This window comes from Sphingopyxis sp. UBA6723 (assembly GCF_002454115.1).
GTDB lineage: Bacteria > Pseudomonadota > Alphaproteobacteria > Sphingomonadales > Sphingomonadaceae > Sphingopyxis.
The window spans coordinates 56,591-114,261 of record NZ_DKIH01000009.1 but is presented as its reverse complement, the minus strand read 5'-3'; the positions used below and the strand labels follow the sequence as shown (position 1 = coordinate 114,261).

The window sequence follows — 57,671 nt, the reverse complement described above, 5'->3', positions numbered from 1 at the left end:
GACGGCACCGCACAATTCCCCTATCAATATACCGCATTCAAGACGACTTATGTCGAAGAACGGCGCGGACAGGCCAAGCCGACCTATGCGGGTGCGACCTGGTCGCCCGATGGCCGCTATGTGCTGGCGATCCGCACCGACCGCCGCGGCGTGACGACCGCGCCCTATGTGGTCGAATATCTCGCGCCGGATTCGCCGCGCCCGATCGCGCATCAGATACCGATGCCGACCCCCGCCGACGCGCCGGAAACGCCTTATGCTCTCGTTCTGATCGACCTGCAGGACGGCGGCGTTGTCCCGGTCGACGGTGGTGCGCTCGGCTTCAACGACTATGCGCCTTATTGGGCGATCGTCGGCGAACCCGGTTGGGACATGAAGGATGGCGAGCTGTATCTGGCGACGTCGACCCGCGATTCGCGCGCGCTCGGGCTTGTCGCGGTCGACCTGGACGACGGCAGCAGTCGAACGGTGCTGGAAGAACGCGCCGATCAGTTTCTCAACCTCAACCCCTTCGACTATCACGTCCCCAACGTGCGCCTGCTGACGGCGCGCGGCGAAATCCTGTGGTGGTCGCAGCGCAGCGGCTGGGGGCATCTCTATCGTTACGACGCCCGAACAGGGGCGTTGAAGAATGCCGTTACGACGGGCGAATGGGCGGTGTTCGACATCGTCCGCGTCGATGAGGCGGCAGGATTGGTCTATTTCACGGCGGGCGGAAAAGAGGCGGAGCGCAATCCCTATTACCGCCATCTGTACCGCGTCGCCCTCGACGGCGGTAAGCCGACGCTACTGACGCCCGAAGACGCCGATCATTCCTATACGAACTTCCCGGCGCGCGGTCTCAACGGGCATTGGGATACACCGGTCGAACGGTTCTCGCCCAGCGGTCGCTATTTCGTCGATACGCATTCGACGATCGCGAGACCGCCAACGACGGTTGTGCGTGGAGCCGACGGGACGTTGATCGCCAAGATTGTAGATGCCGATGTGAGCGCGTTGCTGGCGACCGGCTGGACCTCGCCCGAGCGGCTCGTTGCGAAAAGCGTCGACGGCAAGCACGACATCTATGGCGTCCTCATAAAGCCGACGAATTTCGACGCAGCCAAACGTTACCCCGTGATCGAGCAAATCTATGCCGGGCCGCAGGTATCATTCGCGCCACAGGGCTTCACCGACGCGCTGGGCGCGCGGGCGGCCTATATGCAGGCGCTGGCCGAACTGGGCTTTGTCATCGTCGTTCAGGACGGGCGCGGGACGCCCCGGCGGTCGCGCGACTTCCACATCGGCCCGATGCAGGACGAGGATTCGATCGCACTTGCCGATCATGTCGCAGGGATCCGGGCCGCAGCAAGCAGCCGTCCCTATATGGATCTTGATCGGGTCGGGATTACCGGCATTTCGTTCGGCGGTTATGCGTCGGCGCGGGCGATGTTCCTCTTTCCGGAATTCTACAAGGTCGGGGTCTCGATTGCCGGGCCGCACGATTATCGCACGATGATTTCGTCGATTTCGGTCGAACGCTTTTTCGGTGTGCCGGGAGTGAAGGGCGCCGATGGCGACACCTATGCGCGGGTCGACAATCTGCATCTCGCCAACCGTCTAAAGGGCAAGCTGATGCTCGTAGCGGGCGACATCGATCAGAATGTGCCGTTCAACCAGACCGTCGCGCTTTCGGACGCGCTGATCAAGGCGGGCAAGGAATTCGACCTGGTGCTGGTTCCCAACGCCGCGCACGATGTCGGCTATCATCCTTATGTGGCGCAGCGGCTGGCGGGATATTTTCTGCGTCATTTGAAACAGCAGGAGCCGCCTGTACCGTTCGCGCAGACGCTGAAATAGACTTGGGCTTGGTGGAGATTGATTGATGACGACTGACATGAACCGCCGCGGCCTGATGAAACTTGCTGGCGGCAGCGTCTTTGCGGTCGCGGCGGGCGCGGGGGCGACATCGTCTGCCGCAACGGGTGCGCAGCCCGCCACGACGCCGCCTGTCACCACGCCGGTCGTTGTGGACGGGTGCAGCCCGTCGGCACCGACCGCCGAATATCTGGCGCTGCTGCGGAAGGGCGGGGTCGATAGCTGGAGCGTCAGCATGTTGCCGACACTGCTTCAGATGTCGGCGCTGCTCGAGTTCGTCGATGATCATTCGAAAGACGTGGGCATTGCGAAAAGCGCCGCCGACATTCGGCGCCTGAAGCAGGAAGGCAAGATTTCGCTCACCATCGGCTGGCAGGAAGCCGACCTGTTCGCGATGAAGGGCGAAAGCGATTGGTGGTCGAAACCGCCCAAAACCACGATGCGGCTGTTCTACGAAACCGGCCTGCGGGTAGTCGGCCTTGTCTATAACCTCACCAACGCCTTTGCCGGGGGTTGCCTTGACCCCAAGGTCGGTTTGACGAAAGCAGGGCGCGCGGTCGTTGGCGAGATGCAGAACCTTGGCATCTTGGTCGATGTCGGCGGGCATATGGGCGAACAATCCAGCCTCGACGTAATCGCGATGGCGGAGCGGCCGATCGTGTGTACCCATTCGAACGTCGCGGCGCTCAACCCCAATCCGCGCAACACCTCCGACCGGGTGATCGAGGGCATCGCCAGGACTGGCGGCCTGTTCGGCGTCAGCGCGATCGACCCGTTCATGAGCTGGAGCGGCAAGGATGTCGGCAAGCGCCAGCAGCCGCTGAAGCGCGCCAATGTGCAGCGCTATGTCGATGAACTCGATTATCTGAAGAAACTCGTCGGTGTCGATCATATCGGCATCGGCGGCGATTTTACGGTCGGTTCGACATCGTCGATCTACCCCGACGAGTCCTTCGCCTTTCCGCCCGAAATGACCTATGTTCAGGATCCGATCCAATATGCGAACGGCTTTGAAGATATTTCGAAATTGCCTGCCGTTCGCGCTGAAATGGTGCGGCGTGGCTGGCGTAAGGACGAAATCGACAAGGTGATGGGCGAGAACTGGATGCGCGTTTATGCGGCGAGCCTCGGCGGCTAGCAGCGTGCGACCCGCTGACGACCGTTTCACCTGACACAATCATGGCTCGCACGCGCGCGGTCGATAGGCTCGACATCAAGATCATGGCAGCGCTCGAACGCGACGGACGGATGACAAAGGCGGAGCTGTCGGACGTCGTCGGCCTGTCGGTGACCCCCTGCTCCGCACGCATCGCGAAGCTTGAGGCGGCTGGGTTCATCAAAGGCTATCACGCGGATATCGATCTTGAGCGGATCGGCGATCTTTCCCAATTCACCGTCGTCGTGAGCATCCAGCAATGGACGCCCGAACGCGCACGGCAGTTCGAGGCGCTTGTCCCGGGTATTGCTCAGATAATCGAGTGCGACGCAGTATTCGGCTCAGTCGATTTTGTGATGCGCGTCTATGCCACCGATCCCGATCATTGCCGCGAAGTTATGGAGCCGCTGCTCTCGATCGGGCTCGACACCGTCGTATTTCCGGTCTCGCGGACGGTGCGGGCGCCCTACGACGTATCGATGACAGCGCTAGTCGCCAAAGAAATATGACCCGTCGTCGCGCACCACCGCCAGCCTGTCTCGCTGGATCTCTCAGTATCGCAAGAAACGCGGGGGACAAGGGAAAGCTGCTGTTGTGGCCGTCCAATTCAGCCGCAATTCCTGTGCGGTTTATTCTAGCTGCTGTGAGGCAAGAGCGTGTGCCAAGCCGGGCTTCGCGGACGCTCAATTCCAAACTTTCTTGTTGAGGGCGATATGATCGAGATGCGCAAACCCTATCTCCTGTTCGTCGGGGACATTGCCAAAAATCTCCAAGCCAAAACCGCCTTCGGTATTCGCGATTGGGCGCGCGACGCCTGTATCGGCCAGTTTCGTCTCAACGAGAATGCGGTCGATCTCGGTCTGCCCAATCTTGCGCCCGAAGCGGCTGCGATGCAGGGTGCCGGGTCGCTCGTGATCGGCGTCGCGCCGATCGGCGGCCAGATTCCTCCGGCCTGGCATTCGGCGTTGCTTGCCGCCGCGCGCGCCGGCCTCGACATTGTCAGCGGCATGCACACATTGCTCGCCGATGTTCCGCACCTCGCCGAAACGGCGCGAACATCGGGTGCGCGCCTTGTCGATGTCCGTGTGCCGCCGCGGGATATTCCGGTCGCCACGGGCCGAAAGCGCACGGGCAGGCGCTTGCTCACCGTTGGTACCGATTGCGCGCTCGGCAAAAAATACACGGCGCTCGCGCTGACGGCGGCGCTACGAAGCGCCGGTGCTGACGTCGATTTCCGGCCAACAGGCCAGACCGGAATTATCATTGCGGGTTCAGGCATTCCGATGGATGCAGTCGTTACCGATTTCATCGCGGGCGCGGCTGAAATGCTTTCGCCCGATGCGCAGGAAACTCATTGGGACGTCATCGAGGGGCAGGGGGCGATTTATCATCCCGCCTTTGCCGGGGTTACTCTCGGCCTGATCCACGGCTCGCAACCAGATGTTCTGGTCCTTTGCCACGAGCCCGGCCGCGACCATTTCCACTCCTTCCCTGATTTTCCTACGCGTTCGATGGGGGAGGTTGCCGGTGCGTGCCTCGACGCCGCGCGCGTGACCAATCCCTTGGCGCGGCTGGGAGCAGTAAGCCTGAATACGTCGCGACTGGACGATGCGGCGTGCGCGCAGGCGCTCGACCGCGCCAGCGCAGCGCTTGGCGTACCTGCCTTTGACCCGATGCGGACGTCGATGGAGGCTGCGGTCACGTCGATATTGGGTTCTTCCCGTGGATGACCGTTTTTTCCGCAGGGGGGGCTCCGTACCGACGCGTTTGCCTGCACGCCGCTCGCAGGCAACTGGCCCATTCAACCTGACCAATTTTGAAGGACCATATTGATGTCCGGCATTTCCCTCGACATTGCCGTCGAGACTTTTCCCTTCGCGGCTCCCTTTCGAATTTCGGGCTATGTTTTCGACCGTCAGGACGTCGTCGTCGTGACCTTGACCGATGGCGACCATGTCGGACGTGGTGAGGCGCCGGGCGTCTATTATCTGGGCGAAGATCCGGCCCGCATGACGGCACAGATCGAAGCGCAGCGCGCGCTGATCGAGAGTGGGGTAAGCCGCGAGATGCTGCGCGGCGCGATGCCCGCAGGCGGTGCGCGCAACGCGGTTGATGCCGCGATGTGGGATCTGGAGGCCAAGCGCACAGGGCAGGCGGTCTGGCAAATAGCCGGCCTCGCCGCGCCGAAACCGCTCGCGACCACCTTTACCCTGAGCGCCGACGATCCGGCAGCCATGGCACGCAGAGCGACCGATTTTGGCGACGTTCCGCACATCAAGATCAAACTGACTGGAGAACTGCCGCTCGACATTAAGCGGGTTCGCGCGATCCGCGCGGCGCGGCCTGACGCGTGGCTGGGCGTCGACGGCAATCAGGGATTTGCCAGAAGAGACCTCGCTCCGCTGATCAGGGTGCTGGTCGAGGAAAGGGTGTCGCTGCTCGAACAACCTTCGCGCCGTGGCCGCGAAGCCGATCTTGACGGGCTCAAATGCCCGATGCCAATCGCGGCTGACGAGAGCGTGCTGACCGTCGATGAGATCCCGAGTTTGGTTGGACGGTTTGGTGTCGTCAACATCAAGCTCGACAAATGCGGAGGGCTCACCGAGGCGCTCTTGATGGCCAAAGCGGCGCGATTGCATGGTCTTGGCGTGATGGTCGGTAATATGGTGGGATCGAGCCTGGCCATGGCGCCCGCGTTTGTGCTCGGGCAGCTTTGCGATATTGTCGATCTCGACGGGCCGATTTTCCTGGCGCGTGATCGCACGCCGTCCGTCGCCTATGCGCGTGGCCAGGCAACGTGTCCGCCTGAGCTTTGGGGTTGGCCCGCATGAGGTTGAGCGCGCTTCCTTCGAACGCCCGATGCACGCGCTGGGCAAAGGCGCTTTGCGGCGCGCTCAGCGCCCCCCTGTTGTTCGCCGCCGCACCGGCGCCCGATTACGACATCGTCATTAAGGGTGGCCGCGTCCTCGACGGTGCTGGCAACCCGTGGGTTTATGCGGATGTCGGCATCAAGGACGGCCGGATAGCCAAGATCGGGCATATTGCTGCGACGGGCGCAAAGGACATCGACGCAACTGGGAAATATGTATCCCCCGGCTTCATCGATATGATGGATCAGTCGGGCAGCGTGCTTCTGAAACAGGGCGCGGCCGAAAACAAGCTGCGCATGGGCGTGACGACAATCATCGGCGGCGAAGGCGGGACGCCCGTTTCGGCGCGCGAGATATCGCAATATTTCGACGACCTCGCGGCGCGCGGCATCGCAGTCAATTTTGGCACCTATTATAGCGCGACGCAGGCGCGCGTTCAGGTGATGGGCGACGCGGCCGGTACACCGACGCCAGCCCAGCTCGAGCAGATGCGCGTGTTGGTCGATACGGCAATGAAGGCGGGGGTGTTCGGGGTCAGCACCGCGTTGATGTACCCGCCCGATTCCTTTCAATCGACCGAAGACCTGATTGCGCTAGCCAAGATTGCGGCGCGCTGCGGCGGCTTTTACGCGACGCATATGCGCGACGAAAGCGCCCGTTTGTTGTACAGCATCGACGAGGCGATCCGCATCGGCGAGGAAAGCGGCGCCAAGGTCGAGATTTTCCACCTCAAGGCCGCCTATGCCCCCGGCTGGGGTAAGTTGATGCCCGAGGCGATCGCGCGCATCGCGGCAGCGCGCGGACGTGGGATCGATGTTGCGGCCGATCTCTACCCCTACACCGCCGCGGGCACGGGGTTAGAGGGCACCGTGCCGGGGCACGTCTTTGCCCAAGGGTTTGATGCCGGCGTTGCGAAGCTGCGCGACCCCGCGCTGCGAGCGCAGCTTAAGCAAGACGCGGCTGCGGGATCGGTACCCGGATGGTCGAGCATGGTCGAAGCCGCGGGCGGCTGGCAGAACATTGTCTTGGCGAATTCATACCATGACGACAACGTGCGGTTTCATGGCCAGAATTTCGTCGAGATCGGCGCCGCGCTACACAAGGATCCGGCGGATGCGGCGTGGGACATCATGCTCGACGCGCTCCCCAACCGCGCGTTCGCCCTCTATTTCGTTATGGATGAAGGCGATATCGAAGCCGCTATTCGGCAGCCTTGGGTCAGCATCGGCAGCGACGCGGCGGCGACCGAGGCATTGGGCGAGCTCGATGGCATGGGGCTGCCGCATCCCCGGTCCTACGGTACCTTTGCGCGCGTGCTGGCTGAATATGTGCGCAACCGCGGTATTTTGTCGCTGGAGGATGCCGTGCGCAAGATGACGTCCTGGCCCGCGCGGCGCTTGGGACTGGCTGACCGGGGTGTCTTGCGAGAGGGGTTGCGCGCTGACGTGATCGTCTTTGATGCAAAGAAAATCCAGGATCATGCAAACTGGACGGCGCCGACACGGCCCGCATCCGGCATTGAACATGTGATCGTGAACGGCGTACTGACGCTGGACGAGGGCCAGCACACCGGTGCGCGTTCGGGAATGGTGTTGCGGCATGGGTGCGCTGGGTGATCGGAAAGAGCTCCCCCCCATCGCTCGACCGGCTCGACCTTGAAATTCTCGCGGTGCTCAGCGCGGATGGTCGGACCAGCAAGATCAAGCTGGCCGAGGCGATTGGCCTGTCGCCCACCCCCTGCGCGATGCGCATCGAGCGGTTGGAGGCAGCCGGGTTCATCCGCGGCTATCACGCTGATCTGGACCTGGAACGGCTCGGCAATCTCAGCCAGTTCATCGTCATGGTCTGCGTTAAGGATATTACTCCGGAAAAGTCAGGGCAGTTTGAAGCTATCGTGAGCAGGAGCATGAACATTGTCGTGTGCGACGCGGTGTCCGGGGTGGTCGATTATGTGATGCGGATATTGGCGCGGAACGTGCGGCATTACCACGAGATCATGGCGCCTTTCCTGGCAATGGAGATCGACTATACGACCTATCCGATCTCGAAAAATGTCAGAGACCGCGCCGACTTCGACCTTGAGCGGGTGCTCGTGTCGGACTTTTGAGCCGAATGGCAGATGCTGGGTGCGAAAGGCCCGATCAGCTGAGCCCAGATGGTGCTCATATCATTTCTAATGAATAGAACGGCAGCTACTGCCTATCCGGGTCGGAAAGCCGCCTGACAGTAAGCGGCCACTCCGTGACGGTCTTTCAGCTATTCTCTCACTGCCGTTAAGGTGACGGCATTGGGAAGCGCGCCCGTCAGGAGTTTGAGCGTACATCTCGGCGCTCACTTTCACCCTCCGAAAATCTTATTCAATGTGCCCGTGCAGGTCGTCGCACGAGCAAGTTGCGCGCTATTCAGAAGAGGTTTTGAACGGCTTGCCGCAAATGACTTCGGGTCATCGAAAATAGCGGAATCGTCCCAACCAGTCCCACTAAAGCCCGCGAATACCGCAGCAGAAGTGCTGGTACATTGCGATTTTTGCAACTCTGATACGTTATTTGTCAAATACTTAGTTCTGGAATTTGAGACCTACTGCCCCTGCCAGGCCGGCGTACGACGAGGCCCCACAGGCTCCGAAGATGCATTCTCAAGATCAACTATTCGATCGGTTTTCGCGGGAGCATATCTCGTGACGCCGCACTCGGCCGCCTTGCAGCCCTTCCCCGATTTTGACATCTTGCTTGTACCGGTCGCCGTGGATCAGAATTGGCAGCGTACGCACCAGCATTGTCATCAAATCCCTCTGGCTGAGGGACAGGCCATGCGATCGCGGCTACCGGCCATAGACTTTCAAGAAAATGTCCACCGCTGCTTCCACGCGTTGCTTGGTGACGCTTTCGCTTGGCGGCGCTCCAAACCGGCGTTCGACATCTCCAAACCCCTTGCACATCGACGCAAACTGCTCTGCGGCAAGACCTGGATCGGGCACTTGCAGTGCGCCGGTCTGGGCGATCCCGGTCAGGAACGCGGCGAGCGTTGCCTTCATCCGCCGCGGCCCAGCATTGAGGAATGCCAAGCCAATCTCTGGATTGCGCTCGGTTTCGGCGGCGATGCGGCGTTCGAACTGCACCATCTCGGGCCGGGATAAAAAGGCCACCATCGCATCACCGATTTGCAGCAAGCGATCACGCAGCGATTCCGATCCTTCGCCGTCGATCGTAAAATGACCCCGCACCCGTTCGCATTCGCGTTCGATGGCGGCGGTGAACAGGCCGGGCTTATCGCCGAAGTGATTATAGATCGTCACCTTTGACACGCCCGCGGCCAACGCAATCTGCTCGATCGCCGCCGCGCCATAGCCATGTTCGAAAAAGGCGTCGCGCGCCGCCACCAAAATAGCCTCGCGTTTGGCGAGATCAGCCGGTCGGCCAAGATTCTTTTTTCGCGCGATTGACAAACTATACGCTTCCGTTCACTTATACGGCACCGTTCAATAATGTTTGAAAACAGCAACGGTTGCAAGGCGCGACGAAAAAAGGGCTCTCCCCCGATGGTCTGGATCGCAATTCGAATGCTGACGGGCGATGCGACCAAATTTTATGGTCTGTTGTTCGGTATTGCCTTTTCGACCCTGCTGATCACGCAGCAGCTGACGATCTTCGTCAATCTGATCGAACGCGGCGCCAGTGGCGTCTACAATGTTCCGTCGGCAGATGTCTGGGTCATGGATCCGGTCAGCCGCACGACGGACGTCCATCTGCCGATGCCGTCCACCGCGCTCGATCGGGTGCGATCGGTGGCGGGCGTGGAATGGGCGGTGCCGCATCTGCGCGCCGCGGCTTCGGTACGAACCAAGGAAGGCGACCTTGAAGGCGTGTCGGTCATCGGGGTGGACGATGCGACCCTGATCGGTTTGCCGCGCCGGATGGCCCTGGGTGCCGCCGATGTGCTGGAACGCCCCGATGCGGTGGTGATCGACGATGTCGGGACGGTGCGCTTTTTCCCGGTGGGCTACAATCCTGTCGGCGAGCGGCTCGAACTGAATGATCAGCGCGCGGTCATCATGGGAGTCGCCGATGCCATTCCCAGCTTCACCAGCCAGGTCACGCTCTACACCCGGTACAGCCGCGCGCTCAATTTTGTGCCCGGCACCCGCAACCGGTTGAGCTTCGTGCTGGTCGGCGCGGCGCCGGGGGTGGAGGCCAAGGCGTTGGCGACGCGGATTACCAAGGATACCGGCCTGCGCGCGCGCACCCGCGATGAATTCGCGCGCGACGGCGTCGATTTCATTATCGAAAACACCGGCATCCCGCTGAATTTCGGGATCACCGTACTGCTGGGCTTTGTCGTCGGGGTGGCGATCGTCGGTCTGACCTTCAGCCTGTTCATCCGCGACAACATCAAACAGTTCGGCGCATTGAAGGCGATTGGCGTCAACAATGCCAAGATACGGCGCATGGTTGCGGCGCAGGCCGGGATGGTCGGCCTGATCGGTTATGGCCTTGGCGTGCTCGGCACCGTGGGCTTTATCTGGGGTTTTTCAGGCAATCCGACCTTCAAGGGCTTTTACATCCCGTGGCAGGTGCCGCTGATCAGTCTGGTTGCCGTCACCCTGATCCTTGCACTGACCGGATGGATTGCGCTGCGCCGGGTACTCAAGACCGAACCGGCGGCGGTGTTCCGGTGAGCAGTGCCGCCGAAGCCGAAGCCAAGGCCGTTGCCGCCGTTGCCGCGATCTCGACGCGCGGCGTGGCGCGCGACTTTACTGCGGGGCAACAGACGATCCGGGTGCTGCACGGCATCGACCTCGACGTCCGCGCTGGCGAGCTCACCTATCTGGTTGGTGAATCGGGATCGGGCAAAACCACGCTGATTTCGATCATGTGCGGCATTTTGTGGCCGACCGAGGGCGAGGTTCGCCTGTTCGGCACCGATATCTATCACCTCAGCGACAGCGATCTGGTCGATTTTCGCCTCCGCAATGTCGGCTTTATCTTCCAGCAATATAATCTGATCCCGGCGATCGACGCCGCATCGAATGCCGCGGTGCCGCTGATTGCGCAGGGGATGGACCGCATGGAGGCGCGCGACCGGGCGATCGAATTGCTTGCCGCGCTCAACATTGCAGATCAGGCCGATAAGCTGCCGAACCAACTGTCGGGGGGACAGCAACAGCGCGTCGCGATCGCGCGTGCATTGGTCCACCAGCCGCGCCTGATCGTCTGCGACGAACCGACGGCGGCGCTCGACGCGCGATCCGGGCGCCGGGTGATGGACCTGCTGCGCGAAGTCGCGCTCGCCGACGACCGGTCGGTGATCATCGTCACCCACGATAACCGCATCTTCGATCTCGCCGACCGCATCCTCGTGCTTGAGGACGGCCGGATCACCCATGATGGCCGCGATATGCCGAAGGACCATTGACGCCATGACCCGACGCTTTTCCAACCTCAATGTTTCACGTCAGATCCTCCCCGCGCTCGCCTTGCTCGGGCTGGTGATCGCGGTGATCTTTATCGCGACGGGCCTGCCCGACAGGCAACTCGAGCCCCCGCAGCAGACGCCGCCGCGGGCTACCGGCGCATTGGCCAACAGCGCGCGCGTGGCCGGCGCGGGGGTTGTCGAACCATCGAGCGAGATCGTCGATGTCGGCACCGCATTGTCGGGTCTGGTCATGGCCCTGAATGTCGAGCCCGGTGCCTATGTCGCAAAAGGCGACCTGCTGTTCACGGTCGACGACCGCGCGGTGCGCGCGCGGTTGCGCGAGGCCGAGGCGGCGATACGCGAAGCTCGCGCCGCCATCGGCGAGGCAGAGACCGCGCGGGTCACCGCGCAGCGCCAACTCGCGCTCTACCGCCAGGTCGACGATGCCGAGGCGATCAGCCGTACCGAAGTCGTCCGGGCCGAGGGTGACGCGGCAGCGGCGGCGAGCCGTCTGGCGCTGGCGCGGGCGCGTCTCGATGCAGCGACGGCGGCGGCGGGAAGCGCGCGCGTTGAGTTATCGCGGTTGGCGGTTCGGGCGCCGATCGCGGGCGAAGTTCTAGCGGTCAACATCCGGCCGGGCGAATATGTGCAGGCGGGCGGGCCGCAGGGTGGCAACGCCGAACCCTATATTCGGATGGGCGAAACGCGGCCTCTGCACGTCCGGATCGATATCGACGAGGATCAGGCCGCGGACGTGGCGCTGGGGTCGAACGCGATCGTGTCGCCGCGCGGTGCAGCCGAGCGGCAGGTTGCGGCGCGCTTTGTTCGCGCCGAACCGCTGGTGGTTCCCAAGCGCTCGCTGACCAACAGCGCCGCCGAGCGTGTCGATGTCCGGGTCATGCAGGTCATTTATGCACTACCGGCCGGCAACGACCTGTTCCGCGTCGGGCAACAGGTCGATGCGTTCATTCCCGCAAAAGCACCGGCCGGAGCGAAGCGATGAGACGGGCGGCGGCCATTTTTGTTGCCGCGACGCTGCTGACGGGGTGCGCTGGCGGGTCGCCGCCGCGGATCGACACGCCGCCACCGGTGCTTCCCGCCACCTTTTCCTATGTGCCCGACGCAGGGCAGGCTGGATCGCTAGCAGCCTTGCTACCGAACGGCGATCCTGCTTTTGCGGCCTTGCGCACCGCCGCCATGGTCGACGCGCCATCGCTTGGCGAGGCGGCGGCGCGGATCGAGCAATCGCGGGCGGGCGCCCGCCGCGCCCGCGCCGAACGCGCCCCGCAATTCGACGCAACCGCGTCGGTCGAAACCAGCCGCAGCAACCCAGGCAGTCTTGGTGCCAGCCTGCCGCCGGGGATTTCGATCGACCCCGATCAAACCGCTTATGGTGCCTCGCTGAGCGCGCGGTGGGATCCCGACCTCTTTGGCCGACTGCGGTCGGAACAGCGCGCCGCCGACTTGCGGCTCGACGCCGCGACCGCCGACGCTGACGCCGTCCGCATCGCGCTGATCGCCGATCTGGCTGCGCTCGTCATCGATTGGCGCAGCCTTGACACCCGTGCTGCCTCGCTGGAGAGCGACCTTGCATCGGCAGAGCGCCTGGTTGGCTTGGCAGGGGCGAGAGCCCAGGCCGGCCTTGCGCCCGGCGCCGATCGCGTCCGCGCCGAAAGTGTGACGAGCGCGTCGCGAAGCCGTCTGGCGGCGCTTGCCACCGAACGGAGCACCATCATCGGGCGCCTCGTGACGCTGACGGCCCGCGACGCCGAGTGGATCGAGGCGCAGTTGGCGATGCGCGGCAGTCCGCAAGCGTTGCCGGCAGCCCCGGCGGCGCTGCCGTCGGACCTGCTGATCCGTCGGCCCGATGTTGTCGCGGCCGCCACGCGCCTGGCCGCGAGCGATGCCGATCTGGCGGCAACGGCGGCGCAGCGGTTTCCGCGGATCACCCTGTCGGGCAGTCTTGGCCTGTTGGCGTTCAGCCCCGGGCAGTTGTTCGACAGTGATTCGATTATCGGCTCGCTGGCCGCCGCGATCGCCGGACCCCTGTTCGACTTTGGCCGCATTTCGGCCGAGATTGACGGCGCGGCGGCGGATAAACAGCTCGCCTTTCAACAATATCGCTCGGCAGTGTTCGACGCGCTGGGTGATGCCGAATCGGCCTATCGGCTGATCGCCGCCGCTGACGCCCGGGCCACTGCCGCGACCCAGGAAGCCGCTTTGCTCGCCCGAAGCGATGCGTTGACGGCAAGCCGCTTTCGCGCCGGGCTGGTCGATCTGGCGAGCGTGCTTGAGATCCGGCGGCAGGCCGATGGTGCCGGCGAACGCGCGGCGGCGGCGATGGGCGAGGCGCGGCGCGCCCGACTGCTGCTATGGCTGGCCTTGGGCGGATAATCGGTTAAGTTCAGGTGGTTTTTGTGGCGCGGACCATGGTATCCTTGCTATGGACCAATTCACCAAGAGGCCACGTCCTCGCCTGCGTCGCGCAGGCTCGCAAGTCCGGGACGGCCCGGCAGCCTTGAAAAGGAGGCTGTCATGGCCTGGATTTATCTCGCCATTGCCGGTGTTCTCGAAATCGTCTGGGCTTTTTCGATGAAACAGTCGGACGGGTTTTCGAGACTGGGACCGTCGCTTGTCACGATCGCCGCCATGATCGCCAGTTTTGGTTTGCTGGCGCTGGCCATGAAATCGCTGCCGCTCGGCACCGCTTATACGATCTGGACGGGCATCGGTGCGGTCGGTGCCTTCCTTGTCGGCGTCGCGGTGCTGGGCGAACAGGCCAGCGCGATGCGGATCGTTGCGGCCCTCCTGATCGTCAGCGGTCTGGTGCTGATGAAACTGTCGTCACCGGTCTGACCGTCCGAGGGTGGTGATCGTCGGCCACGCGCCGCCGGTTTCAACCCGCGCATCGATGCCATAAACGCGGCGCAGCCGCGCGGGCGTCAGTACCGCGGCGGGCGCCCCGTCGGCGACGATCTGGCCTTCGTCGATCAGCAGCAGCCGGTCGCAATAGCGCGCCGCAAGCGTCAGGTCGTGAAGCACCGCGATCACCAACGCGCCGCTGGCGGCCTCGGCGCGTAGCAGCTCCATGACGTCGATCTGGTGGCCGGGGTCAAGACTGGCGAGCGGTTCATCGGCAATCAGCGCGGGCGCCTCGACCGCCAGGGCGCGCGCAAACAAGACGCGCGCCCGTTCGCCGCCTGACAATTCGGTTGCGATGCGGTCGCGCAGATCGAACACGTCCGCACGCATCATGGCCCGCTCGATTGCGGCGGTGTCGGCGGCGCTGATCCGCGACATCGGCGCGAGGTGCGGTAGACGGCCCAGGCCGACCAGCCGCTCGACGGTCAGTGGCCAGTGCAGCAACTGCCCCTGCGGCAAATAGGCGATCCGTCGGGCTAGATCCGCGCGCGGTATCGCGGCGGCGTCGGCGCCATCGACCAGAATTCGTCCCGTCGCCGGAACGAGAGCGAGCATTGCCCGCGCCAGGGTCGACTTGCCCGCGCCATTGGGGCCGACGATGGCGGTCAGCGACCCCGGCTCCAGTGTGGCGCAAACGTCGCGGACGACGGCGCGGCGGCCGAGTGTGACGCCGACATCCTCCAGTGTGATGCTTACCATAACCGCCGCTCGCGCATTAGATGGATCAGGAAAATCGGCACGCCAAGGAAGGCGGTGACCACCCCCAGTTTCAGCTCGTTGGTTGAAGGAATGATCCGCACGCCAAGGTCGGCCAGGGTGAGCAGCGCCGCGCCGCCGATCGCCGACGGCAGCAGGATCGCCGATGGGCTGCGATCGGTCAGCGGACGGATCAGGTGCGGGACGATCAGGCCGACAAAGCCGATGGCGCCCGACACCGCCACCGCGCCGCCAACTCCGATCGCGGTACCAAGCAGCAGGCGTCGCCGCGTCCGTTTGAGATCGGCCCCCAGGGCCTGCGCCGCATCCTCGCCCAACGTCAGCGCATCGAGCGCGCGGCCGTTCCAAAGCAGCATCGCGGTCCCGATCGCGATGCAGGGCAGGGCGATCCAGACATGGTCGAACGAGCGGTTCTCCAGACTGCCAAGCAGCCAGGTCATGATCTCCATGGCCGCGAAGGGATTGGGCGACAGGTTGAGCGCGAGGCTGATCCCGGCGCCCGCCAGCGTCGCGACCGCAAGCCCCGCCAGGATGAGGGTGAGCGGGCTTTCCGCGTCGCCTGCCAAGAGGAACAGCAGGCCGAGCGACAGGAGCGCGCAGCCAATGGCAAGCCCGGGCAACACCGCGGGATGAAGCTGGGCGAGGCCGAAATAAATGGCCGCCACCGCGCCCAGTGCTGCCGCGTTCGATGTTCCGAGCACGGACGGTTCGGCTAGCGGGTTACGCAAATAGCCCTGTAGCGCGGCTCCAGCGAGGCCGAGCATCGCGCCCACCGCCAAGGCGAGCAGTGCGCGCGGCAGGCGAAGGTCGAACAATATGATGGACGCGATGCGGTCGCCATCGCCGCTGGCGGCAGCGACGAGCCGGTCGAGCGACAGATCGACCGCGCCGAACAACAGCGAAGCCAGCCCCGCGATGACCGCCAATGCCGTCAGCGCGCCGATCAGCAGCGGACGGGGAAGCGAATGACTCATCGAACAACCCCGTCATGCCGGGCGATCTGCGCGGCGATGCTGCGCGCGGCCCTGGTGTAGGCAGGGCTGCCACACACGGTCCACGCTTCGTGCACAACGATCCGCGGGATGTCGGACAGGGCGGGATGGTGAAGCATTTCGCTGCCCTGATCATCGACGACATTGGTGGCGCGTTCGACAATCAGGAAATCGGGGCGAGCGGCAACCATTTCTTCAAGGCTCAATTGCGACAACGGCGGCTTGCCCAAGGTTTTCGCCAGGTTGGTCAGCCCAACGCGAGTCATCATGTCGTCAACGAGCGTTCCGGTACCCGTCATATAACCGCGCCGCTGATAATAAGCAGCGACGCGGCCGCGGCCGAGCCGCGGCAAGGTCGCAAGATCCCGTTTCATCCCGGCGATGAGTGCCGCTCCGCGCACGGGATGGCCAACAGCGGCGGCGGTCTCGTCGATGGTGCGATAGATTTGGTCGAGCCGATTGGCCGTTTCCAGATCGAGCAGCGGATAGCGCTGGGGGGCAACTGCCGCCAGAATGGCGCTGCCGCTGGCCGGCATCCCGACGACCAGATCAGGATTGATCGCCAATATCTGTTCGGCCGAGTTGCGTAGCACCGGTAGCCCCTGTGCCGCCGCCGCCTGGTCGGACATCCCGGGATCGGTCGCGTTGCGTGTCAGACCGGCGATCTGCTGGCGGTCGGCCAGCGCCAGGACGAGCTGGTCGGTGCACAGGTTCATCGACACGATACGCTGGGGCATCGCCGGTGTCGCCGACATCGCCCGTGTCGATGGCAGAGGGCGGGTGGCGGTCGCGGACAGGGTGCCCGCGACGACGACCGATGCGGCCGCGATCACGGCCAGGCGGCGCACCGACGCGATCAACGCGCCGCTGCCCTTGCTGTCGCGTTCTGACCCGTGTGTGTTTCGGTCATGCGTCGCCTCCCGCCCGAACGGCGCTGCCGATTTCCGGCAGCGCCGCGTCATCAAAACCGCGCCCGAACGCCGCCATAGGCGGCGCGGCCATAGGTGCCATAGTTGAATGCCGTCGCATAATCGGCGTCGAACAGATTATCGACGCGGCCATACACTTCGATCCGCTCGGTGATGGCAAAGGATGCGCGAACCCCGGCGATGGCATAACCGTCGAGCCGCACCGTGTTGAGCGCATTGTCGAAACTGTCGCTCACCATCGTGACGGTCGCGCCGGTCGAAAGCCCGAACGACCAGTCATAGTCGGCCGACAAGCTGACCGCATGGTCGGCACGGCGGGGCAGGCGCTTGCCATCGAAGGCGGGACGTCCCGACCGGTCGCGCGCGTCGATATAGCTGTACGACGCGGTGACGTTCAGCGCATCGACGGGTCGCAGCGCCAGCGATGCCTCTACCCCCTTGGCGCGCGTGCGGTCGATATTGCCATAGGTAAAGGTCGCATTGTCGTAATTGATCTGGTTGACGGTGTTGCGCAGAAACGCCGTGACCGAGATCAACGCCCGCCCGTCGGCCAGACTTTGGTCGATGCCGATGTCATAGCTCTTCGATTCTTCGGGACGCAGCGCCGCATTGCCGCTGAAGCTGTCGTAAAGCTGGTAGAGCGAAGGCGCCTTGAACCCTTCGCCATAGCTCAGACGGACATTGGTCGCGCCATCATTGGGCGAATAATTGGCGTTGGCGCCAAGGGTTGTGGCGCCGCCGAACTGGCTGTGGTCGTCGTGGCGGACGCCGCCGGTCAGTGACAGGCCGGCGAACGGCTGGACGATGCCCAGCGCATAGACGCTGTCGATATTGGCCTTCTGGCTGTCGGTCGAACCGAAACCGAAGAAGTCGTAATCGGGGCGTTCATGCTCGTAACCGAACACCAGCTTGGCGGTGTCGGCGGGCGCCACGACGCCCTGATATTCGAAACGCAGGTTCGTACCCTTGTAGCCATAATCGGGGGCGGTCCCGCGCACGAAGAAATAATCGCGCTCGTTGCGCATCCACGTCACCGCCGCGCGGCTGGTAAAGCGGCCGTCGAACAGGTCGAGGTTGAGGCCGGCATAGCCGACATATTGGTCGAGCTTGGCGACGTCGCCGCTGTCGGCCGGTGCGCCGAAGAAGCTGTCATAATCAAGGTCGGCGTTGATGTAGTAGCCGCGCAGGTCGAGGCTGAGCGCATCGCTGAACGCAATTTTCAGCCGCGCGTTGCCCGCGAAATTCTTGTAGCCGTCGCGCTCGGTCCCGACCGCCGCCGACGAAATGCCGTCGGTGCGGAAATAGGCGCCGCCGATGCCCCCCGATACCGCCCCGGCGGTTCCCGACACGTCGGCCTTGGCGTTGAGCGTGTCGCTATAGCCATATTCCGCAGACGCATTGGCGGAGAAACCCTGGGCGGGGGTCGCGGTCATCAGGTTGACCACACCACCGATCGCCTGGCTGCCATGCACTACGGAGTTGGAACCGCGCAGCACTTCGATCCGGCTGATGTTGCCGGTCAGCAGATGGCCGAAATCATAACCGTCGCCGATGCCGCTGGGATCGTTGACCTTGACCCCATCGATCAGGACCAAAGTCTGCGTCGTTTCCGCGCCGCGGATCGAGATGCCCGCAACCGATCCGGTGCTGCCGGTGCGGTTGAAGCGGATACCGGGGGTCGTGGCGAGCAGGTCGACGACATCGGTCGTTTGCCGCGTTTCGATCGTGTCGGCATCGATCACGGTGATCGCCTGACCGACTTCGTCGCGCGATTGCTCGATGCCCGATGCGGTGACGACGATGTCGTCGGAACTGTAGGTTTCCTGCGCGGCGACCGGCGTCGCGGCGACAAGCGCGAAAAGAGAAATGCTCGAAAATTTCAACATGGGAGACTCCCGCACGCCGGCAACGAAGGCGGAGCCAGCCGAAACGCGCACGCGATCGACCGATGACGGCGTCGCAAGCGGCGTAAAGCCTGCGCCCCCGGCACCGAAGCGGCTCCACCGCTTGGTCGTCGCTCGACGGAATTCTCCGTGCCATGGCCTTTCCCTGGACCCAGGCATTGAGCGACCCTCGCCGGCAGGTCTCCTGGCTCGCGGGTCAAGGCTCGATGCACGCCTTCCCAGGTTGCCCCAGTGGCTGTCCGGGCCTTTGGCCCAAACGGTGCATCTCGCTCGCCGCTTACAGTTGCAGGGACAGCCTCGGCTTCGGGGGTTCAGCAAGAACCCCGTTACCGCGTTCCCATTTTAAGCCCTTTCGGGCACCGGCGCGATCATGTGCAGGGCAAGCCCTGCACGCGCCGCCCATAGCGGAATGTGGGGCGGGTGCAATGGGGATTTGTTGAAGGGGGGCAGGTCTGGGCCTTCTGGCGATCCGGTACTTCTCGCCGTCATCCCGGCGAAAGCCGGGATCTCGACCTATCGTAATGACGCGCCGGTGAGATCCCGGCCTTCGCCGGGATGACGAACGTCAGGTCAGCTTTTCAACCGCTCGACCACCATCGCCGCGCCAACCCCCATCGCGCCGGTCAGCACGACCAGCCCGTAGCGGCCCCCGCACGCATCAAGCGCGTCGAGCAGGGTCGAGGTCAGGATCGCGCCGCTGGCGCCCATCGGATGTCCCTTCGCCAGATGCCCACCGCTGACATTGACTCGTGCGCCATCGACATCGCGGTCGCGCAGGAATTTCGCGATCGTTACAGCGAACGCTTCCATGAACTCGATCCGGTCCATGTCGCCGAGCGTCAGCCCGGTGCGCGCCAGCGCCTTGTCCATCGCGGCAAAACCCGCGGTGAGCGATGCGACGGGATCGCCGCCGCTTTCGGCAAAAGCGACCGCGCGCGCGCGGGGAGGGGGACCGAGCCCGGCGCTGCCAATCAGCGCCATCCCTGCGCCGTCACAGATCGGCGGGGCGTGGGCGATGGCGTGCAGCGGCGCGAATGTCGCGCCTTCGAGCGCGCCTGCATATTGCTGCTGCAATTCTCCAAACGCCGGCGGCGCGGCGGCGAGCGATTCTGCGGTCGTTTGCGGGCGGATACACTCTTCGCCGCTGAGCGGCCCGGTGGCGATACGCGACTTTTGAAGCGCGGCGTCGGTGTCGGTGGCGGACGCCTTTTGCTGGGAGGCGAGGGCGACCGCGTCGAGATCGGCGCGCGTGATCCCCTCGGCGTTGGCGAGCCGGTCGGCGGCGAGAACGGGCGGTACAAAGCGTGCGCGCGGCGGCAGTTCATCATTCTTATAAAAGGCTGCACGGTCGCTCAGAAAGGGTGTGCCGCTCATCGACTCGACGCCGCCCGCAAGGATGCAATTGGCTTCGCCGCTGGCAACCTTGGCGACCGCCTGACCGATCGCCGACAGGCCGGAGGCGCAATAGTTGTTGATGCTGTGCGTCGCCGTCGTGTCGGGCAGTTCCGCATGGAGTTTCGCCAGCATCGCCATATGCCCGCCCTGCGCGCCACTTTGTGTGACGCAGCCGAGCAGCAGCGCATCGGGAACATAATCGCCGCATCGCGCCGTGAGCGCTGCCGCTTGCTGGCGCACCAATTCCTGCGGGGTCAGTCCGGCAAGCCCCCCGTCGGGCCGGGCCTTGCCGCGCGGCGTGCGCACGGCGTCGTACAGATAAACGTCGGCCAAATCAGGTGCCGACGACGAAGCTGACCGCGGTCGTCGCGCTGCCGCCGACGTTGAAGGTTGCGAAGTTGCGGGCCCCTTCAACTTGATAATCGCCTGCGTTTCCCGTGACTTGGCGCCAGCTGTCGAGCAGCATTCGGACCCCGGTTGCACCTACGGGATGCCCCAGCCCGATCAGCCCGCCCGATGGATTGACCGGCAATTTCCCGCCGAGCGCGATCGTCCCGTCCTCGACCGCGCGCCAGCTTTCGCCGGGTTTGGTGATGCCGAAATGGTCGATCGCCATATATTCGGTGATCGAAAAGCAATCATGCACCTCGACCCCGTCGCACGCATAGATGTCGGGCATCTTGGCGCGGCGCAGCGCATCCATCATCGCCTTCCGAACACTAGGAAAAACAAAGTCTTGACCACGACTGTTCGCAACCTTTGTCGAGTAAAGCAGGGGTGCGGTGGCATGACCCCAGCCCTTGATGCGCGGAATGTTGTCGATCGAAATCCCGCGACGCTGCGCGTAACTTTCGGCAACTTCGCGCGAGGCGAGGAAGATGGCGGCGGCGCCGTCGGTAACCTGTCCGCAATCGGACTTACGCAGGCTCCCCTCGATCAGCGGATTGACCTCGTCATTCTCGCCCAGATGATCGTCGGTCACCGCCCAGCCGCGCGTCTGCGAGTTCGGGTTCTTCTTCGCATTGGCAAAATTATTCGCCGAAATGCCGCGCAGATGCGCGCGGTCAAGCCCGAAGCGTTCCTCATATTCCTCGGCAACGCGTGCGAACATCCACGGCCAGAGGTAGCGCGCCTCCTGCGCCTCGCGGCCCGCCCAGGCGGCGGCGCCGAGATATTCGGCGGCGCGCTGGCCGGGGACGTTGCGCATCAACTCGATGCCCAGCACCAGCGCGAGGCCGTAACGCTCGGCCTCGATCTCGGCGGCGGCGGCAAGGATCGCGATGCTGCCCGAGGCGCAGGCGGCCTCGTGACGCGAGGCGGGGATACCCGCGAGGTCGGGGTGGACATGACCGAAGAAGCCGCCGAGCTGGCCTTGTCCGGCGAACAATTCGCCGACGAAATTGCCGACATGCGCGGTTTCGACCTCTTTGGGTTCAATGCCCGTCGCAGCGAACGCTGCTTCGGCAACATCACGAAACAGCTCGAACAAGCCGCCGCCCTCGCGCTCCATGTTGCGCGCAAAATCGCTCTGCGCGCCGCCGAGGATGAAGACGTCTTTCGCCATGTCAGGCTTCCTTTTCGAGAGTGGCGAGCGCCATTTCGCGCACCTCGCTGCGCATCACCTTGTTGGTGACGTTGCGCGGCAAGGCGTCGAAGCGGAACAGGCGTTCGGGTAGCTTGAACACCGCGAGATCCTTTTCGCGGAGATAGTCGGTGACGTCGGGCAAGCTGACGTCATCATTGCCGCGCGGGACATAGGCGAGGCCGATGCGCTCGCCCATCGTCGGGTCGGGCAGCGAAAAGACGCACGCTTCTGCCAACAACGGGTGGCCGCCGAGCAGCTGGTCGATTTCCTCGGGCGAAATGTTGACGCCGCCGCGGATGATCAAATCCTTGCACCGTCCGACGAAGCGATAGAAGTCGCCACCCTCGGCGATTTCGAACAGATCGCCGGTGCGGAACCAGCCGTCGTCGGTGAAGGCCTCGGCGGTGCGGTCGGGGGCGTTGTGATAGCCCTCGAACAGGCTAGGGCCGCGGATCTGCAGTTCGCCCGATATGCCGTCAGCCTCGATCGGGTCGCCGCCGCCCGGCGATACGAGGCGGCTTTCGATATTCGCGGCGCGGCCCTCACCATAGGGCGGTTGATATTGGCCGCGGCGTGGGAACAGGCTCGCGCGCTTGTCGGGGTCGGGCATGTCGCCCTCGCCGGTGATGAAACTCATCCCTTCGTTCGACCCGAAGACGTTGACGATGATGATGCCGAGCTTTTCCTGAAACCCGCGCACCATTGCGGGCGCAAGCGGCGCCGAGCCCGAGGCGATGACGCGCAGGCTCGATAGGTCGACCGAGGCGAGCAGAGCCTCATTCTGCAGCAGCATGTTGAGCACCGCGGGCGGCGCGATCGTCAGGCTCGGTCGCTCGGTCGCGATCTGTTTCAAATAGATGCCGGGGTCGAAGGGGTGGTGCAGCACCATCGTCCCCGCGCTGGTCAACCAGCACATGGTGATGCCCCCAATGCTCGCCATATTGATGAGCGGGAAGGGGTTGAGCAGCACGTCGCCGGCACCGACCTTCATAGCCTCATACCCCGCGGCGGCGACGGCGATCCAGTGATTGTGGCTGCGCGGCACGCCTTTGGGCACGCCGGTAGTGCCGGAGGTCCAGCAGATGGTGAAAATGTCGTCGGCATCGACCGGATTCGCGGCAACATGGGCCGCGAGGGCGTCGGCGTTTCCTGCTGCAATCGAGAGGTCGAGCGCATCAGCGGGCGCATCGGGGCCAAAGGTCATCAGCCGAATGCCGTCCAGCAATGGCGCCGCGACGCCGACATGGTCGCATCCCTTGACCTGCGTGGCGCAGACAAACGCTTTCGGTCCAACGACGCCAAACATGCCTTTCAACTCGTGGCTGCGATATTGTACCGCCGCCGGGCTGACGATCGCGCCGATCTTGGCCGCGGCGAAATAAAGAGCGACAAATTCGCTGATGTTGGGAAGCTGGACGAGCAGCACATCGTCCTTACCAATCCCGGCGGTGACAAGCGCGCCCGCGAGCCGGTCGATCTCCGCCGCCAGCTCGGCGTAGGTCAGCCGCTGCGGCTCACCGAAAGCGAAGTCGACCCGGTTCGGCGCATCGACGAGCGCGAGCCGTGCGGGATGCGCCGTCGCATTGGCCGCGAACAGGTCGGCGAAACTCTGGTCGCCCCACCAGCCGCTTTCCCGATGTTGCCGCCTTTTTTCCTCTCCCGCGACGATCATCTCAGGCGGCCAGCACGCTGTTGTCGCCCATCCCGATATCGTCGCCGCTCGCCCACACGCTGTGCGTTCCCGAACAGATGCGTTCGGGCAGGATGATCCGGCACACCGGCCCCGCCGCGATATTCTTGGCGTCGATCAGCACACATTCCGACTTGTCGGTTTCGAGGTCGGCGATGAACGAGACGAGATAGCCGTCGTCCTCGTCCTTGGCGTTGATCCGCGGCGCAAACGGCGCCTCGCTGCCAAAACGGCCGGGGCCGAATTCATATTCCTCGCTCGTCCGTGCATTGAGGTCATGTTTCACCAACCCGCGAAACAGGAACCAGCCCGGCTCGGGGATCGCGCTGTAGGCATAGCGATAGGGCTTGCCGGCATAGCGGTGATTGAACATCCCGAACTCAAGATCGCGGTCGTCGAGCCGCTCTTCCACCGTCTCGCCCGTAACCAGGTTGAAGCGCCAGCGATGGAGCCGTGGCTTGAGCAGCCCCTGATCGAGATACGCCATCATCCGCTCCAGCCCCTCAGGTGCGTTCGGATAGGATTTGGGCATCGGCTCTTCCTGATAATAGCCGTCGAGGATGATCTCGTCGCCTTCCTCCCACGCGTTCAGCCAGTGGAGCGTGTAGGTCGGCTCGGCGGTAAACCAGCGAATATCCTCGGGCTGGCCGTGGCGTGGAATGATCGCGAAGCGCGTCTTCTCGTCGGGATGGAACTGCACGACGTGCAGCCGCTTTTCGAGCAATTCCTCGTTCCAATAGAGCGGCATGTCGTTGAGGATCGTGTAATTCTCGGTGAACGCCATATCGTGCGGCAGGCGCGGTCCGGGCAGCGGCACCGGGATATAATGCTTCAGCTTATTGTCCGGCCCGACGACGCCGTAGTGCATGTAAGGCGCGTGCTTCGAGTAATTGAAAAACATCAATTCTCCGGTCGCGAGGTCGACCTTGCAATGCGCCGAAATGCCGTCGAGCGGCACCCAGCTTTCAGTGCCGAACTGCTCCAGTGTGAAGGGGTCGAGCCGGTACGCCTCGCCGCACTGGTAAAAGGTTGAGATGATCTTGCCCGCATGGATTGCGACGTCGGTCGATGACGAATCTTTCAGCCATTCCTGCGCGCCCCATCCGTGGCGCGTCGACTTGTGCGGCGGTTCCATCAGCCCGGCCCACAGCGAACGGCCGGCTTCCTTCTCGGCTGCAAATCCCTTGGTGCGCACGAAGCGGCTGCGATAGCTCGCGCGGCCGTCCTTGAACGAAATCGAATGGACAAAGCCGTCGCCATCGAAGGGATGATAGCGTCCGATCGGCTCATGGATCTGGTTCTCGCCGGTGCGGACATAAACGCCGTCGATGTCGGTCGGGATGTTGCCGATCACCTCGGCATCGCCATTGGCGAAGATCGCATTCCATTCGTTGTACGTCGGCCGCCAGGCACCCTGCATATAGGGATGGTCGTTCGGCTGGATCGTCGTTTCGATCGTCTCGACAAGCTGGGCGGTCATGCGAGGGCTCCTTCGGCGGGGGTAAAGCGCGGCCTTGCGGCAGCGGCATCATATTCGGAAACAAGGCGGTCGACGATAGCGGCGACAGGTTCGACGCCGCGCACCGCCCCGACGCCCTGTCCGGCGGACCAGACATTCTTCCACGCTTTTGCCTCGTCTTGCGCGTCGGAGAAGTTGGGTCGTTTGTCCTCGGGCATGTTGGCGGGGTCGTATCCGGCGGCAATCAGGCTGGGTTTCAGCCAATTGGCGGTGACGCCGGTAATGCCCTTCGACGGCACGATGTCCTCGGCGCCTGCGGCAACGACCATATCCTTATAGCCCGCCACCGCCATGCTCTCGGCGCAGGCGATCAGCGATGTGCCGAGATAGGCGACGTCGGCGCCCAATATCTCCGCCGCGCGCACCGCATGACCCGTCGAGATCGCACCGCCGAGCACCAGCGGACCATCCCAGAATTGTCGCACCTCTTCGACAAAAGCGAAACCCGCCGTCGCCCCGGTATGCCCGCCCGCGCCCGCCGCAACGAGCACGAGGCCATCGACCCCGGCCGCAGCCGCCTTGCGCGCAAAGCCGACCGAATTGACGTCGGCGAAGACCAGCCCGCCGTAGCTGTGGATTTCCTCGACCACCCGCGCGGGGCTGCCGAGCGCGGTGATCACCAGCGGCACCTTGTGGCGGACGACGCAGGCTAGGTCGTCGGGCAGGCGGCTGTTCGATGGATGGACAACGAGGTTGACCGCCCACGCGGCGGCATCGGGATCATTCGACAGTGCCGCGTCGATACGGCTCACCCAATCCTCCAGATCGGCCGAGGTTCGCGCATTGGGGGCGGGAAAGCTGCCAATCATCCCGGCGCGCGATGCCGCGATCACCATCTCCGGCCCCGAGACAAGGAACATCGGTGCGGCAATCGCGGGCAGGCGCAGATTGCGCGTCAGCGCTGGCGGCAGGCCGTGTCCCGGCAAGGTCATTCCTCTCTCAAATTATCTGACTTGCATAACGATACTTAAAGCCGTTATGAGTCGCAAGGCAAGAAAAACATCGCGGGCGGCGGTCGCCAAGACGATGATGCGTGGGAGGATCCTTATGAAGAGCTATTTTGTTGCGCTGCTCGCTGCATCGGCGCTGGCGAGCCCCGGTATGGCTTTTGCGCAGGACGCGGCCCCGGCCGACGATCAGGGCGGGCTCGAGGAAATCATCGTCACCGCACAAAAGCGCGCCGAAGGCCTGTCGGACGTTCCGATTTCGATCTCGGCGATCAGCGGCAAGCAGGTCGAAAATTATGGCCAGACCAACCTAGAACAAATCTCCTCGTCCGTCCCGAACCTGAAAATCACCCAGACCGCAATTGCCAACCGCATTGCGATCCGCGGCATTGCGTCGGGCGACAATAAGGGGTTTGAGCAGTCGGTCGCGATGTTCGTCGATGGCGTCTATTATGGCCGCGACCAGCTCTCGCGCCTGCCGCTCGTCGACATGGAGCGCGTCGAAGTGCTGCGCGGGCCGCAGCCGACGCTGTTCGGCAAAAATGCGATCGCCGGTGCGGTTAATATCACGACGCGCAGCCCCACCGACGAGTTCGAAGGCTCCATCAGCGGCCTCTATGAATTCAACCACAAGGAATTGCAGCTCACCGGTGTGCTGTCGGGGCCGCTGAGCGAGGGCTTCGAGGCGCGCGTCGTTGGCTATTATCGCAAGATGGACGGCTATTTCTACAACGCGAAGCTCGACCGCGACGAGCCGAACGTCGACGAGAAATATTTCCGCGGCAAGCTCGAGTTCGATCGCGGCGGGCCGTTTGCTGCCGAGCTCAAGCTCGAATATGCCGACTTCGAAATGAAGGGCCAGCCGCGCGACGTGTTCGGCGCGGTCGGCAGTTACAACACGGTCTTTCAGGGGCCGTTCTTCGTCAGCACCAACCCCGATTATGTCCGCGAAGACAATGGCTATCAAAGCCGCAACAAGGTGTTCGGCGCCACGCTCAACGCCGATCTGGAGATCGGTGAGCATACGCTGACTTCTGTTTCGGCGCTCCTCGACTACAAGACGCGCGAGATCGTCGATGTCGATTTTTCAGGGATCAGCTTCCTCGACGGCACCAATTTGCAGGAAGATTATCGCCAGTTTTCGCAGGAATTGCGGCTGGCATCGCCCGGCGGCGAAGCGTTCAATTATATCGCGGGCGTTTATTATCAGAACGCCAAGCTCGACGTCGATGATCAGGTGCTGTTCAACTCGACCTTCCTCGCGCTGGGGCCGCCGTTCAATGCGATCGGCGACACGCGCAACGACCGCGTCTATTCGCAGAAGTCCGACCTGATTTCGGTGTTCGCGCAGGGCGAGCTGGCGCTGAGCGACCGCTTCCGGATCACCGCGGGCGCACGTTTCAACCATGAAAAGAAAAGCGGCAGCCGCGATCTGGCGATCGTGCGCGGCCCGCTCAACACGTTCAACCCGCTGGTGGTGGCCGCAACCTTCCGCGCGCTCAATATCGAAGCGCACAGCATATTGGGCAAGCTCAGCGAAGACAGCTTCAACCCAATGGTAAACGTCCAGTTCGACGCCACCGACGATCTGATGCTCTATGCATCATTCGCGCGCGGGACCAAGGCAGGCGGTTTCGACATTCGATCGAATTCGTTGCCGGGGTCGACCACGGTCGCAAAGCCGGGCGCCTTTGAATTCGAAGATGAAAGCGCCGACAACTTCGAGGCCGGGCTGAAATACAAGGGCCGCAATGTCGCGTTCAACCTGTCGCTTTATCGTACCACCTACAAGGATCTGCAGGTCAACATCTTCGACGGCACGCTCAACTTCAACGTCGCCAACGCCGCGGGCGCCCGCACGCAGGGGGTCGAGGCCGACTTCCGCGCCGCGATAGCCGACGGACTGACGCTTAGCGGGGCGGTCGCCTATCTGGATTTCAAATTCACCAACTTCACCTCGGGCCAATGCTATTATCTGCAGACGCCGGGGCCGGGTGGGTTTTGCGACTATACCGGGCTGCGCAACGCGCTGTCGCCGAAATGGTCGGGCAACCTCAACCTCGATTATACGACCCCGATCAGCAGCGACATGAAGGTGGCGTTCAACATCAACGCCGACTTCTCGTCCTCCTACATCGCGTCGGCGAACCTCGATCCTCGCACATTCCAGGATGGCTATGTCAAGCTGGGCGCACGTTTGGCGCTGGGCCAGATCGACAATCGCTGGGAAGTGGCGCTGATCGGGCGCAACCTGACCAACCAGCGCATTTTGCAAACCGCCAGTTCGATGCCGCTGGCGACAACAATTACGCGCAATGCCGGTAATGCGTATAACGGGATCGTCGATCGGCCGCGGACGATTGCGGTGCAATTGACCGGGCGCTTTTAGCGACCTCTCCCCAGGGAAGAGGGGGCGCGGGTACCGCTCCCTCTCCCGACCCTGCCTTGTCGATGTCGGGTCGCTGGGGTAGGGGGTGGCGGAGCAAGGATTGGCTTGGGCTTGAAACACGATCGCACCATCAGGGCCTGTTCGATCTGGCGCGCGCTCGACGTCGTCGGCGACGTGCCGGTGCTGCTGTTGATGGAACAGGCCTTGCTGGGCATCCACAGCTTCGACGAATTTGTCGCGCGCACCGGCCTTGCCCGCTCGGTGGTCAACGGACGCCTCAAGAAACTGGTCGAGGAAGATTGCCTCGCCAAGGTGCCGCGCAAGGGCGGCCGCGGTTTTCATTATATGCTCACCCAAAAGGGGCGCGATCAGTTTCCGAACGGCCTGATGATGCTGCGCTGGCAGCATAAGTGGGAGGCCGACAGCCGCGATTTTCAGGTCCATTTGCACCATGCGACCTGCGGCCATGCGACCGAGCCGGTGCCGACTTGCGGCTATTGTCACGCCGAAATCGACCCGCGCGACGTGGACTGGCGCGAGGGGCCGGGGCTGGCGCAGGTCGTGCCGGATTATGAGCGCCGTCGCTTCAACGGTGATATTGGCGCGCGTCGCCCGGGCGGACGGCCGCTGGTCGATACGATGATTGAGCTGTTCGGCGACCGCTGGGCGACGCTGGTCGTGCGCGCGATGTTCACGCGGATAAACCGCTTCGACGAGATCCAGCGCGACACTTTGATGGCGACGAACATTCTGACGGGACGACTGGAGCGGCTGATCCGGCAGGGCATCATTCGGGCGGTTCCCTATTCCGACCGCGGCGACCGGTTCGAATATCGGCTGACCGCCAAGGGGCGCGACCTGTATCCGGTGCTGCTCGCGTTGCTGCAATGGGGCGATCGCTGGTTTTCGGACGACCGCGGGCCGCCGGTGCTGCTCACCCATCGCCCATGCGGTCATGACCTTAACATGGTCGTGGCGTGCAGCCATTGCGGTGACGAGCTGCAGCTGGACAACAGCCGCTTTACCGTCGAGCCGACGGAAACAGCCGCCGCGAAATAATCATGTGCCGCCCACTGGCGCGCGTCGGGCCGACTGGTTACATGGGCCGCCACCAAACGAATCGCGCGTGCCGCCCCAAACTGCGGGTCAGGCGCCGCCCGCACCAGAAAGTGGCCCGATGGAAATCACGACCGGTCTGACCTTTGACGATGTGCTGTTGGTGCCTGGCCCGTCGGATATTTTGCCGTCGGATGCGGTCCTTTCGACCCAGCTGACCAGCGAGATCGGCCTCAATATCCCGATCCTGTCCTCGGCGATGGACACGGTGACCGAGGCGGACATGGCGATCCTGATGGCGCAGATCGGCGGCATCGGCGTCCTTCACCGCAATCTGACGATCGAGGAACAGGTCGCGGCGGTGCGGCAGGTCAAGCGTTTCGAAAGCGGCATGATCGTCAATCCGATCACCATCACCCCCGACGCTCCATTGTCCTATGCCACGGCGCTGATGGATCAGCACCGGATATCGGGCATTCCCGTAGTCGAACCCGGCGGCAAGCTGGTCGGCATCCTGACCAATCGCGACGTGCGCTTTGCCGACAATCCGGGGCAGCCAGTGCGCGAGCTGATGACCGCCGACAATCTGGCCACCGTACGCCCCGGCGTAGGGCAGGACGAAGCCCGCAAATTGCTGCACCAGCGCCGGATCGAAAAGCTGCTCGTCGTCGATGACGATTATCGCTGCATCGGCCTGATCACTGTCAAGGATATGGAAAAGGCGGTCAATTTCCCTGACGCAACCAAGGACAGCGCTGGCCGCCTGCGCGTTGCTGCGGCGACCAACACCGGCGACTCCGGGGTCGAACGCGCCGAAGCGCTGCTCGACGCCGAATGCGACCTGATCGTCGTGGATACCGCGCATGGCCATAGCAAGGGCGTTGGTGAGACCGTCGCGCGGATCAAGAAATTGTCGAACCGCGTGCAGGTCCTCGCGGGCAATGTCGCAACCGGCGATGCGACCAAGGCATTGATCGACGCCGGCGCCGACGGCGTGAAGGTTGGCATTGGCCCCGGATCGATCTGTACGACGCGCATCGTTGCCGGCGTCGGTGTACCGCAGCTCACAGCGATCCTCGATAGCGTCGAAGCCGCGTCGAAACTGGGCGTGCCGGTGATCGCCGACGGCGGCCTGCGCACGTCGGGCGACATTGCCAAAGCGCTGGCGGCGGGTGCGTCGAGCGTCATGGTCGGCTCGATGCTCGCCGGCACGGCTGAGGCGCCGGGCGAAACATTCCTCTATCAGGGCCGCACCTACAAGAGCTATCGCGGCATGGGCAGCGTCGGCGCGATGGCGCGCGGGTCGGCCGATCGCTATTTCCAGCAGGATATCAAGGACCAGATGAAACTGGTTCCCGAAGGCATCGAGGGCCAGGTGCCGTTCAAGGGTCCCGCCAAAGACGTGATCCACCAGATGGTTGGCGGCGTGAAGGCGGCGATGGGCTATACCGGCAGCCGCACCCTGACCGATTTCCGCGAACGCGCCAAATTTGTCCGGATCACCAATGCCGGTCTGCGCGAAAGCCATGTCCACGACGTGTCGATCACGCGTGAGGCACCGAATTATCCGGCTGGTTGAATTATTCGCTTCGTCATTGCGAGCGGAGCGAAGCAATCCAGAGTCACGTAATCCGCTCTGGATTGCTTCGCTCCGCTCGCAATGACAAGGTAAAGACAGATTATGACCCCCGCTGCCCGCGTTCAGACCGCCATCGAGATCCTCGACGTCATTGCGGCCTCGGCGCGCGATGGCGGCGCCCCCGCCGACGCGATCTTTGCCGAAGCGATGCGCGCCCGTCGTTATGCCGGATCGAAGGACCGCCGCGCGATCCGCAGTCTCGTCTATGATGCGATCCGCGCCGTGCGATCGGTGCCCGCGTCGGGCCGCGCCGCCATGCTCGCGCTCGCCGGTACCGACCCGGAACTCGCTGCGCTGTTCGACGGCGCCTCCTACGGCCCCACCGCGATCGGCGTTGACGAAGCGCGGGCCGAGACCGGGCTTGCCACCCCCGCCTTGATCAAATTGTTCGATCCGCTTGTCACCAAGGCGGAGCACGCTGCGATGCTCGCCCGCGCCCCGCTCGACCTGCGCGCCAACCGCCTGCGCTCCAGCCGTGACGAACTGGCGATGATTTTCCCCGAAGGCGAAGCGATCAACGGCCTCACCGACGGCTGGCGTCTCCCAGGCGAAACCGCCGCGGTTCAGAACCCGGCCTATGCCGAGGGGCAATTCGAGGTTCAGGACGCCGCGAGCCAATATGCCGCCGCCGCGCTCGGCGCCGAAGCCGGGCAGCTTGTCATCGATCTATGCGCTGGCGCGGGCGGCAAGACGCTCGCCATCGCTTCGGCGACCAACGACGAAGCCGCAATCCTGGCGTGCGACACCAACCGCGCGCGGCTTCAGCAACTGGCGCCGCGCGCGCATCGCGCCGGGGCAACCGCTATCGAAACGCTGCTGCTCAACCCCGGGCAAGAGCGTGCGATGCTCGCCGACCGGATGGGCAAGGCCGACCGTGTCATCGTCGATGCCCCCTGTTCGGGCAGCGGCACCTGGCGGCGCAGCCCCGAATTGCGCTGGCGCTCGACCCCGGCGCGGCTCGACCGCCATGTCGCCGATCAGGTGAAGCTGATGGACATCGGCGCGGCGCTGGTGGCGCCGGGCGGCAAACTCCTCTATGCGGTGTGCTCGATCATCGCTCGCGAGGGGCGCGCACAGGTGGATGGTTTTCTGACCCGTCATCGCGGCTGGACCGCCGACACCGGCTATCTGCCTGAAGGTGTTGGGCGTGCTGCGGGCCACGGTTTTCTGCTCACCCCAAAGCACGACGGATGCGATGGATTTTTTCTCGCACGACTGACGGCGCCATGTTAGCATCCTTGCAATGAAGCGATGGGAGAATGCGATGCGCGTCGGTTTTCTGGCTCTATCGGCCGGTCTGATCTTGGCCAGCCTGCCCACGGCATCCGATGCCCAGCGCGCCGATAACGACATTTTTCCGCGCTCGATCGCGCTCCAGCAGCAAGGCCAGGCGGCGCAGGAAGCCGGCGATCTGGACCAAGCGGTCGATTTCTATGAATCGGCTCTGGCGGCCGACCCGCGCAACCGCTCGGCGATCATCGCACTGGCGCAGGTCGCCCGCGCGCAGGGTCTGCCCGGCAAGGCGATCGGCCTGTACCGAGAAGCCTTGGTACTGGAACCCAACGACATCGTCGCGCTGACCGGGCAGGGTGAAGCGCTGGCCGACAAGGGCGCGCTGGAACTGGCGCGCGAAAAGCTGACTGAAGCGCAGCGCGTCTGCGCCGACAAATGCCCACAAGTTGCAGCGCTCGAAAAGACGATCTCGGCAAGCGCATCGAAGCGCGTGGTGGCGGCTGAAGCGCTGGTACCGAAGCCGGTGGTCGCTACGGTTGGTTCCGCGAACAAGAATTAGGCTGCGGCCAAAGGCTGCTTTGGGGCGTTAGCGGACGCCCGACATCGCGGTATGCGTGACGATCCAAAGTTCAGGAAAGTTCAGCCCTGTGCGCGCCGCAGTCTGGACTCTCGCTGGGCTGGGTGCGCTGCACGCGAGCCGCAAAACGCTGACAAGTGGCCGCTTGTCGCCAAATGAAGTAAGCAAATCGACGCTGGCACAGCCGGATAATGTAGGAAAGACCTATTTGTCGGCGATTTCGGTTTCGGGTTGAGGAGTTGCCATAAACTCCTCTCCCCTTGAGGGAGAGGATAGCGCAGCTTGCTCCGTCAGGAGCTAGCGAAGCTTGGTGAGGGGGCGGACGCTAGCACGCGCGCACCCCCTCTCAACTGCGGCTAGGCAGCAAAGCTGCCAAGCCTTCGTATCTCTCCCACAAGGGGAGAGAGGAAATGAAGTACGTCCACTTTCGGTCGTTTGCCGCCGCTAATTTCCCAACGCCCGCGCCAGTGCCACCCATTCGGCGACGGTGACGGTTTCTGCGCGGCGCGTCGGGTCGATGCCGAGGGCTTCGGCGGCGGCAACGGCCCCGTCCAAGCCCTTCAGGCTCTGGCGCAGCATCTTGCGCCGCTGGCCGAACCCCTTTTCGGTCAGTTTCGACAGCAGTTTCGGATTGACGCCGTCCGGCTGCTGGGCAGGCACGACATGGACGATTGCCGACATCACCTTGGGCGGCGGGGTGAAGGCCGAGCGGTGGACTTTCATCGCGATCCTCGCGGTCGCGCGCCACTGTGCCAGCACGGCGAGCCGCCCATAGGCGTTGCTGCCGACCGGCGCGACGATGCGTTCGGCCACTTCCTGCTGGAACATGAGGGTCAGCGACAGCCAGCGCGGCGGCCATGCTGCGGGCTCCAGCCAGCGCGTGAACAACGCGGTGCCGACATTATAGGGCAGGTTGGCGACGATATGATAAGGCGCGCCGCCGGTCAGCGCATCGACGTCGACCGCCATCGCATCGTCGGCGATCACCGTCAGCTGGCCCGGAAACGCGCCGCTCAATTCTGCCAGCAACGGCAGGCAGCGATCGTCGCGCTCGACCGCGATCACCTTTGCCCCGGCGCGCAGCAGCGCGCGGGTCAGCCCGCCGGGACCGGGACCGACCTCGAACACCGTCGCGCCGTCGAGATCGCCGGGGATCGCGGCGATGCGATCGAGCAGTTGTTCGTCGAACAGGAAATTCTGGCCCAGCGCCTTGCTCGCCTGCAATCCATGCGTGCGCACGGTTTCGCGTAGCGGCGGCAGGTGGGGCGCGGGGCGGGCGCTCACTTGGCTGGCGTGCAGTTGCGCTCGCGCGCGATCGCCAGCTGGGCGGCCATGGCGATCGCAGCGATGGTCGGGCCGGGGTCTGCAACGCCGCGACCCGCGATGTTGAACGCTGTGCCATGGTCGGGTGAGGTGCGGATGATCGGCAGGCCAAGGGTTAGATTGACCCCGTCATGGAAATGCAGCGCTTTGAACGGCGTCAGCGCCTGATCGTGATAGGCGCAGAGCAAGGCGTCATAGCGGGCGCGAACGGTGGGCGCGAACAGGCTGTCGGCGGCGAGTGGACCATCGACGATGATGCCGTCCTCGGCGAGCTGGGCGACCGCGGGGACCATGATCCGCTCCTCTTCGCTGCCAAGCTGGCCGCTTTCACCGGCATGGGGATTGAGGCCCGCGAGCGCGATGCGCGGGTTTTCGATACCGAAATCGCGTTTCAACCCGCGCGCCACGATGCGCGCCTTGGCGACGATTAGCTCGACCGTCAGCCGATCGGACACTTCCATCAGCGGAATATGGACGGTCAGCGGAACGACGCGGAGCGACGGCCCCGCCAGCATCATCACGGCATTGGTCGCCGTCACGCCGCAGCGTTCGGCGATAAATTCAGTCTGGCCGGGATGGGTATAACCGATGCCGTGGAGCGCAAATTTCGACACCGACCCGGTGACCAATGCCGAACTCGCCTGATTGCGCGTCAGCCCGATCCCGGTTTCGAGGGCATGGAGCGCGCAGGTGGCGCCCGCGGCGGTGGGTGTGCCGGGGGTCAGCGGCCCGCTGTCCTCCAGATGCCAGACCGGCAAGGCGTCGTCGAAGGCCCGCTGGACCTCGTCCATGTCGCCGACCCGAGCGATCGGCCCGTCCCAAACCGCGGCGATCGTCGCGGCGTCGCCGATTGCGACAAAGGGGGGCAAGTTGTTTTCATGCCGCGCCGCCCACGCGTGTGCGGTGACTTCGGGTCCGACACCGGCCGGGTCACCCAGCGTGACCGCTATCGGTTGTCGAAGATTGGCAAAAGACATTAGCTATATTCGATCACGGCATCCCGGCGCAGGTCGCGCAGATAACGCTGAGCCCGCTTGTTGACCTTTTCTTCGAGCAGGCGCGCCTCAATTTGTTCAAGGTTCGGCGCCGTCGCCGTCTGCGGCATGTCGCGACCGCACAGGACAAGGACGCTGATGCCCTCGTTCACCGCGCCAAAGGGCTGGGTGGTTTGACCGATCTGCAAATTGATCAGCGTATTCTGCAAGGGTGCAGGCAGGACCCGCATTTCGACATTGTCGCGCGAAACCACATTGGCGCCAAGCTGCGCCGCGACCGCATCGGCCGCGCCGCAACCGGCAATGTTGCGCGTCGCTTCGGAGAACTGACCGGCCATCTCCGATGCCCGGGCCTGCGTCGTTCCGGCCGGGAAATCGAGCGATATTTGCTTGAGGCTGAGGATCGCATCGCGCGGATCGGCGGTCAGCACCTGGCGCCGGTCGATCATCAGCATGATCGATACGCCGCCCGGAACCTGAATGGGGCCGACCAACTGGCCGGGCTGCATCTGGACCGCCGCTTCGGCCATCGATGTCGGCAGCTGGCCGGGTTTCACCCAGCCCAGATCGCCGCCAACCACCGCGGTCGATGCTTCTGAAAACTGACGCGCATAAGCGGCAAAGCTGCCGCCCGCCTGGAGCGCCTGAATGATTTTCTGGGCGTTTTCGGTGACCGCTGCGACATTTTCGGGTGGCGCCGACAGATAGATTTCACCCAGATGAAATTCGTCCTGCCCCTTGGAATCATTCATCCGCTGGACCACCGATTCCACTTCGTCGGTGGACACGTTCGTCGTCGATTGAATGTTGCGCGACAGCAGCCGATCCCAAGCGAATTCGCCGCGGATCTGCTGCTTCACCGCCGCCGCGGACGATCCCTTGCTGGCGAGATAGGTCGAAAATTGTTCGGGCGTCTGGCGGAACCGCGTCGCGAGGCGCGCGAACTGGTCGTTCACGACATTTTCGTCGATCGTGATGTCAGCCGCCTTGGCCTCCTGAATTTGCAGCTTTTCGTCGATCAGGTTGCTGAACACCTGCTGGCGCAGGCGCTGCAATTCTTCGGGCGGCAGCGCGACGTCATTGTTCGCGATCCGGATCAGCGCCATGCGCTGCTCGATGTCGGTCGCGGTGATGATTTCGCCGTTCACCGTTGCCGATGGGCGATAGACATTTGGATTGGCATCGCCGAAAATCTGAACATTGCCGGGGATGTTAAGGCTGGTCGTCGGCACTTCGTCGTCGCCGACGGTCTGTGCCAGCACCGGCGTCATACCGGCGGCGGCCACGGCGATCAGGCCGATCATGGTCGAAAATTTGGTCATCTTTACCCTATTCGAGAAAGTCCGCACGCTCCGTATCAGCGGATACGCCCGATGGTCCAGCGCAATCCGCCATCCGGACTTGTTTGAAGCGTGCCGATAGCGCGATCACGCTGAACCTAGTCTGAGCGATTCGTTCAGAACCCCAGATTGCGGAACGCGACACGGAAGGAGAAACTGTTGCCGCGCCGCGCATCTCCGGTGTCGGCATAGTCGCGGCGCCACGTCAGCGCGATCGACAGGCAATCATCGTCATAGGCCAGGCCGAGGCGATGGCGAATCGGCTCGAATCCGTCGGCGGTGCTGAGCGGATCATCGCTCCGCTCGGTCAGATCGACAATCGCCGAACCAAAAACCGACCAATATTGCGCCACCTTCACCCGCCCGCCGACGCGCGCTTCTTCGCGGTCCTGCAGCTCCTCTCCGAGCAACAGGATGTCACGGTTAAGCCGCGAATAGCCCAGCACGGCATAGGTTGAACGGCTACCAATCGTCGCGTCGAATTCGTTGCGACGGATCGCGAAGTTGTCTTTGTCGAGCCGGTAGCGGTGGGTGAGGCGCAGGAAATCGCGATAGGCAATTGTCGTTCGCCCGACGATGTCCGACGTGCGGCTGGTCAATCCGGTGCCGTCGGGGAACAGCGCGGGCTTGTCCGACAGACGATAGCTTTGGCCGACGCTGCTGCTGATATTGAAACCGGGGCGGCTGTAATTCCATTCGACGCCATAGGTGATGCGAGCCCCATCCTCGAACCGATCGTACCCGTTGAAGCGGTTGATCGCGAACAGGTTGCTGTCTTCCAGGTCAAAGGCACGCGAATCCTCGTTCGGGATGTCGAGGTTCTTGAGCGGCGGCGTGGCGACAAGCTGGACGCGCGGGGTCAGCGTCTGGGTGCCGCCGGCAAATTCGCCAACGAACGGCCAGCGCATATCGGCGGCGACCGCGGCAATGCCGCGTGCCTGCCAACCCGACTTGCCGCGATACCCCGGGATTGCGGTGAGCAGATTTTCGTCGCTGTGATAGACGTCGCCGCGCACCAGCGCGGTCAGCGTAACCTCTTGCCCTAACCGGGTAAGCCCGTGCAGATCCCAGCGCGCGCCGGCAAAGGCGCGCTGCGTATCCTGTCCCGCGGTGCGACCGATCGCCAGCGTGTTGAGCTGTAGCTCGACCTGACCACCGAGCAACGGATCGGCGAAGCGCTGGCGATAATCGATGATCGGCAGGGCGATCGGCTGCTGCCCCTGTTCGTCGTTGCGGCGCAGCGTCTGCGTTGCCCAACCCGCGATCGACAGGTAGCTATTGCCGCCGATCCGCTCCAACTCGAAGGTCGAGCGCAGGCGGTCGTCGCGGCTGATGTCATAGCGGCGCATGAACGTCCGGTCGGTCGCGATGCGACCCGAATAGGTCAGGCTCCAGCGCGGGTCGAACTGGAACTTGCCCGCGCTTTCCAGATAGCCGCGAAAGCGTTTGCGGCTGTCGGGGTCTTCGCCGGTCAATGGTACCAGCGAACCATAGGTCGCATAGCCATTGATCCGGAACGAACCGATGTCGGTCAGGGCGCGGAACTCGCCCTCCAGCATCGGCGCAGCGCCGGTGTAGAGATGCGGGGTGATCGTGATGTCGCGGTCGGGCGCGAGGCGCAGATAATAGGGGAGGGCGATTTCGAAGCCGTTGCTGCGATCGAGCCGGATTTCGGGCACCAGTATGCCGCTGCCCGCTTCGCTGTTTGCTGGATGACTAAGCCCGGGCAGCGGGATCAACGGCAGGCCGAAAATCTCGACCCGCGCGCCCTTATAGCGGATCTTGTTCTGCGCCCGGTCATAAGTGACGCGAACGGCGCGGATCTGCCAGCTCGGGTTTTTGGGACAGCCGTCGGCATCCTCGACCGGGCAGGCGGTGTAGGCGGCATTTTCCAGCTCGATATTGCCATTCTCGAACCGCGTTCCCTTGATCGCGGCCATTCTCGAACCATTGTCGAGCACGACGAGCAGGTTTTCGACCACACCGTCGCGCAGGCTGTCGGTCAGCTCGATGCGGTCGCCGTAGGCGGTGTCGCCTTCGGGGTTTTTGATCGCGACATTGCCTTCGGCGAAAACCTGGCCGGATTTTCGGTTCCACGTCACCTTGTCGGCGCGCATCGAAATCGCTTCGCGGTTCATCGCGACATTGCCCTCGGCCACGACGACTTCGGTTTCGCTGTCGTAATTGAGGTTGTCGGCGGCGAAGCCGACCTGATCCTCGGCGGCGATCGCAGGTGCGTCGGTCGTGACCGGTGCAATATCAGGCGTTTGCAGGTCGGGCTCGCCCGAGACGTCCTGGGCTGGCGGTGATTCGGCGGCCTGCTGCGCCGCGACGGGGCTCGCGAGCAGGGCGATACTGCTCGCGGTGACCAGCCACAGCGGCTGCGCACGGCGCGTCTGTCGGAACAAAGCCCAGCTCATTTAATCACTTTGTCCCACTTATCGATCGCGTCCGCCCGGGTTGGACCGGCTGCTTTGTTTTTGCAACTCGCAAGCGAAACCCCTATCGGTCCCGCACGCTGCAATCAATCATCGCATGAGAGAGTTACCGAATGGACATTCACTTTGTCGCGCAAATCGATGCGTCTGCCGACGTCGTCGCGTTTCCGGTCCGCAAGGGCGAACTGAACGCCTTTGTCCAGGCGCTGGGCGAACCGCATGGAGCGCTGCTGAGCGGTGCTGCCGCGCAGGCGCGCTTTGAAGGCGCGGCGGGCGGGATTGCCGAAACCGCGGCGGTCGATGGCGGCCGCGTTCTGCGTTTGCTGCTCGTCGGAATCGGCGAAGGAACAGTGCATGACCTCGAACGCGCGGGCGGCGCGCTGATCGGACGGCTGCAAACCAGCGGCGCGTCTGCGGTCCATGTCGATTTCGCGAGCGCGGGCGCGGTCGAGGAAGAGGATGTGCTGGCGTTCGCAATGGGGGCAAAGCTGCGCAACTGGCGCATCGACACCTATCGCACCCGGCTCGCCGATAACGCCAAGCCCACCCTCAAGACGCTGACCATCGCGTCGCCGCACCGCGACCTGTCGGCACGCTGGGCCGCGAATGAAGCGATTGCGGATGGCGTCGCGCTGACCCAGACGCTCGTCGCCGAGCCGCCGAACATCCTCTATCCCGAAAGCTTCGTCGAGCGCTGCCAGCATCTCGCCGACCTCGGCGTCGAAATTGAAGTGCTCGACGAGCGCCAGATGAAAGCACTCGGCATGGGCGCGCTGCTCGGCGTCGCGCAGGGCTCGACGCGGCCGCCGCGGCTGCTGGCCATGCGCTGGAACGGCGGAAAGGACGGCGACAAGCCGGTGGTGTTCATCGGCAAGGGTGTGACCTTCGACACCGGCGGGATCAGCATCAAGCCTGCCGCGGGCATGGACATGATGAAGTGGGACATGGGCGGCGCGGGCGCCGTTGCGGGCGCGATGAAAGCGATCGCCGGGCGCAAAGCCAAGGCGAATGTCGTCGGCATCGTCGGCCTCGTCGAAAATATGCCCGACGGGAATGCGATGCGACCCGGCGACATTGTCACCACCATGTCGGGCCAGACGGTCGAAGTGCTCAACACCGATGCCGAGGGACGGCTGGTGCTGTGCGACGCGATTACGTGGGCGCAGAAAATGTATTCGCCTAAGGTCATTGTCGATCTCGCGACGCTGACCGGCGCGATGGTGATCTCGCTCGGGCATGAATATGCCGGCATTTTCGCCAATGACGAAAGCCTCGCGGCCCAGCTGATCGCGGCGGGTGAGACGAGCAACAACAAGCTTTGGCGTTTCCCGCTCTCGGCGGCTTATGACAAGCTGATCGACAGTCCGATCGCCGACATGAAAAATATCGGTCCGCGCGAAGGAGGCTCGATCACCGCGGCGCAGTTCCTGAAACGCTATGTCGACGAGGGCGTCGCCTGGGCGCATCTCGACATCGCGGGCGTGGCATGGGCCGACAAGGACGGCCCGGTCTATGCCAAGGGCGCGACCGGCTATGGCGTACGCCTGCTGGACCGCTACATCGCCGAAAATCACGAGGGTTAAGGGCAGGGGAGCATGGCGCGCGTCGACTTTTACCGGCTGACCCGCGACCCCGTCGAACGGGTGCTCCCCGCCATCGCGACGCGCATCCTGGGCGCGGGCGGCCGCCTGCTGATCGTCGCCGCCCCGGCGATGCAGCGGCAGGCGATCGACGAAGCGCTGTGGACGATGACCCCAGCCAGTTTTCTGCCCCATGGCGCCGCGGGCTCGCCCGATGAGGAGATCGAGCCGATCCTCATTTCGGGAACGCTCGATCCCGCACCCCCCAACCGCGCCCGGCTCGTCGCGCTCGCCGACGGCGAATGGCGCGACGAAGCCTTGGGATTCGAGCGTAGCTTCCTGCTCTTCGACAACAGTCGCATCGACGACGCGCGTGCGACTTGGCGCAAGCTGAGCGCCGCCGAAGACGTCGAAACCCATTTCTGGAAACAGGACGATCGCGGCCGCTGGTCGGAGGGGCCGTGATGTGACTGCCGTCACCGCAGCTAGGCTATTGCGGTGGTATTGACCATGATGACCAGCAACAGGAGCCGATCATGACCAAAATTTCGTTCATCGCCTTGGCGGCCAGCGCGCTGCTGCTGTCCGCCTGCGGTTCCAAATCGGAATCCGAAGTCGCCAGCGGAACCTACACCGACCCCGAAACCGGCAAGACCGCCGACTATAAAGTCACCGCCAGCGACGATGGCGAGATGAGCAATGTTACCATCAAGACCGAAGACGGCGAGATGCAGTTTGGCGGCGGCGCTGCCAACGCCAAGTTGCCTGCGGGTTTCACCGCCTATCCCGGGTCAAAGCTGACCGGCGGTTTCGCCGCCAGCGGCACCGACGGCACCGGCGGCATGGCCAGTTTCGAAGTCAACGCGAAGGCCGCCGACGTCATCGCCCATTTCCGCAAACAGGCCGAGGCCGCGGGCATGAAGGTGACGAGCGAAATCAAGTCCGGCGATACCGCGATCATTGGCGTCGAAAAACCCGGCGATACCAAAACGGGCGTTCAGATCACGGCGACGCAGCAGGGCGCGCAGGTCATCGGGACGATCACCTACGGCAGTGGCGGCTGACCGGCCGCCGCGCTAGCCCACGCTCCCGCCTTGCGGTGCAGCAAAAGCGCGGCTAGAGGCGCGCGCATCGCAAACCATAACAAAGCAGGAGCTTCCCCCATGGCGGTCACTCGCACCTTTTCGATCATCAAGCCCGACGCCACGCGCCGCAACATCACCGGCGCCGTCACCAAGATGCTGGAAGACGCCGGTCTGCGCGTCGTCGCCTCGAAGCGCATCCACATGAGCCGCGAACAGGCCGAAGGCTTTTACGCCGTCCACAAGGAACGCCCCTTCTTCGGCGAACTCGTCGATTTCATGATCAGCGGCCCGGTCGTTGTCCAGGTGCTGGAAGGCGAAGACGCCATGCAGCGCAACCGCGACATCATGGGTGCCACCAATCCCAAGGACGCAGCGCCCGGCACGATTCGCAAGGAACTGGCCGAGAGCATCGAAGCGAACACGGTGCACGGCTCGGACAGCGACGAGAATGCCGCGATCGAAATCGCCTATTTCTTCAAGCCCGAAGAAATCGTCGGCTAAGCACCCGGCACCGTGCGTCAAGCGAAAGGCCCGTGGATTGCTCCGCGGGCCTTCTTCGTAACTATCGCCCGATCTGGTTCAGCGTCGCGCGCCGACAATTGTCGCCGCTAATCGCGAAATCGACCAGCCGCAGACCAGGTTTCGAGCCTCCCGGCGCCATGAACAGCGTCAGCGCGCAATGTTCAAAATCGCCAACCTGATATTCGACGTAACCGGTTGCCAGCTGCTGCACGATCAGCTGCCGTGTGTCGTAGCTTGATTCATAATCGAACGCCTGCGTTCCGCCGACCTGGCGAACTGCGGCGGGCCGACCCCAGAATTCGATGACCTCGGCCTCGGTCCAGCCTGCCATGCTGCCGAAGATGGCTTGCTGCACCCGCGTCTTGCCTTGGAAATTCGGACGGATGCGCGCCATGAAATCGCGTTCGCCGGTCTGGTCGGCCAGCGCCGCCTCGCCCATCGCAACATAACCGTCGAGCTGGCTTTTCAGATTGGCCATCATTTCGTCGACCTTTTGCTTCATCGCGCGCACTTCGGCCTCCGATTGCGGCCGGAGCGGTGGTGGGGTGGCGTCGGTCCAGAAGGTCGACCAGGTCAACTCTTCAATCGGCGCCGTCATTACGAAATTGCCGATAGGCAACAGCCCGAGCTCGATCATCGGATCGTAGGATTTGTCGCGGGCCGCCTTTGCCGTCGCCGCAACGATCGCCTGGCGATCGCAAGCAATGGTGTTGACGCGGCTCAGCCATCCGTCCGGGGGCACGTCGAACCAGCCGGTTCCCTGGCTTGAAAACGCCGTTCGATGGTCGCGGAAAATCGAATCGACCGTCGCGATTCGCATCTGGCGCCGCGCGCAATCGGCGGCGACGCGATAATTGTTGTAGCGTGGTTTTGCCGCCGATTCGAACACCTGCATCACCTCGACAAAGGCCACTTCGGTATTTTCGAACGGCGGCGGCGGCAGATCGTCCCGCCGTGGCGGCTTTCCAGGAACGGGAACACCGGTCAGCGAGGCATCATTGTGCAACGTGACATCGCTGTAGTCGGCATAATAGATCGCACGATCACCCTTCGATTCGACGCTGTCGATCATCGCCCATTCAGCCGCCTGTACGGGCGCGCCGTGCAGCGCCGCGAACATCATGATGGGGACAAATGCTATGCGCATGGACGGGGAGGCTCTGCCGTTGAAAAGAGACTGAGCCTAGATCGTCGTGAGGCGTGCTCAATCACCGATACGCACTGGTACTCCGACCAAGAGACCAGCTCAGGATCGTGGCGCTAGAAGTCGTCAGCCGCGCCCATCAACCCCGCCAGCTTCTTCGGCGCCACCGCCAGCCAGCTCTTGCGCAGCCATTCGCCGATTGCGTCCCAGTCGGTATCGCCCAGGTCGAGGCGGATGCCGACCCAGCCGTCGCCGAAATAGGCGGGGCGGTAATAGCGATCTTCGTCTAGTTCGATCAGCGCCGCCTGTTCGTCGGCGCCGCTGATCTTGACCAGCAGCGCGATCTTGCCGTCGCCATGATGATCCTGGGTGAAATAGGCGAATTTCTTGCCCTTCACGATCCCGAAGCACGGCATGCCGTGCGAGGTGACCTCGTCGGCTTCGGGCAGTGCCATTGCCAGCTCGCGCACCCGGCCGATCAGATAATCAGGCGAGCGTTCGCGCGTCACAAAGGCGGCGAGGGTGGGCGGATAGAGTTGATGTTCGGCGATCCGCACCCGCGCCGCCAGTGTCTCGACCGTGTCGCCGGGCAGGATCGCGACGGGCGTTTGGGCCAGCACCGGGCCGTCGTCGACGCCGGGGGTGACGATATGGACGCTGCACCCGCCGAACTTGTCACCCGCGTCGATCGCCCGCTGGTGGGTGTCGAGCCCCTTGTACAGCGGCAGCAGGCTGGGGTGGATGTTGAGCATCTTGCCCGTCCAGCGCGCGACGAAATCGTCGCTCAGGATCCGCATATATCCTGCCAGTGCGACAAATTCGGCTTTGACTGCACGGAGTTCGGCGTCAACCAGCGCGTCGAACGCGTCGCGGTTCATGCCTTTGTGCGAGAGGCTCCATGTTGCGATGCCTTCGGCCGCGGCGATGGCCAAGCCCGGTGCGTCGGGGTTGTTGCTGGCGACGAGGACCAGTTCATAAGGGCAGTCGGCGGCTTTCGCGGCGTAGAGAAGCGCCGCCATGTTGGTACCCGCGCCCGAGATCAGAACCGCGACTTTGGCTTTGGTCACGGCGCGACCCCTTCAATCCGTTCGTGCTGAGCTTGTCGAAGCACTGTTCTTCTCTTTCAACCTCAAAAGGAAGGACGGCCCTTCGACAAGCTCAGGGCGAACGGTTCTAGAAATCACCCGTGGTGCGTGGCGCTCCACGGGCCCATCGCGCTCCACGTCTCTGCGCTGCCGGTCACGGTGCAGCCTTTGGCGCCCTCAGCGATATGGCCGATGCGGAACACGGTTTCGCCCGCGGCTTCAAGCGCCGCGGTGACATCCGCCGCGTCGTCCGCCGCAACCACCACTGCCATGCCAATCCCGCAATTGAACGTCCGCGCCATTTCCTCGGGCTCGATATTTCCCTGTGCCTGCAGGAACGCCATCAACCGCGGCTGTTCCCACGCATCGGCATCGACATTCGCGTGCAGGGTTTTCGGCAAGATGCGCGGGATATTTTCGAGCAGCCCGCCGCCGGTGATATGCGCCAGCGCGTGGATCTTGCCGGTCTTCACCAGCGGGAGCAGGCTTTTTACATAGATGCGCGTCGGCGCCATCAGCGCATCGATCAATAAGACGGTCTGGTCGAACAGGGCAGGGCGATCGAGTTTCCACCCTTTGTCGGTGGCGAGCCGCCGCACGAGCGAAAAGCCGTTCGAATGGACGCCCGAGGACGCGAGGCCGAGGATCACATCGCCCGCGGCAACCTTGTCGGCGGTCAGCACCTGATCGCGCTCGACCGCGCCGACGCAGAAACCCGCGAGGTCGTAATCGCCCTCGCTGTACATCCCCGGCATTTCCGCGGTTTCGCCGCCGATCAGCGCGCAACCGGCCTGTTTGCAACCCTCGGCAATGCTCGCGACGACTTGTGTCGCGACGTCGTTGTCGAGTTTGGCGGTGGCGTAATAATCGAGGAAGAACAGCGGCTCGGCGCCCTGCACGATCAGGTCGTTCGCACACATCGCGACCAGGTCGATCCCGACCCCGTCATGACGCCCCGATTCGATCGCGAGTTTCAGCTTTGTGCCGACGCCGTCATTCGCGGCGACGAGCAGGGGATCATTGAATCCCGCCGCTTTCAAGTCGAAAAAACCGCCGAAACCGCCGAGGTCGGCGTCGGCGCCGGGGCGGCGCGTCGCACGGGCGAGCGGGGCGATGGCACGGACCAGCGCATTGCCGGTCTCGATCGATACGCCGGCCTGCGCATAAGTGTAGGAGCCGGGTTGGTTGTGCTTGGAATCCATGGCCAGCGCGACTAACGACTCTGGCCACGAAATGCCATGATTTCCTTGTCCGGCGTCGAGCTTTTGGGCAGAGCATAGAGAAGATATGATTTCGGCTGCCTTTCCCCGCTTCGCCCCGAGCTTTTCTCTCCGCTCCTTGGCGTCCCGCGACCGGCGCTGGCTCATGCTGTTCGGCTTATTCTTCGCGATCCTCCTCGTCGGCGTCGTTGATGGACAGATAACCCGCGGCAATCGCGGCATCACCCCGATCAACAGCAGCGGCGATTTTCTCGCCAGCGGCATCCTGGTCGATGTCACCGGCGACAATGCCGACGACGCGCGCACCAAAGGCTGGCGCGAGGCGCAGCGCAAAGGCTGGACCCAGCTCTATCGCAAGCTCAACGGCAGCGATGGTCCTGCGCTCGGCGATTCGGTGCTCGACGGCATCGTCACCGCGATCGTCGTCGAGGAAGAACAGATCGGCCCGCGTCGCTATGTCGCGCGCCTCGGCGTCCAGTTCGACCGCGTCCGCGCCGGACAGATATTGGGCGTCAGCGGCCGGACGCTCCGCTCGCCGCCGCTGCTCGTCATTCCCGTCTATTCGATCGACGGCATTCCGCAGGTGTTCGAACAGCGCAGCGCCTGGCAGCGCGCCTGGGCCGAATATAACACGGGGCAGAGCGCGATCGACTATGTCCGTACCGCGGGTACCGGTGCGGACACCTTGCTGCTGAATACCGGGCAGACCGGGCGCCGCGGACGCGTGTGGTGGCGTGTCATCCTCGACCAATATGGCGCCGCCGACGTGCTGACCCCGATCGCGCGGGTCGAATATGCCTATCCTGGCGGGCCGATCAGGGGGCATTTCACGGCGCGCTTCGGCCCCGACAGCAAGCTGATCTCCAGCTTCACGATGACCGGACCCAGCCCCGCGGCGCTGCCCGACATGATGGAAAAAGCGGTCGCGCGGATGGATCGCATCTATATCGACGCGCTGGCGGCGGGCGTGCTGAAAACCGATACGTATCTGGTTCTGGAAAAGCCGGTCGAACGTGAAGACCTGCCCGAAGATATCGCAGCCACCGACGAGGATGCGCTGCCCAGCGAAACCGACAGCAGCGTGCCGACCACTGCCTCGGCGGGGGTGCAGAGCTTCACCGTCCAGTATAGCTCGCCCGACGTCGAATCGGTCACTGCGACCGAACGCGCCGTTGGCGGCATCGCGGGCGTCCAGTCGGCATCGACCACCAGCCTCGCGCTAGGCGGCACATCGGTCATGCGGGTAACTTTCCGCGGCGACCTTACGGCGCTCAGCGCGGCGCTCGCGGCGCGCGGGTACAAGGTGCAGGAGGGCGGCAGTACGCTGCGGATCAGCCGCTGATGGCACGCTCCACCAGCCAGATCGCTTTGCCGCTCGACTGGAGCGCCGGAGGCAGTAATGACGCTCCACTTATTATTGGGACCAGCAACGCCGATGCGATCCGTTATTTGCGTCATGTGGCGACCTGGCCAGTGCGAACCGCGGTGCTCACCGGGCCGTCCGGCTCGGGGCGCAGTCTGATCGGGCGGCTGTTTGCTGCCGAAACCGGCGGCCGCGTGATCGACGGGCATGACAGCCTGTCCGAAGAAGAGATTTTCCATGCCTGGAACGCGGCGCAGTCGTCGAACATCCCGCTGCTGATCATCGCCGACGCGCCGCCGTCCGAATGGGGCATTGCGCTGCCCGACCTCGCATCGCGGTTGCGCGCGGTGCCGGTGCTGACGATCGCCGAGCCCGACGATTGCCTTGCCCGCGACCTGATCGAGGCGCTGTTCGCGCAGCGCGGGATCGCGCTGGCGCCCGAGGTCGCCGCCTATATCGTGCCGCGGATGGAGCGCAGCTATGCGATGCTCCACCGCATCGTCGCGGCGCTCGACGCCGCCTCGCTCGAACAGGGGCGGCGCGTCGGCATCCGTCTTACGCGTGAAACATTACTGTCACAGGGGCTGATCGATCCCGATCTGCTTGAACGACAGGACCATGACGCATGACGCTATCCGGACAGCCCCTTCGCGCCGATAACCAGGCGACGTCCAGGCTCCCGTCCTTCGGTCCCGAACGCTTTTTCAACCGGGAACTGAGCTGGCTGGCGTTCAACCGACGGGTAATGGAAGAGGCGCGCAACACCGCGCACCCGCTGCTCGAACGGCTGCGCTTCCTATCGATTTCGGGCAGCAACCTCGACGAATTTTTCATGGTTCGCGTCGCGGGCTTGAAGGGCCAGCAGTTGCAGGGGATCGACGACCCCTCCGCCGACGGCCGCTCGCCCAGCCAGCAGCTGGCTGAGATTGAGGCCGAGGTGAACCGGCTGGTCGATCAGCAACAGAGCGAGTGGCAGCGTCTCCACAAATTGCTCGCCGAACAGGGCATCGTCGTCCACGGCACCGGGTCAGATCGAGAGCCGCTGCGCGCGGCGCTGCGGCAGTATTTCATCGACCAGATTTTCCCCATCCTGACTCCGCAGGTGCTCGACCCGGCGCATCCCTTCCCCTTCATCCCCAATCGCGGGCTGGGGATCATCTTCGACCTGCAACGCAAGGCGACGGGCGAAACGGTGCGCGAACTGGTGCTGATCCCGGCGGCACTGCCGCGTTTTGTCGCGGTGCCGGGGCAGGCACAGGCCTTTGTACCGATCGAATATCTGATCGAGATTTTCGGCGATCTGCTGTTTCCTGGCTTCACTATCCGCTCGCTCGGCGTGTTTCGCATCATTCGCGATAGCGATATCGAGTTGGAGGAAGAGGCCGAAGATCTGGTGCGCCTGTTTCGCACCGCGATCCGCCGCCGCCGCCGCGGCCGCGTCATCCTGCTCGAACTCGAAGCCGATATGCCCGGTGAGATTGCCGAGGTACTCAACGCCGATATTCAGGGGCATGAGGCAATCGTTGCCAAGATCGGCGGCTTCGTCGGGCTGGCCGCGTTGTCGGCGCTGGTCGATGTCGATCGCCCCGACCTGAAATTCCCCGCCTATTCGGCGCGCTTTCCCGAACGCATTCGCGAACATGGCGGCGACTGTTTCGCGGCGATCCGTAGCAAGGACATTCTTGTCCATCACCCTTACGAAAGTTTTGAGGTCGTCCTCGCTTTCCTGCGCCAGGCCGCAGCCGATCCCGATGTCGTCGCGATCAAGCAGACGCTCTATCGCGCCGGTGACCAGTCGCCCGTCATCCGCGCGCTGATCGAGGCGGCCGAGGCGGGCAAGTCGGTGACCGCGGTAGTCGAGCTGAAGGCCCGCTTTGACGAGGAGCAGAATCTGCTCTGGGCGAACCAGCTCGAACGCGCCGGAGTCCAGGTCGTGTACGGCTTTATCGAGTGGAAGACCCACGCCAAGATTTCGATGGTCGTGCGGCGCGAAGGGCAGGGGTATCGCACCTATTGCCACTTCGGGACCGGCAATTACCATCCGGTGACCGCGCGCATCTATACCGATCTCAGTTTTTTCACTGCGGATCCGCGCGCCGGACGCGATGCGGCGCAGCTGTTCAACTATATCACCGGTTATGTCGAGCCCGAGCGGCTTGACATGATCACCATGTCGCCGCTCAACATGCGCGCGCATCTGTGCGACCTGATCGACGCCGAAATCATGGCGGCCAAAGCGGGGCAGCCTTCGGGCGTGTGGGCGAAAATGAACAGCCTGGTCGATCCCGACATCATCGACAAATTGTACGAGGCGAGCGTTGCCGGCGTGCCGGTCGAGCTGATCGTCCGCGGCATCTGCTGCCTGCGCCCGGGGGTGCCCGGTCTGTCGGAAACGATCCGCGTCAAATCGGTCGTCGGGCGGTTTCTGGAGCACAGCCGCGTGTGGGCCTTCGCCAACGGCGCCTCGCTGCCGCATCAGCGTGCCAAGCTGTACATCAGCAGCGCCGACTGGATGCCGCGCAACTTCGATCGCCGCGTCGAATATATGATCCCGATCGAAAATCCGACCGTGCACGACCAGATATTGGATCAGGTGCTGGTGGCGAATCTGATCGACAATGAACAGAGCTGGGTGCTGCAATCCGACGGGACCTATATCCGGACAAGTCCCGGCGATAAACCTTTCAATTTACACCATTATTTCATGAACAACCCGTCGCTGTCGGGTCGCGGGACGGCGCTGCACAAGCGCCAGGATGTCCCGACCCTCGCCTTCGACATGCGCGATGATTGACGCTTTGGGCTTGCTGCGAACTTCAAAACAGGCGGTCCATCGCTCTGCCGTCATCGACATCGGATCGAACTCGGTCCGCCTCGTCGTCTATGAAGGACCGGCGCGCGCGCCCGCGGTGATCTTCAACGAAAAGGTCGCAGCCGGATTGGGCCGCGGGCTTGCGATCGATGGCCGGATCGCCAGCGAGGACGCGATGCGCGGGCTGATGGCGCTGCGGCGCTACGCGCTGCTTGCCAAACATATGGAGGTCAAAAACCTGCAATGCGTCGCCACGGCGGCGGTGCGCGACGCGGAAAACGGCCCCGAGTTTATCGCCGCAGCAGCGGAAGCTGGTTTGAAAATCCGCCTTTTGTCAGGCGAAGAAGAGGCGGAAGCTGCCGGGTACGGTGTGCTGTCGGCGATCCCCGATGCCCATGGCATCGCGGTCGACCTCGGCGGCGGCAGCCTGGAACTGGCGGAGGTGGCAAACGGTCAGGTCGGACGCCGCGCGTCCTTCCCGCTCGGCGTGCTGCGCCTGCCCGCGCTCCGCAAGGAAGGGCAACAAACCTTCGAGCGTGCCGTCCGCAAGATGCTGCGCACGGCCGGTTGGCCCAACGGAATAAAGGGGCTGCCGCTTTATCTGGTCGGCGGATCGTGGCGTGCGCTGTCCCGCCTTGATCTGGAACTGACGCAGGATCCGCTCGCGGTGCTCGATCAGCACAGCCTGCCGCGCGCGGCGCTGCGGCGGCTCGTCCGCGCCACCAACCGGCTGACCTTTGAAGAATTGCGCGCGATCCCCGGCATGGCATCGAACCGCGCTGCTGCCTTGCCCGATGCGGCGGCGCTGCTAGCGGCGCTCGTCAACATCCTTGATGTCCCAGAAATGACCGTGTCGTCGTCGGGGCTACGTGAAGGCCTGCTCTATCAGGCGCTCGATGCGGAAACACGCGCGCAGGATCCGCTGATTGTCGCTGCCGAATTCGAGGGGCGTCGCCTCGCGCGCTTCGCGCCGCACGGCCGCGCGATCACGGAATGGATCACGCCATTGTTTACGGGTGAGGCGCCTGCGGACAGCCGCGTCCGGCTTGCCGCCAGCCTGCTCAGCGACGTCGCCTGGTCGGCCAATCCCGATTTCCGCGCCGAACGCGGCACCGAGATCGGATTGCACGGCAACTGGCGCGGTATCGATATTCCAGGACGCATCCTGCTCGCGCGCGCGCTTCACGCCGGCTTCGGCGGTGCCGACAGCGATTTCCCGGACATGGGGCCGCTGGTCAGCGGCGAGCGGCTGGCGCGGGCGCGCCAATGGGGGCTGGCAATCCGGCTGGCGCAGCGGCTAACCGGCGGGGTCGAGGCGCCGCTGAAGGCCAGCCATATTGCGCTGATTGACGGCAAGCTGCGGCTCAGTCTGGATCATGGGTGGCATCACCTGGCGGGCGAGTCGGTCGAGCGCCGTCTGCGCTCGCTGGCGCAGGCGTTGGATACGAAGCCCGAGATGGTGCTGCTTTAGGTTTACGTCGCCATCCCGGCCTTCGCCGGGATGACGATATATGGGCATGGAACTCAGTCGGCGCTGGCCGTCGCCGCGTCGATCTCGCTCATCACCAGCTTTCCGTGTTTGACGGCAAAGCCCATCCGGCCTTCGACCAGATTGAGCGCGGCAAAGCCGAACACATCGTAGCGCCAGCCCTGCAACATCGCGATACCCTCACGGCCGCCCGCTGCCAGTGCTTCCAGCTCATCGCTGCGCGCGATTAGGCGCGACGCGACGTTAAGCTCGCGGGCGCGGATTTTCAGGAGGAGTTTCAAGAGGTCGGCGACCAGCGCGCCTTCCTTGCCCAGCCCCGGGCCGCGCGGCGCGCGGTCGGGCATGTCGTCCTTGTCCAGCGGTTTGGCATTGGCAATTGCGTCCATCAATCGCCCGCCGATGTCGTTGCTGCGCCAGGTCGCCGACAGCCCGCGCACGCGGCCCAGCCCGTCCTGATCCTTGGGCGGATGCGCAGCGATGTCGGCGAGTGTCTCATCCTTCACAATGCGCCCGCGCGGCAGGTTCTTCGACCGCGCCTCGCGCTCGCGCCACGCGGCCAGCGCCTTCAAGCGGCCCAGCACATCGGGCTTTCGCGACGGGATCTTGATCCGGTGCCAAGCATCTTCTGGATCAAGGTTGTAGTTTGACGGATCGGCCAGCTTTTCCATTTCCTCGTCCAGCCAGTGACCGCGCCCGGTCTTCACCAGCTTGTCGAGCATCATCGGGAAAATCTTAGCCAAATGGGTCACGTCGCCGACCGCATAATCGATCTGGCGCTTGTCGAGCGGACGGCGGCTCCAGTCGGTAAAGCGGGCGCCCTTGTCGAGTTGCAGACCGATCCACGCCTCGACCAGGTTCGAATAACCGACCTGTTCGGCCTGGCCGATCGCCATCTGGCCGATCTGGGTGTCAAAAATCGGATGCGGGGTCTTGCCGGTCAGGTTGAAGATGATTTCGACATCCTGCCCGCCGGCGTGAAAGACTTTCAGCATATCCTCATTGTCGACCAGCAGGTCGAGCAGCGGCTTCAGGTCCATGCCCGGTGCCAGCGGATCGATCGCCGCGGCATGCTCGCGGTCGGCGACCTGGATCAGGCACAGTTCTGGCCAGAAGGTGTTTTCGCGCATGAATTCGGTATCGACCGCGATGAAATCGCTGTTCCGAATGAGGTCGCAGAAAGCGGCGAGCGCGGCGTTGGTTTCGATCAACGGATGGACTTGCATAGCGCGCCTATACAGCTAGTTGAAAGGAACGGGCAGGAAAAATTGCCCGCGCTCTTCGGGTCGCGGAACCGGAATACCGGTCAGGGGAAAGCGAAGGGGTTTGGGGCATGATGTGGATCGGTTGGGCGCTCGCCGCGCTCGGGTTTCTGCTGCTTTTCGGCCAGTATCTGGCGGGGCAGGCGGATATTTTCGTCTCGATCGCCAATCCGCGGCCGCTTGACGAAGAGTCGATGGTGGTGACGCAAAAGGGGTGGGGCTTCGCGGCGGAGGCCGCGCAGCCCTTTGTCACCCCCGAATCTGATCACGGCCTCTGCGACGTGCGGGTCTTTGCAACAAGGCGCCAGATGCTGATTGCGATCGCGACGGTCGGCTTTCTGCGCCCCGTCACTGTCGCCTGGCGCGCGCACGCCGGCGTCCTGCCGCTGGGAGACGCCTGATGCAGCTGGTACAACTGGGCGACGAAGGACGCTGGACCAATTATCATGGCACCGGCACCTGCGAGGCGGCGACGCGCTTTGCGCTGCGCAGCGGCGATGCGCCGCGCGGCCGCGACGAAATCGCGATTGCCGCGAAGTTGGTGCATAACTGGCTGGTCGAGGCGGCAGCGGCCGGGCGCCGCGTCCGTCCGCTCGGCGCGGGCTGGTCGCCGTCGAACATCAATATCGCCTCGCAATGCTGGCTGCTCCATACCCGCCGGTTTAACCGTTGTTTCCGCATCAGCGCTGCCGACGTCCGCCCCGGCGTCGATGCGGGCGCACTGATGCTGGTCGAGGCGGGGGCGCTGGTCGACGAAGTGTCGGACAAGCTGGAAGCGCAGGGCCGCTCGCTGTGGACCAGCGGCGCGGGTAATGGCCAGACCTTCGCCGGCGCCGCGGCGACGGGCACCCACGGTTCGATGATCGCCAGCGGCGGGATTCAGGATCATATCCGCGCGGTGCAGATCGTGACGCCCGCCGGTGTCCACTGGATCGAACCCGCGTCTGGGCTGATGAGCGATGCCTTTATCGGCGCCACGGGCTCCGTCTTGCTCCGCGACGAGGAGGTGTTTGCCGCGGCGCAGTTGCCAGTCGGCGCGCTTGGTGTCGTTACGGCGCTGGTTGTCGACAGCGTACCGAAATTCCTCGTCCGTCCGATCCAGAATCTCCGCAAGGTCGATCGCGCTGCGCTCGGCTGGCTGGCGGCGGGGGATTTCCGGCGCTTTTCGGCGGCTTATGCGCTCGATCAGGACCCCGATTTCGTCCAGATGATCGTGAACCCGTATAAGCCGTTCAAGCGCCCCGCGATGCTGCGCTTTTTGTACCGCGAGCCATGGCGCGACGACTATCCACGCGCGACGCCGGGGCAGCTGGGCGCGGGTTATGACGCGCTCAGCCTGCTCGGACGGTTGCTCGACGATTACCCGTGGGCGCGGGGCGCGCTGCTGCAATTTGCGATGAAACAGGGGTATGCGAACGGCCCCGATGTCGATGCGCCGCCGGTTTATGGTAGCTGGGGGGAGGGGCTCGACACGCACCGCCCGCTGGCCGATCTGTTCAACGCGTCGGTGACGATCGACCGCGCTGATCTGGCGCGCGCGTTCGAGCTGATCTGCGCCGTTTATGCGCGCCACGGCGGCTCGACCGTCGTCACCGTGCGCTTCATGGCGCGCGCCGAAGGGCTGCTGGCGCCCGCGCGTTTCCCGCACAATGCGGTGATCGATTTCGATGGTCCGCGCAGTGCGCGCACCGCCGACGCCTATGCGCGCGTCGTCGAACGGCTCGATGCCGAGGGGATTGCCTTCACGCGGCACTGGGCCAAAAGCTGCCGCCTCGACGCGGCGCGTGTCGCTGTCGATTATGGCGAGGATTTCCGCCGCTGGCGCGCCGCGCGCGACCGGCTGCTGCCCGATCCGGCGCACCGGGCGCTTTTCGGCAGCGCGGTGCTCGACGGGCTGGGGCTGACGCGTTGATTTGGCCTTCATCCTTGACAAATGGACCGCCGCGCTGCCTTAGGCGCGGCCATATCGGCGCATGTTTTCCTGCGCTCCCAGACATTGAAAGACGATCAAATGCACGCCTATCGCACCCATAACTGCGGCCAGCTTCGCGCCGAACAGGTCGGCCAGTCGGTCCGCGTTTCGGGCTGGGTGCATCGCAAGCGCGACCACGGCGGGCTATTGTTCGTCGATTTGCGCGATCATTATGGTCTGACCCAGATTGTCGCCGATAGCAGCGACGCGGCGTTCGCGATCCTTGACGGGCTACGCGCCGAAAGCGTCGTCACGATCACCGGCGACGTCGTTGCGCGCTCGGCCGAAACTGTGAACGCAAATCTGCCGACGGGCGAAATCGAAGTGCGCGCGCGCGACGTCACCGTTCAGTCGGCGGCAATCGAACTGCCGATGCCGGTCGCGGGCGAACAGGATTATCCCGAGGATATTCGCCTGAAGTATCGCTTCCTCGACCTGCGCCGCGACCGCTTGCACGCCAACATCATGCTGCGCTCGAACGTGATCGCGTCCTTGCGCCGCCGTATGGTCGATCAGGGTTTCACCGAATTCCAGACTCCGATCCTGACCGCTTCGTCGCCCGAGGGCGCGCGCGACTATCTGGTGCCCAGCCGCGTCCACCCCGGCAAATTCTATGCGCTGCCGCAAGCGCCGCAGATGTTCAAACAGCTGCTGATGGTCGCGGGTTTCGACCGCTATTTCCAGATTGCGCCCTGTTTCCGCGACGAGGATGCGCGGGCCGACCGTTCGCCCGGCGAATTCTACCAGCTCGATTTCGAAATGAGCTTCGTGACGCAGGACGACGTGTTCAACGCGATCGAGCCTGTGCTGGCGGGCGTGTTCGAGGAATTTGCCAACGGCAAGTCGGTGACCCCGGCAGGCAGCTTCCCGCGCATTCCGTATCGCGAGTCGATGCTGAAGTACGGCAACGACAAGCCGGACCTCCGCAACCCGCTGATCATCACCGATGTGTCGTCGCACTTCATCGGTTCGGGCTTCGGCCGCTTCGCCGACATCGTTGCGGCGGGCGACGTCGTGCGCGCGATCCCGGCACCGGCGACTGCCGAAAAGAGCCGCAAATTCTTCGACGACATGAACAGCTGGGCGCAGGGCGAGGGCTTTGCCGGGCTCGGCTATGCGACGCGCAAGGGCGGCGAATGGGGCGGCCCGATCGCCAAGAATCATGGTCCGGAAAAGATGGACGCGCTCGCCGCCGAGCTCGGCATCGGTCCCGACGACGGGCTGTTCTTCGCCGCAGGCAAGGAAGCAACCGCCGCGAAGCTCGCGGGCTTTGCGCGCACCCGCGTCGCCGAACAGCTCGATCTGATCGACCCAAACAAGTTCGAAATGTGCTGGATCGTCGACTTCCCGATGTTCGAGGCCGACGAGGACACCGGCAAGATCGATTTCAGCCATAATCCCTTCTCGATGCCGCAGGGCGAACTCGAAGCGCTCGAAACCAAAGACCCGCTCGACATCCTCGCGTGGCAATATGACATCGTCTGCAATGGGGTCGAACTGTCGTCGGGCGCGATCCGCAACCATCGTCCCGACATCATGTACAAGGCGTTCGAGATTGCCGGGTATAGCCAGGCCGATGTCGATGCGAATTTCAGCGGCATGATCAATGCCTTCAAATTCGGCGCGCCGCCGCATGGCGGTTCGGCTCCCGGTGTCGACCGCATCGTGATGCTGCTCGCCGACGAACCGAACATCCGCGAAGTAGTGGTCTTTCCGATGAACCAGAAGGCCGAGGATCTGATGATGAACGCCCCGGCGCCGGTCAGCGACAAGCAGCTCAAGGAACTCGGCATCCGCATTGTGGACGGCCCGAAAGGCTGAGCGTGAACGAAGCGCCGCGCGAGCACCGGCTGGCGACGCTGGCGGGAGAGATTTGCTGGTTCGAATGGGGCCAGCCGTCGGATCGCCCGTCGTTGCTGCTGCTTCACGCCACCGGCTTTCACGCGCGATTGTGGGATCAGGTCGTCGCGGCCTTGCCGCCCGGCACCCACGTCATCGCGCCCGATCAACTCGGCCATGGCCGCAGCGCCAAGCCCGCGTCGCTGTCCGACTGGGCGACAACCGCCGACGCCCTGCTGCCGCTGGTCGACAGCTTCGCAGACAGGCCGCTTGTCGGTTGCGGGCACAGCATGGGCGGCTACGTCCTGACCCGGCTCGCCGCCGAGCGGCCCAATGGCTTTGCGCACATCTTCCTGATCGATCCCGTCATCATGCCGCCGGAGTTTTACATCGGTGCGGCCGATGGACCTGTACCCGATCCGGGCGAACATCCCGTGGCGCGGCGGCGTAGCCGCTGGGACGGCTGGGAAGCGATGAATGCTCATTTTTCGTCGCGCCCGCCCTATGCCCATTGGCAGCCCACGGTGCTTGCGGACTATTGCCGTTTTGGCCTGCTCCCCGCGGCGGGCGGTGAAGCATGGGAGCTGGCCTGTCCGCCAGCGATTGAAGCCTCGGTCTATCAAAACGCGCTCCGCACCAATCCGCACGACTGGTTGCCCCGCATCACTCCACCCGTCAGCGTCATCCGCGCCAGGACCGGCGAACGCGCGGGCAATCTGGATTTCTCGGTCAGCCCGACCTGGCCTGGCCTTGGCGCCGCGCTACACGCGGTGCGCGACGAGCAATGGGCTGACCAGAGCCATTTCATCCCGATGGAAGTGCCGCGGCGGCTTGCCGACCTGATCGCCACGGAATTTTGACCCTAGTGCTTTCCGCGGCTTTGACAGCTTTCGGCGGCTGCGATAGCCGGGCGTGAGGTTGACGATGGGGGCCATGATGATCGACGGACGATGGGTTATTGGCGCCGCTCTTTTGGCGCTCGCGGCCCCCGCGACCGCAGAAACCCTGCCGATCCAAGCCGCCGATCCCGCAGCGATCGATGTCACCGACCTGCTCCGGATTTCGGTCGAGCGGTTCGAGGGGGAGGATGGCACGGCGTTTGCGCAGGCGCTCGAAGCTGAACTGGCCGATGCGAGCTTTCGCGGCGGTCCTTTTTACCGGGTCGTTGCGCCCGAGTCGGGGGCACCGACCGATGCGCTGGTCTCCGGCACGGTGCGCAGCAGCGTCGAAGAAGTGCCGGTGATCGAAAAGCGAAAACGCTGCACCGAATATGACGCCACCGACAAAAAGAAATGCATCAAGGAAATCGACGTCGACATTCGCTGCCGCCGCCGCACCGCGTCCGTGGCAACGACAGTGCGGCTGGTTGTGATGGAGGACGGTTCGATCCGCTATACCCGGCCACTGAATGCCCGC

At 63.9% G+C, this 57,671-nt stretch carries 48 protein-coding genes and 1 riboswitch (2 of these 49 running past the window's edge); of the genes, 30 read left to right on the top strand and 18 right to left on the bottom strand.

Features of this window, described 5'->3' with window-relative positions; translation table 11 throughout:
* The 7 genes from B4F07_RS06695 to B4F07_RS06665 all read left to right on the top strand — a co-directional run.
* Positions 1–1,839: the 3' portion of a S9 family peptidase gene (locus B4F07_RS06695; RefSeq protein ID WP_293703163.1), read on the top strand. 588 nt of this gene lie to the left of the window's left edge; only the last 1,839 of its 2,427 coding nucleotides appear in the window; its start codon lies beyond the left edge, outside the window; it ends in the stop codon at positions 1,837–1,839.
* Between the two features lie 25 nt (positions 1,840–1,864).
* Positions 1,865–2,995: a dipeptidase gene (locus B4F07_RS06690; protein WP_293703166.1), complete on the top strand. Its 1,131-nt coding sequence runs from the start codon at positions 1,865–1,867 to the stop codon at positions 2,993–2,995.
* Between the two features lie 41 nt (positions 2,996–3,036).
* On the top strand, positions 3,037–3,522 hold the full coding sequence (locus B4F07_RS06685; RefSeq protein ID WP_293703169.1) for an Lrp/AsnC family transcriptional regulator: 486 nt from the start codon (positions 3,037–3,039) through the stop codon (positions 3,520–3,522).
* A 213-nt stretch (positions 3,523–3,735) separates the two neighbouring features.
* Positions 3,736–4,743 carry a DUF1611 domain-containing protein gene (locus B4F07_RS06680; RefSeq protein ID WP_293704663.1) on the top strand — a complete coding sequence of 336 codons (1,008 nt, stop codon included), beginning with the start codon at positions 3,736–3,738 and terminating at the stop codon, positions 4,741–4,743.
* A gap of 102 nt (positions 4,744–4,845) precedes the next feature.
* Positions 4,846–5,844 (top strand): dipeptide epimerase, encoded by a 999-nt coding sequence (locus B4F07_RS06675; RefSeq protein ID WP_293703174.1) that lies wholly within the window; start codon positions 4,846–4,848, stop codon positions 5,842–5,844.
* Positions 5,841–7,499: an N-acyl-D-amino-acid deacylase family protein gene (locus B4F07_RS06670; protein ID WP_293704661.1), complete on the top strand. Its 1,659-nt coding sequence runs from the start codon at positions 5,841–5,843 to the stop codon at positions 7,497–7,499. The genes B4F07_RS06675 and B4F07_RS06670 overlap by 4 nt, the downstream gene beginning before the upstream one ends.
* Positions 7,487–7,990: an Lrp/AsnC family transcriptional regulator gene (locus B4F07_RS06665; RefSeq protein WP_293703179.1), complete on the top strand. Its 504-nt coding sequence runs from the start codon at positions 7,487–7,489 to the stop codon at positions 7,988–7,990. Before B4F07_RS06670 ends, B4F07_RS06665 begins: the two co-directional genes overlap by 13 nt.
* Before the next feature lie 714 nt (positions 7,991–8,704).
* Here the strand turns inward: B4F07_RS06665 and B4F07_RS06660 are convergent.
* Positions 8,705–9,328 (bottom strand): TetR/AcrR family transcriptional regulator, encoded by a 624-nt coding sequence (locus B4F07_RS06660; protein WP_293703182.1) that lies wholly within the window; start codon positions 9,326–9,328, stop codon positions 8,705–8,707.
* 93 nt (positions 9,329–9,421) lie between these two features.
* Between B4F07_RS06660 and B4F07_RS06655 the strand changes: the two genes are divergently transcribed.
* The 5 genes from B4F07_RS06655 (at position 9,422) to sugE (ending at position 14,151) form a co-directional block, all read left to right on the top strand.
* Complete coding sequence (locus B4F07_RS06655; RefSeq protein WP_293703185.1) at positions 9,422–10,558, top strand: ABC transporter permease; 1,137 nt, start codon at positions 9,422–9,424, stop codon at positions 10,556–10,558.
* Positions 10,555–11,295, top strand: coding sequence for an ABC transporter ATP-binding protein (locus B4F07_RS06650; RefSeq protein ID WP_293703188.1), 741 nt, complete (start codon positions 10,555–10,557; stop codon positions 11,293–11,295). Before B4F07_RS06655 ends, B4F07_RS06650 begins: the two co-directional genes overlap by 4 nt.
* 4 nt (positions 11,296–11,299) lie before the next feature.
* The gene (locus B4F07_RS06645; RefSeq protein ID WP_293703191.1) at positions 11,300–12,298 is read left to right on the top strand and encodes an efflux RND transporter periplasmic adaptor subunit; all 999 of its coding nucleotides are present in this window, start codon (positions 11,300–11,302) and stop codon (positions 12,296–12,298) included.
* Positions 12,295–13,689 (top strand): efflux transporter outer membrane subunit, encoded by a 1,395-nt coding sequence (locus B4F07_RS06640; RefSeq protein ID WP_293704659.1) that lies wholly within the window; start codon positions 12,295–12,297, stop codon positions 13,687–13,689. The genes B4F07_RS06645 and B4F07_RS06640 overlap by 4 nt, the downstream gene beginning before the upstream one ends.
* 141 nt (positions 13,690–13,830) lie before the next feature.
* Positions 13,831–14,151 carry a quaternary ammonium compound efflux SMR transporter SugE gene (sugE, locus tag B4F07_RS06635; protein WP_293703197.1) on the top strand — a complete coding sequence of 107 codons (321 nt, stop codon included), beginning with the start codon at positions 13,831–13,833 and terminating at the stop codon, positions 14,149–14,151.
* Here the strand turns inward: sugE and B4F07_RS06630 are convergent.
* From B4F07_RS06630 to B4F07_RS06590, 9 genes are all read right to left on the bottom strand, one after another.
* Positions 14,140–14,916, bottom strand: a complete 777-nt coding sequence (locus B4F07_RS06630) for an ABC transporter ATP-binding protein (RefSeq protein WP_293703199.1) — start codon at positions 14,914–14,916, stop codon at positions 14,140–14,142. The two genes, sugE and B4F07_RS06630, sit on opposite strands and share 12 nt — an antisense overlap.
* Positions 14,910–15,908, bottom strand: a complete 999-nt coding sequence (locus tag B4F07_RS06625) for a FecCD family ABC transporter permease (protein WP_293703202.1) — start codon at positions 15,906–15,908, stop codon at positions 14,910–14,912. The genes B4F07_RS06630 and B4F07_RS06625 overlap by 7 nt, the downstream gene beginning before the upstream one ends.
* A complete protein-coding gene (locus tag B4F07_RS06620) occupies positions 15,905–16,681 on the bottom strand; it encodes an ABC transporter substrate-binding protein (protein ID WP_414711729.1) in 777 nt (258 codons plus the stop codon). Before B4F07_RS06620 ends, B4F07_RS06625 begins: the two co-directional genes overlap by 4 nt.
* A gap of 206 nt (positions 16,682–16,887) precedes the next feature.
* Positions 16,888–18,741, bottom strand: coding sequence for a TonB-dependent receptor plug domain-containing protein (locus tag B4F07_RS06615; protein WP_293703208.1), 1,854 nt, complete (start codon positions 18,739–18,741; stop codon positions 16,888–16,890).
* Between the two features lie 175 nt (positions 18,742–18,916).
* A riboswitch (cobalamin riboswitch) is annotated at positions 18,917–19,137 on the bottom strand.
* Between the two features lie 192 nt (positions 19,138–19,329).
* The gene (locus tag B4F07_RS06610) at positions 19,330–20,487 is read right to left on the bottom strand and encodes an acetyl-CoA C-acyltransferase (RefSeq protein WP_293703210.1); all 1,158 of its coding nucleotides are present in this window, start codon (positions 20,485–20,487) and stop codon (positions 19,330–19,332) included.
* Between the two features lies 1 nt (position 20,488).
* Entirely contained in the window at positions 20,489–21,718 is a 1,230-nt protein-coding gene (locus B4F07_RS06605) for an acetyl-CoA acetyltransferase (protein ID WP_293703213.1), read from the bottom strand.
* 1 nt (position 21,719) lies between these two features.
* The gene (locus B4F07_RS06600) at positions 21,720–23,411 is read right to left on the bottom strand and encodes a class I adenylate-forming enzyme family protein (RefSeq protein ID WP_293703216.1); all 1,692 of its coding nucleotides are present in this window, start codon (positions 23,409–23,411) and stop codon (positions 21,720–21,722) included.
* Between the two features lies 1 nt (position 23,412).
* On the bottom strand, positions 23,413–24,909 hold the full coding sequence (locus B4F07_RS06595) for a carotenoid oxygenase family protein (RefSeq protein WP_293703219.1): 1,497 nt from the start codon (positions 24,907–24,909) through the stop codon (positions 23,413–23,415).
* A complete protein-coding gene (locus B4F07_RS06590) occupies positions 24,906–25,880 on the bottom strand; it encodes an NAD(P)H-dependent flavin oxidoreductase (RefSeq protein WP_293703221.1) in 975 nt (324 codons plus the stop codon). The genes B4F07_RS06595 and B4F07_RS06590 overlap by 4 nt, the downstream gene beginning before the upstream one ends.
* Positions 25,881–25,995: 115 nt before the next feature.
* Here B4F07_RS06590 and B4F07_RS06585 point away from each other — a divergent pair, with 115 nt between their 5' ends.
* The 5 genes from B4F07_RS06585 to B4F07_RS06565 all read left to right on the top strand — a co-directional run bounded on the left by B4F07_RS06585 (position 25,996) and on the right by B4F07_RS06565 (position 32,771).
* The gene (locus B4F07_RS06585; protein ID WP_293703223.1) at positions 25,996–28,284 is read left to right on the top strand and encodes a TonB-dependent receptor; all 2,289 of its coding nucleotides are present in this window, start codon (positions 25,996–25,998) and stop codon (positions 28,282–28,284) included.
* Between the two features lie 111 nt (positions 28,285–28,395).
* The gene (locus B4F07_RS06580) at positions 28,396–29,343 is read left to right on the top strand and encodes a winged helix-turn-helix transcriptional regulator (protein ID WP_293703226.1); all 948 of its coding nucleotides are present in this window, start codon (positions 28,396–28,398) and stop codon (positions 29,341–29,343) included.
* Between the two features lie 118 nt (positions 29,344–29,461).
* Positions 29,462–30,919 carry an IMP dehydrogenase gene (guaB, locus tag B4F07_RS06575; protein ID WP_293703229.1) on the top strand — a complete coding sequence of 486 codons (1,458 nt, stop codon included), beginning with the start codon at positions 29,462–29,464 and terminating at the stop codon, positions 30,917–30,919.
* A gap of 102 nt (positions 30,920–31,021) precedes the next feature.
* Positions 31,022–32,212 (top strand): RsmB/NOP family class I SAM-dependent RNA methyltransferase, encoded by a 1,191-nt coding sequence (locus tag B4F07_RS06570; RefSeq protein ID WP_293703232.1) that lies wholly within the window; start codon positions 31,022–31,024, stop codon positions 32,210–32,212.
* 31 nt (positions 32,213–32,243) lie between these two features.
* Positions 32,244–32,771 (top strand): tetratricopeptide repeat protein, encoded by a 528-nt coding sequence (locus B4F07_RS06565; protein WP_293704657.1) that lies wholly within the window; start codon positions 32,244–32,246, stop codon positions 32,769–32,771.
* 462 nt (positions 32,772–33,233) lie between these two features.
* Here B4F07_RS06565 and rsmA read toward each other — a convergent pair whose 3' ends face one another.
* The 4 genes from rsmA to B4F07_RS06545 form a co-directional block, all read right to left on the bottom strand.
* Positions 33,234–34,049, bottom strand: coding sequence for a 16S rRNA (adenine(1518)-N(6)/adenine(1519)-N(6))-dimethyltransferase RsmA (gene rsmA, locus B4F07_RS06560; protein WP_414711730.1), 816 nt, complete (start codon positions 34,047–34,049; stop codon positions 33,234–33,236).
* A gap of 20 nt (positions 34,050–34,069) precedes the next feature.
* Positions 34,070–35,089, bottom strand: coding sequence for a 4-hydroxythreonine-4-phosphate dehydrogenase PdxA (pdxA, locus tag B4F07_RS06555; RefSeq protein WP_293703240.1), 1,020 nt, complete (start codon positions 35,087–35,089; stop codon positions 34,070–34,072).
* Positions 35,089–36,429, bottom strand: a complete 1,341-nt coding sequence (locus B4F07_RS06550) for a peptidylprolyl isomerase (protein WP_293703243.1) — start codon at positions 36,427–36,429, stop codon at positions 35,089–35,091. Before B4F07_RS06550 ends, pdxA begins: the two co-directional genes overlap by 1 nt.
* Before the next feature lie 134 nt (positions 36,430–36,563).
* Positions 36,564–38,867 (bottom strand): LPS-assembly protein LptD, encoded by a 2,304-nt coding sequence (locus tag B4F07_RS06545; protein WP_293703246.1) that lies wholly within the window; start codon positions 38,865–38,867, stop codon positions 36,564–36,566.
* A 131-nt stretch (positions 38,868–38,998) separates the two neighbouring features.
* On the opposite strand from B4F07_RS06545, the gene B4F07_RS06540 reads away from it, so the two are divergent.
* From B4F07_RS06540 to ndk, 4 genes are all read left to right on the top strand, one after another.
* Positions 38,999–40,468 carry a leucyl aminopeptidase gene (locus tag B4F07_RS06540; RefSeq protein WP_293703249.1) on the top strand — a complete coding sequence of 490 codons (1,470 nt, stop codon included), beginning with the start codon at positions 38,999–39,001 and terminating at the stop codon, positions 40,466–40,468.
* A gap of 12 nt (positions 40,469–40,480) precedes the next feature.
* Positions 40,481–40,930: a DNA polymerase III subunit chi gene (locus tag B4F07_RS06535; protein ID WP_293703252.1), complete on the top strand. Its 450-nt coding sequence runs from the start codon at positions 40,481–40,483 to the stop codon at positions 40,928–40,930.
* Positions 40,931–41,001: 71 nt separating this feature from the next.
* Positions 41,002–41,529 (top strand): hypothetical protein, encoded by a 528-nt coding sequence (locus B4F07_RS06530; RefSeq protein ID WP_293703255.1) that lies wholly within the window; start codon positions 41,002–41,004, stop codon positions 41,527–41,529.
* A gap of 99 nt (positions 41,530–41,628) precedes the next feature.
* On the top strand, positions 41,629–42,051 hold the full coding sequence (gene ndk, locus B4F07_RS06525; RefSeq protein WP_039575124.1) for a nucleoside-diphosphate kinase: 423 nt from the start codon (positions 41,629–41,631) through the stop codon (positions 42,049–42,051).
* A gap of 61 nt (positions 42,052–42,112) precedes the next feature.
* On the opposite strand, the gene B4F07_RS06520 is transcribed toward ndk, so the two are convergent.
* From B4F07_RS06520 to purM, 3 genes are all read right to left on the bottom strand, one after another.
* Complete coding sequence (locus B4F07_RS06520) at positions 42,113–43,195, bottom strand: hypothetical protein (protein ID WP_293704656.1); 1,083 nt, start codon at positions 43,193–43,195, stop codon at positions 42,113–42,115.
* Between the two features lie 137 nt (positions 43,196–43,332).
* On the bottom strand, positions 43,333–44,283 hold the full coding sequence (purN, locus tag B4F07_RS06515; RefSeq protein ID WP_293703261.1) for a phosphoribosylglycinamide formyltransferase: 951 nt from the start codon (positions 44,281–44,283) through the stop codon (positions 43,333–43,335).
* Positions 44,284–44,396: 113 nt separating this feature from the next.
* Positions 44,397–45,503 carry a phosphoribosylformylglycinamidine cyclo-ligase gene (gene purM, locus B4F07_RS06510; RefSeq protein ID WP_293703264.1) on the bottom strand — a complete coding sequence of 369 codons (1,107 nt, stop codon included), beginning with the start codon at positions 45,501–45,503 and terminating at the stop codon, positions 44,397–44,399.
* A gap of 163 nt (positions 45,504–45,666) precedes the next feature.
* Here purM and B4F07_RS06505 point away from each other — a divergent pair, with 163 nt between their 5' ends.
* From B4F07_RS06505 to B4F07_RS06490, 4 genes are read left to right on the top strand one after another with little or no spacing between them, the layout of a single operon-like run.
* Entirely contained in the window at positions 45,667–46,863 is a 1,197-nt protein-coding gene (locus B4F07_RS06505) for a heavy-metal-associated domain-containing protein (RefSeq protein WP_349681315.1), read from the top strand.
* Entirely contained in the window at positions 46,863–47,513 is a 651-nt protein-coding gene (locus B4F07_RS06500; protein ID WP_293703270.1) for an HdaA/DnaA family protein, read from the top strand. The genes B4F07_RS06505 and B4F07_RS06500 overlap by 1 nt, the downstream gene beginning before the upstream one ends.
* Positions 47,510–49,678: an RNA degradosome polyphosphate kinase gene (locus B4F07_RS06495; RefSeq protein ID WP_293703272.1), complete on the top strand. Its 2,169-nt coding sequence runs from the start codon at positions 47,510–47,512 to the stop codon at positions 49,676–49,678. The genes B4F07_RS06500 and B4F07_RS06495 overlap by 4 nt, the downstream gene beginning before the upstream one ends.
* Positions 49,671–51,167, top strand: a complete 1,497-nt coding sequence (locus B4F07_RS06490) for a Ppx/GppA family phosphatase (RefSeq protein WP_293703275.1) — start codon at positions 49,671–49,673, stop codon at positions 51,165–51,167. The genes B4F07_RS06495 and B4F07_RS06490 overlap by 8 nt, the downstream gene beginning before the upstream one ends.
* Positions 51,168–51,220: 53 nt before the next feature.
* On the opposite strand, the gene rnd is transcribed toward B4F07_RS06490, so the two are convergent.
* Positions 51,221–52,408 (bottom strand): ribonuclease D, encoded by a 1,188-nt coding sequence (rnd, locus tag B4F07_RS06485; protein WP_293703277.1) that lies wholly within the window; start codon positions 52,406–52,408, stop codon positions 51,221–51,223.
* A 107-nt stretch (positions 52,409–52,515) separates the two neighbouring features.
* On the opposite strand from rnd, the gene B4F07_RS06480 reads away from it, so the two are divergent.
* The 5 genes from B4F07_RS06480 to B4F07_RS06460 form a co-directional block, all read left to right on the top strand.
* Positions 52,516–52,845 (top strand): hypothetical protein, encoded by a 330-nt coding sequence (locus B4F07_RS06480; RefSeq protein ID WP_293703280.1) that lies wholly within the window; start codon positions 52,516–52,518, stop codon positions 52,843–52,845.
* A complete protein-coding gene (locus B4F07_RS06475) occupies positions 52,845–54,356 on the top strand; it encodes an FAD-binding protein (protein WP_293703283.1) in 1,512 nt (503 codons plus the stop codon). Before B4F07_RS06480 ends, B4F07_RS06475 begins: the two co-directional genes overlap by 1 nt.
* 99 nt (positions 54,357–54,455) lie before the next feature.
* On the top strand, positions 54,456–56,237 hold the full coding sequence (gene aspS, locus B4F07_RS06470) for an aspartate--tRNA ligase (protein WP_293703286.1): 1,782 nt from the start codon (positions 54,456–54,458) through the stop codon (positions 56,235–56,237).
* 2 nt (positions 56,238–56,239) lie between these two features.
* The gene (locus B4F07_RS06465) at positions 56,240–57,115 is read left to right on the top strand and encodes an alpha/beta fold hydrolase (protein WP_293703289.1); all 876 of its coding nucleotides are present in this window, start codon (positions 56,240–56,242) and stop codon (positions 57,113–57,115) included.
* A gap of 52 nt (positions 57,116–57,167) precedes the next feature.
* Positions 57,168–57,671, top strand: the 5' portion of a protein-coding gene (locus B4F07_RS06460; protein WP_293704654.1) for a hypothetical protein. 465 nt of this gene lie beyond the right edge of the window; only the first 504 of its 969 coding nucleotides appear in the window; the start codon lies at positions 57,168–57,170; the stop codon falls past the right edge of the window.

Excerpts from the sequence above, each read along its gene's own strand:
- B4F07_RS06690 (WP_293703166.1), top strand. The coding sequence starts at position 1,865 with ATGACGACTGACATGAACCGCCGCGGCCTGATGAAACTTGCTGGCGGC.
- B4F07_RS06685 (WP_293703169.1), top strand. The coding sequence starts at position 3,037 with ATGGCTCGCACGCGCGCGGTCGATAGGCTCGACATCAAGATCATGGCA.
- B4F07_RS06680 (WP_293704663.1), top strand. The coding sequence starts at position 3,736 with ATGCGCAAACCCTATCTCCTGTTCGTCGGGGACATTGCCAAAAATCTC.
- B4F07_RS06675 (WP_293703174.1), top strand. The coding sequence starts at position 4,846 with ATGTCCGGCATTTCCCTCGACATTGCCGTCGAGACTTTTCCCTTCGCG.
- B4F07_RS06670 (WP_293704661.1), top strand. The coding sequence starts at position 5,841 with ATGAGGTTGAGCGCGCTTCCTTCGAACGCCCGATGCACGCGCTGGGCA.
- B4F07_RS06655 (WP_293703185.1), top strand. The coding sequence starts at position 9,422 with ATGGTCTGGATCGCAATTCGAATGCTGACGGGCGATGCGACCAAATTT.
- B4F07_RS06645 (WP_293703191.1), top strand. The coding sequence starts at position 11,300 with ATGACCCGACGCTTTTCCAACCTCAATGTTTCACGTCAGATCCTCCCC.
- B4F07_RS06640 (WP_293704659.1), top strand. The coding sequence starts at position 12,295 with ATGAGACGGGCGGCGGCCATTTTTGTTGCCGCGACGCTGCTGACGGGG.
- sugE (WP_293703197.1), top strand. The coding sequence starts at position 13,831 with ATGGCCTGGATTTATCTCGCCATTGCCGGTGTTCTCGAAATCGTCTGG.
- B4F07_RS06630 (WP_293703199.1), bottom strand. The coding sequence starts at position 14,916 with ATGGTAAGCATCACACTGGAGGATGTCGGCGTCACACTCGGCCGCCGC.
- B4F07_RS06625 (WP_293703202.1), bottom strand. The coding sequence starts at position 15,908 with ATGAGTCATTCGCTTCCCCGTCCGCTGCTGATCGGCGCGCTGACGGCA.
- B4F07_RS06620 (WP_414711729.1), bottom strand. The coding sequence starts at position 16,681 with ATGTCGGCGACACCGGCGATGCCCCAGCGTATCGTGTCGATGAACCTG.
- B4F07_RS06615 (WP_293703208.1), bottom strand. The coding sequence starts at position 18,741 with ATGTTGAAATTTTCGAGCATTTCTCTTTTCGCGCTTGTCGCCGCGACG.
- B4F07_RS06605 (WP_293703213.1), bottom strand. The coding sequence starts at position 21,718 with ATGGCGAAAGACGTCTTCATCCTCGGCGGCGCGCAGAGCGATTTTGCG.
- B4F07_RS06600 (WP_293703216.1), bottom strand. The coding sequence starts at position 23,411 with ATGATCGTCGCGGGAGAGGAAAAAAGGCGGCAACATCGGGAAAGCGGC.
- B4F07_RS06595 (WP_293703219.1), bottom strand. The coding sequence starts at position 24,909 with ATGACCGCCCAGCTTGTCGAGACGATCGAAACGACGATCCAGCCGAAC.
- B4F07_RS06590 (WP_293703221.1), bottom strand. The coding sequence starts at position 25,880 with ATGACCTTGCCGGGACACGGCCTGCCGCCAGCGCTGACGCGCAATCTG.
- B4F07_RS06585 (WP_293703223.1), top strand. The coding sequence starts at position 25,996 with ATGAAGAGCTATTTTGTTGCGCTGCTCGCTGCATCGGCGCTGGCGAGC.
- guaB (WP_293703229.1), top strand. The coding sequence starts at position 29,462 with ATGGAAATCACGACCGGTCTGACCTTTGACGATGTGCTGTTGGTGCCT.
- B4F07_RS06570 (WP_293703232.1), top strand. The coding sequence starts at position 31,022 with ATGACCCCCGCTGCCCGCGTTCAGACCGCCATCGAGATCCTCGACGTC.
- B4F07_RS06565 (WP_293704657.1), top strand. The coding sequence starts at position 32,244 with ATGCGCGTCGGTTTTCTGGCTCTATCGGCCGGTCTGATCTTGGCCAGC.
- pdxA (WP_293703240.1), bottom strand. The coding sequence starts at position 35,089 with ATGTCTTTTGCCAATCTTCGACAACCGATAGCGGTCACGCTGGGTGAC.
- B4F07_RS06550 (WP_293703243.1), bottom strand. The coding sequence starts at position 36,429 with ATGACCAAATTTTCGACCATGATCGGCCTGATCGCCGTGGCCGCCGCC.
- B4F07_RS06545 (WP_293703246.1), bottom strand. The coding sequence starts at position 38,867 with ATGAGCTGGGCTTTGTTCCGACAGACGCGCCGTGCGCAGCCGCTGTGG.
- B4F07_RS06540 (WP_293703249.1), top strand. The coding sequence starts at position 38,999 with ATGGACATTCACTTTGTCGCGCAAATCGATGCGTCTGCCGACGTCGTC.
- B4F07_RS06535 (WP_293703252.1), top strand. The coding sequence starts at position 40,481 with ATGGCGCGCGTCGACTTTTACCGGCTGACCCGCGACCCCGTCGAACGG.
- B4F07_RS06530 (WP_293703255.1), top strand. The coding sequence starts at position 41,002 with ATGACCAAAATTTCGTTCATCGCCTTGGCGGCCAGCGCGCTGCTGCTG.
- ndk (WP_039575124.1), top strand. The coding sequence starts at position 41,629 with ATGGCGGTCACTCGCACCTTTTCGATCATCAAGCCCGACGCCACGCGC.
- B4F07_RS06520 (WP_293704656.1), bottom strand. The coding sequence starts at position 43,195 with ATGATGTTCGCGGCGCTGCACGGCGCGCCCGTACAGGCGGCTGAATGG.
- purM (WP_293703264.1), bottom strand. The coding sequence starts at position 45,503 with ATGGATTCCAAGCACAACCAACCCGGCTCCTACACTTATGCGCAGGCC.
- B4F07_RS06505 (WP_349681315.1), top strand. The coding sequence starts at position 45,667 with ATGCTGTTCGGCTTATTCTTCGCGATCCTCCTCGTCGGCGTCGTTGAT.
- B4F07_RS06500 (WP_293703270.1), top strand. The coding sequence starts at position 46,863 with ATGGCACGCTCCACCAGCCAGATCGCTTTGCCGCTCGACTGGAGCGCC.
- B4F07_RS06495 (WP_293703272.1), top strand. The coding sequence starts at position 47,510 with ATGACGCTATCCGGACAGCCCCTTCGCGCCGATAACCAGGCGACGTCC.
- B4F07_RS06490 (WP_293703275.1), top strand. The coding sequence starts at position 49,671 with ATGATTGACGCTTTGGGCTTGCTGCGAACTTCAAAACAGGCGGTCCAT.
- rnd (WP_293703277.1), bottom strand. The coding sequence starts at position 52,408 with ATGCAAGTCCATCCGTTGATCGAAACCAACGCCGCGCTCGCCGCTTTC.
- B4F07_RS06480 (WP_293703280.1), top strand. The coding sequence starts at position 52,516 with ATGATGTGGATCGGTTGGGCGCTCGCCGCGCTCGGGTTTCTGCTGCTT.
- B4F07_RS06475 (WP_293703283.1), top strand. The coding sequence starts at position 52,845 with ATGCAGCTGGTACAACTGGGCGACGAAGGACGCTGGACCAATTATCAT.
- aspS (WP_293703286.1), top strand. The coding sequence starts at position 54,456 with ATGCACGCCTATCGCACCCATAACTGCGGCCAGCTTCGCGCCGAACAG.